Here is a 56,566-nt window from a genome sequence, read left to right on the forward strand (position 1 = left end):
CCCCGCGTGCATGGGTCACCAGGCGGGTCGCGCCGCCGCCCTGCCTGAGCACACCGTTATAGCTTCCATCGCCTCCGCTGTCCCAGCTGCCGTTGACGTTCGAATCGATGAAGATTTCGCCCGGGACGCGTACCGCATTTCCGGTCGACCAGCCATCGTCCGGCCCGAGCGTCGTACGCGCCGGCTTCCAGTTGGCGTCCGGCGCCCAGTTGGCCTGGGCGTTACGATGGGTGATGGCGCGGTCGTTGCGGAACGGCTCACCCAAGTCCTGGAAGGCATCGGAATCCTGGAAGTAGATATTGGTGCCGTTGGTATCGACGAAGCTCTCTTCGCCCAGCGCATAGGCCAGCACGGTCACGCGGCCGTCGGCCGGACGCGGATTGGCGGAGCAGAAGCGCACGGTGCACGCGCCCGGGATGCCTTTCTGCTGGATCACCGTGCCGTCCGTCAGTGTGGTGTTGACCAGTCCGGTCAGGCAGGAACCGTCGATGGTGCCGCCTTCGGTGGTGAAACTGACCGCCGTGCCGTCCGGAGCCGGATTATTGAAGTGGTCGGCCAGGCGCACCGTGACCAGCGATCCGGTCGGGGCCGGGCAGCCACTGACGTTCATGCCTTCGACGTTGAAGATTTCGGTCGCGATGGTGAAGCTGTTCTGGTCCGGCACGCCGGTGGAGACGACCAGCTGGTCGGACATGGTCGTGATCGCCGTTCCGGGAATCGTCGCGATGATGCGCACCGGCGTGTTCACCGTGCCTTCGGCCACGGTCGTGCTGGCAGTGCCGTCTGCGCCCGTGGTGGAAGAAGCAGGGTTGAGCGTCAGGCCGCCGACCGTCGTGGTGAGCGAGAAATCGATGCGCTGGCCCGAGATCGGGTTGCCGTTCCGGTCACGCAGCTTGAACACGACCGTGGATGATTCCTGGCGCCCGGCGCCACCCGTACCCTTGAGCGAGATGTTCTGCGGCAGCGCAGACACGAAGGCGAGCTGGCCCGGTATCGCGGCTTCGACGTTCACGGTGGCGGACTGGGTGGTGGTAGCGCCTGCCAACACGGTCGAGGCCGTGACGACATCGGGCGCCCCGCAGCCCTTGTCGACATACGAGGTGGTCGCCACCCCGGCAATGGTCGTGACGGGCGAACTGATCTCCGCCTTGCCTGCGGCGGCGCAGGGCGAGGTGAAGGTGACGGCTTGGGCCGGCGCAAATGGCGTCGTGCCGTCGAGCAGGGTGACCGACAGGCGTGCGGTGCCGCCGGCGGGCAGGGGCGAGGGGCTGACGGCCAGGGTGCTCATTTTCAGTGCCGGGAAGCTCACGGCATAGCTCGTGCTGCCGCTGGCGCTGGCGCCGTCGCGGGTGGCGGTGGCGGTCACCGTGAAGGCGCCGGCCTGCTTGCCGGCCGCGATGCTGATGGTCGCGGTCCCGGAGGCGTCGGTCAGCGCGGTCCCGGAGGCGGGGACGAGGACGGCGGTGGTATCGGTACTGGCGAAACGAACGGCCACGTTCGGGAGCGGATTGCCGCCGCCGTCCCGGACCACCGCCTTGACCACTGCCGGCGTCCGGGCCGACACCATGGTGGTCGGGGCGCCGCTGGCGTCGCTCAGCGTCACGAGCGGTGGCGCCAGGGCTGCCGCGGGCGTACCGGGCGCGGCTGCCGCCGTGCAGGACGGCAGGGCCGGGTCGCGGGAGCCATCGAGGGTCCGGCAGGTGGCATTCGGTCCGTCTCCGCCACCGCCACATGCTGCCAGCAGGCTGGCAAGCGTGCAGGCGGTCATCCCGGCGGCCGCGCGTTTCGTCGTTACTCTCATGGACGCTCCTGGTTCTATGGTGGTTGTTATTTGATCGAGGCTGGTGCAGCCGCCGTCAGCAGCGGTGCGCCTGGCGAGCTGTGGCCCGAAAGCACGGGCGCCAGGTCGGCATCCTTGCCGAGCACGAGGCGCAGGTCGGTGGGTGCGGCCAGCCGGTCCGCCTTCTTCAGGACGGCCTTTCCGCCCAGGGCAGCCTGCAGGTCGCGCGCCGCGGTATCGAAGCCGGGACGGAATTCGATCCGGGTCGCCGCCTGGCCGAATGGTTTGGCGTTCGTCAAGCGCCCAGCGGCCAGGCCTTGTGCGGCGAGGGCGTCGCGGAAGCGCCTGGCCAGTCCGTTGGCGCCATGTCCGTTGGCGATCTCGAGCCGGGCGGCGGGGCGCGCGGGTTGCGCCGCGAGCGCCGTCGCAGGCAGTGGGCTGTCGCTTGCTTTCAAAGCTGGCGGTGCAATCCGCAATTCGTACACATTGGGAGCGGTCCTGACCAGCTGCATGCCGCCAACCACGGTCTCTGGAGCCGCCGCAGCAGGAGCGGCAGCAGGGGTAGGCGCCGGGAGCGGCGCTGCGGCCTCGGGCGTTGCCTGGACAGGCGTGGCTGCCAGCGCGGAGGCTGGGGCCGCACCGCTTGGGCCCGCGTCTTCCGCCAGCCGCAGGTTGTTCAGCGCACGCTCATTGCCCGGCTGCAGGGCCAGCGCCGAACGGAAAGTAGCAGCCGCCGACGCGTATTCGCCCTGCAGGTAATATACGTAACCCAGGTTGTTAAGCGGCTGGACCAGCGTGGGATGGTCTACGCAGACGGCCAGCAGGATTGCCCTGGCCTGGGCCAGGCGCCCCTGCTGCGCGTGGATCACGGCGGCGGCCATGCGCGGCAGGGGCGCCCGCGGGTCGCGCGCCGTGGCGTAGGTATAGGCGGTCAGGGCCAGCCCCAGGTCGCCCGCGTCCTGGTGGTAGCGCCCCAGCCGGTAGTACGCGGAGGCGAGGTCATTGGCGCCGTGGCGTACCTGCTCGGCTGGCTGGAACATCAGCCGCAGCTGCGGCGGTACGCCGGCGCAGGACGAGAGCAACGCAGCGGCCAGCAGCGTGGCAAGCGCAGGGGCGACGGGACGGATCGGCATGGTCGTGTCCTTTCAGTTGGCACTGGCGCCGGTGAAGGTCGGCAGCAAGACGCGGTAGATCTGGATGAAAGCGGGGCCCATCAACACCACCAGCAGGCAGGGGAAGATGAAGAAGATCAGGGGGAACAGCAGCTTGAGCGCGATCTTGGCAGCCTGTTCCTCGGCTCGCTGGCGGCGCTTGGTGCGCAGTTGTTCCGATTGCACGCGCAGCGAGTCCGCGATGCTGGTGCCGAAGCGCTCGGCCTGAATCAGCATCGCCACGAGCGCATCGACGTCTTCGACCCCGGTCCGTGTGGCCAGCCCACGCAAGGCCTTGTCCTTGCCGCTGCCGGCGCGCAGTTCGAGCGTCACCAGGTTCAGCTCTTCGCTCAGGACCCGGCTTTTCAGGCCGATCTCGCCGGCCACGCGGGCCAGTGCCGCGTCCATGCCCAGGCCAGCTTCGACGCAGATCGTCATCAGGTCGAGCGCGTCGGGAAAACTCTCGAAGATTTCGCGCTGGCGCCGCCCGATCATCCTTTTGAGGACGAAGTTCGGCAGGTAGTAGCCGAGGGCGGCCGCCGTCAGTACATAGAACAGCATGCCGGTAGTGCCCGTGTTGGTACCCCTGATGCTCAGGCCAAAAAAGACCGCTAGCGGCAGCCCGAGCGAGAGCACGGTTTTGGCGGCGAAGAAGACCACGGGCGCCCACGCATGGCGATAGCCCGCGTTCATGAAGCGCACGCGCACCGCCGAGCTCCCGGCCTCGTCGTCGGGCAGCGACAGGCGTGCGACCGGCGTGGCGGCCACGACCATCTTTTCCAGCCAGGGCGGCGGGCCCGAGCCTGGCGCGTCCGTATTCACCCCGACCGCGTCCAGCCGCTCCTGCAGGGGCGTGGTGGCGAAGGTGCGCATGCCGAGCAGTGCGATGCCGAAGACGGCAACGAAGACCAGCCCGACAAAACCAAGTTCGAGGATTGTCATTGCACGCTCCTTGCGTCATGGCCGCTCATACGCGGATCCGGACGATCCGGCGCATCACGAATACGCCAATGACCATCATGGTCAATGCGAAGCCCAGCATTTTTCGTCCAAACGGGTCGGTGAACAGCAATGCGAGGAACTGCGGACTGGTCAGCTGGATGAGCGCGCCAGCGGCAAACGGCAGCAGCCCCAGCACCCATGCCGACATCTTGCCCTCGGCCGAGAGCACCCTGACCTGGCCCAGCAGTTTGATGCGGTCGCGGATGATCTTGCTGATGCTGCCGAGAAGTTCCGACAGGTTGCCGCCGGTATCGCGCTGGATCAGCACGGCGACGACGAAGTAGCGCAGGTCGGTACTGGGTACCCGGTTGGCCATGTTCATCAGGGCGTCCGGCATCGAGACGCCGAAGTTGACCTCGTCGAAGACGGTGGCGAATTCGCCGGCGATCGGGTTGCGCATCTCTTCGCTGACCATTTTCAGGGCGTTCGGGAAGGCATGGCCGGCGCGCAGCGCACGGCTCATCAGGTCCAGCGCGTCGGGCAACTGGTTCTCGATCTTGTTCAGGCGGGCATTGCGGGCGCGCAGCGCCAGTTGCAGTGGCAGGGTCGTCGCAGTGGCGGCGGCCGCGAGCTGGAGTGGAAAGGGCAGCGCGAACGAGTAGGCCAGCGTCCAGGCCAGCATGGCGAGGGCGAGCGAGACACCCGAGAACCCGGCCACCGTCCATTGCTTCCCCGACTGCATCAACAGGCGGTCGAGGGTGGCCATGTGCGGCACGGCCGCGAGCAGTTTTTGCAGGATCGGATGGCTGCTCAGAGCACGTTTCTTGGCGAGGGCGACGCTGCGCTCGGCGTCGCGCGTCGACAAGTTGCGCACGCGGCGCGACAGGCGCTGCGCTTCCGGCCCCCGGCTCGCGTTCCAGGCCAGGTAGGCGCCCTCGATCAGGAACACCACGGCCACGAAGATCAGGATCGCGAAGACGAAGAACATGTAGTCCATGGCGGCTCCTCAGGCAAACTGGCGGGAGGGATCGAACACGCTTTCCGGGATGTTGACCCCGTAGTTGCGCAGCCGGTCGAGAAAGCGCGGGCGGATGCCGGTGGCGCAGAAGTGGCCAAGCACGGCGCCGTTCTCACCCAGGCCCGTCTGGCGGAAGGTAAAGATCTCCTGCATGGTGATGACGTCTCCTTCCATGCCGGTGACTTCCTGCAGCGACACCAGCTTGCGCTTGCCGTCGGTCAGGCGCGACACCTGCAGCACCACGCCGACGGCGGAGCTGATCTGCTGGCGCATCGCCTTGCTCGGCAGCGAGGCGGCGGCCATGCTGATCATGTTTTCCAGGCGGGTCAGGGCGTCGCGCGGGGTGTTCGCGTGAATGGTCGCCATCGAGCCTTCGTGGCCGGTGTTCATCGCCTGCAGCATGTCGAGTGCTTCGCCACCGCGCACCTCGCCCAGGATGATGCGGTCGGGGCGCATCCGCAGCGCATTCCTCACCAGGGCGCGCTGGGTCACCTCACCTTGGCCCTCGATGTTGGCGGGGCGGGTCTCGAGGCGCACCACGTGCGGCTGCTGCAGTTGCAGCTCGGCCGCGTCCTCGATCGTGACGATCCGCTCCTCGGGGCTGATAAAGCCCGAGATGACGTTCAGCATCGTGGTCTTGCCGCTGCCGGTGCCGCCCGAGATCAGGATGTTGACTTCGGCCTTGCCCAGGCCCTGCAGGATCTCGCCCATTCCAGGCGTCATGCTCTTGTAGGCGATCAGGTCCGACAGGCGCAGCGGATCGGCGGAGAAGCGCCGGATCGACAGGATGGCGCCGTCGATTGCCAGCGGCGGGATGATCGCGTTCACGCGCGAGCCATCTGGCAGGCGCGCATCGACCATCGGGCAGGACTCGTCGATGCGGCGGCCTACGCGCGAGACGATCTTGTCGATGATCTTCATCAAGTGCGCCTCGTCGGCGAAGCGCACCTCGGTGAGCTCGAGCTTGCCGCGCCGCTCGACATACACCTGGCTGCAGGTGTTGACCAAAATATCCGACACGGACGGATCGGCCAGCAGCAGTTCGAGCGGGCCGAAGCCGAGCATCTCGTTCTGGATGTCGCGCACCAGGTTGGCCCGTTCGACTTCGTTGATCGGGACGGTTTCCTCTTCGAGCATCAGCTCGACGATCAATTTCAATTCGTCTCGGATCTGCTCAGGCGCCAGTAGCTGCAGGCTTTCCAGGTCGACCCGGTCGAGCAGGCCCTGGTGGATCCGCCCTTTGAGCTGCATGTAGCCAGCGCTGTGCGAGCTGCGCTGGGTGGCAAGGGGGATGCCGCGGCCGGCGTTGCCGGCCAGGCGGTCGCGCAGCGTCAGGATTTCTGCATCCATACCTGTTTCTCCTCGAATGCCGCTTGCATGGTGGCGGGCGCCGGATGCTGCTCCGCCGGCTGCACCGGTGCCGCTTGGGCCGCGCCCGGCTGTGCTACGTGCTTTGGCTTGCTCAACAGGCGCGCCAGCCAGCCCGCAGGTGCTGGAGCGGCGTCACCGGCAATCCCGCGCGCGAGCGACACCAGCGATTTCGCGATCGGGCTTTTCGCTGACAGCTTGAGCACCGGAATGCCCTGGTTGACCGAGGCGGCGGCCGCCTCGTAGTGGTTCGGCACCTGGCGCCAGACCTGGGTAGCGCAGGCTGTTTCGAGGTCCTGCAGCTTGATCTGGCCCTTTTTTTCGTGGCGATTGACGATCACCTGGATCTTGGCCGCCGGGTAGCCAAGCGAACGGAACACGTTCAGCAGGCGCTTGCCGTCGCGTACATAGGGCAGGGTGGTCTGCAGCACCGGGAAGATGGTGTCGGCCAGGTCGAGCGCCCGTACCCCGACCGGGTCGAGGCTTCGGCCGACGTCGAGGACGACGAAGTCGTAGTGGCGACGCGCCAGGTTCAGCAAGGTGTCGATGTGCTCCGGCTTGACGTCGCCGGCGTGCACCGGATCATCGGCCGCGGCCAGCACCGAAAAGGTCGGGGTCACCGCCATCATGCTCGAGGCCAGCAGCGAGGCGTCCATGCGGTGCATCTGCAGGGCCACGTCGGCCAGGGTGGCAAGCGGCTTCTGGTCGGACACGAACAGCGAGGCGTCGCCGAATTGCAGGTTGAGGTCGATCAGGGCGACGCGCTGGCCGCATTCGGTCGCCAGCGCATACGCGAGGTTCGTGGCCAGGAAGGTGGCGCCGCTGCCGCCCTTGCAGGAGACGAAGGCGAGCACCTTGCCGTTCGCATGCTGGTGCGCCGACAGTTTTTCGCGCACCCGCGCCACCGCCGGATACAGGGCGGTAGGGGTGACCGGCGCCGGCAGCACTTCGCGCACGCCGGCGCGCATGGCGTCGACCATGAATTCCACGGTGTGCAGGGTCGACAGCACCATGGTCGTCATGCACGGATGGGCCGCCCCCAGCCCTTCCAGGCGCGACAATTCGCCGCCTTGCGGCTGGTCGAGCAGCAGCAGGTCGGGCATGGCCGTGCCGGCGCCGCTGCTGAAGCGTTCGAGCGAACCGGCGACGAGATTGAGTTCGTCGCCCGGACTGCGCTCGCGCAGAAGCCGGGCGATCTCCAGCAGGTGTTTTTCACTACGCGATACGACGGCGATCTTCACGATGACTCCTTTTGCATGACCAGGCGGGATGTTGAGAGCGAAATATTCATTCGCACACCGGGTTGCTGACCTCGGCGCCGGCCGCTCCGAACGCGCTGCGCATGCTCTCTCTGGGCAGCGTGGTACGAAACGGCGGATGGGCGATTCTGAACGGCATGCCTGGAATGTGGGTGGCGACGCGGGCCGGCAGGATCGACACCTCGACCCCTCGGCAGGTGGTTGTCGTGCAGCCCGTGGGCTGGTAGGCGATCACGATATTGGAGGCGGCGACGGCCGGGAACAGGGCGGCCATGCGGCTGCGGATGGTGCTGTCGTCGAGGTCGCAGACCACGGCCAGCCGCGCCCCCAGCCGCGTGGCCTCGGTCGCCGCGTTCCAGTAGAAGGCGATGCGTGCGAATTCGATAACCCCGAACAGCAGGGGAAACAGGATGAACACGGCGACCAGCGCGAACTCTACCGCGGCGACGCCGCGCTGGCATTCGGCGTGGGGGCAGGGGCGCAGGTTCATGGTACCTGCTCCATCGTCGCCTGGATCGGCGAGAACACGACGTTGGGAACGTATCCGGACGCCACGCTGCGGAAGGTGAATCCCGAGACCTCGACGCGGACCAGGTTGAGCACGCCCCGTCCCGTGGCCTGCAAGTCGAAGGTATCGGGATCGGTCGTGCGGTCGCGCACCCGGACATAGTTGAGCGACATGCCAGCGACGAGCGGGGGCCGGCCGCTGCAGTCGGTGGCGCCGCATACCACCATCGACCTGGCTTCCAGCGTCCGGGCAGCGTCGCCCGGCGCGAACTGCGACAGGTAGCGTGCGCCGTCGCGCACCGCCTTGGCAAGCGCGTTGTACTGGTAAACGGCGCGTCCGAATTCGGTCACGCCGAACAGCAGCAGGACCAGCAGCGGCAGCAGCAGCGCCATTTCGATGGCCGCGGTTCCGGATTCCTTGTTCACCTTGCGCATGGCCGCTCTCCTATTGCACCAGTGTCGGCACCAGCGGGCCATTGGCGCCGCCGGGGACGCCCGAGCTGCGGCAGGGGCTGCCCGGGGTGTTGGCCAGGCCGCGCCACTCCAGGTACAGGTTCCCCGTGCTGCCGTTGGACATGGGGTTGAGCATCAGCACGCAACCCATGGAGAGGATCCTCACGCTGGCAGGCGACCTGTTGCATTCCAGGATGGGCACCGGGATCAGGCGCCGCTCGGCGCCGTATTGCAGGTGCTCGGCAGAGGTCAAGGGCTGCCTGCCCGGGATATTGCCGGCCGCCCCGGACGGCGCGTATTCGTTCGGCTTGAACGGGGCGTGCGCCGCCTGCTTGGAGCGGTAGTCGGCGTAGGCCGACTGTCCGATGCCGATCACGGTGCCGGGGGCCTTGCTGGGATAGGCATAGCCGGTCTTGTCCGGGGCGACGTCCGCGGGAACGTAGCCATTGCTGCCGTTCGGATAAATGCCGAAGCGGGTATTCCAGGCGCTCTTCGCACCCTGCTTGACGCCTTCTTCGCGGATGTCGTTGCCGACCGCGATGCCGCATACCGAGCTGTTGCCCAGCAGCTGGTCGCGCACCTCGCTGGCGCCGCCCGCGCTAGGGGTGAAATCGACCCAGCGGAAATTCCCGGCCAGGCCCGAGTCGTCGCCGTTGTTGCTGCCATTGAAGGAGCTGACGATCCATTCGCCGATGGTGCCGTAGCCGTAATTGGGCGGCGTTGCGTTTTTCGAGCACACGCCGATCGGCGCCGCATTGCAGGATGTCTGGCTGGGCGCCAGCGTGGCAACCGCCGACGCCGCAACCCTATTCGGTTGCGACCTGCCGCGCACCTGCATGAACCAGTTCGCGATCGGCGCCGAACGGGCGATGCACAGGGCGAATTTCGCATTCGGATTGGCGCCCGCTGCGCGCGACAGGTAGGCGCTGTTGGGCCCGATGGCGGTATGGAAGCGCACGTCGGCAGGCGCAATCGTCACGGCGCCCTTCTGGAAATTGCTGACATTGCGGTTGCCGACGAAGATGCCGGCAGCCTCTGCATCGGCCAGGAAAGACGCTGGACAGCCGGCTCCACCGGCCGGATCGCAGGTCAGCCGGCCGGCGGCGGCCAGTGCGCAGGAATCGACCGCATTCTGTAATTCGGTCTTGTTGACGAACAGGTGCCCGAGGTCGAGCACGACGCCGCCGAAGCCGAGCAGTATCGCCAGCACGAGGGCGACAATGATCGCCACGCCGCCGTCCTGGCGGCCAGGAAGGCGGCGTGACGCGGGAAAGGGATAGAGGCGATCCATGGTCGTCACCGCTCAGCGCGCCCCTCCGACGCCGATCGTGAATACGTTCGGTTGCGGCTGCGGAGCGCGGAAGGATTTCTGATAGGCGTCGTAGGCGCTCTTCGCTTCCTGACCGCCGATGCCGTTTACCGTGGCCTGCTTCGAGCCGGCCAGCGGATCGAGGACCTGCTGGGCCATCGTCAGGGCGACGCGGTGGCCGTAGGGAAGCGCGGCAGGGCGGTTGGCGCAGCCCGGCAGGGTCAGCAGGGCCAGCAGGACCAGCAGGAGCGGCCCGGCGTGGCGTAGATGGCGCGTGGTCATGATCGCTCCTATTTCAGGTCGAAACCGGTAGGGCCGGGGGCGGCCGTGGTACGGGCCGGTTCGGCCTTGCTCTTGCCTTCGAGCTTGCCGCCCAGGAAAAGCTGGCTGCGGCTCGGCTCGATATAGCCGTCGGTCGGCAGCCTGTAATCGGCCGGCAAGGGCTTGACCAGGTGAGGCGTGATGATGAAGACCAGTTCCGAACGGTCGGTCTGGAAGTCGGTGCTGCGAAACAGCGCGCCCAGCACCGGTATTTCGCCCAGTACCGGGAAGGCCTTCACGTTGGTGGTGACGTTGTTCTTGATCAGCCCGCCGATGGCGAAGCTCTGGCCGTCGTACAGCTGCACCGTCGTGGTGGCGCGCCGCGTGGTGAACGAGGGCAGGATCGCCGTTCCGTTTATCCCGGTCGCGGTAATCCCGATGCCTTCCTTGTTCAGGTCCGACACTTCCGGCGCCACTTTCAGGTTGATGCGACCGCCCGCGAGTACCGTCGGCGTGAACTTGACGGCGACCCCGAATTCCTTCTCCTCGAGGGTGATGGTGGGAATGCCGTTGTTATTGACCTGGCTGACCGGAATGAAGATTTTGCCGCCGGCGAGGAAACTCGCCTCCTGGCCGCTGATGGCCATCACCGTCGGCTCGGCCAGCACTTTGATCAGGCCGTCGCGCTTCTGCGCATCGATGGTCAGGAAGTTGCCGTTCTTGCTGCTGAAGGCGTCGAGCAGGCTCGGGTTGCTGCTTAGCAGGTTGGACAGGAAGCTGTAGGTCCAGCTGCCGTTGGTGCGGCTGGCGCCCATGCTGACGCCGAGCTGGTCGGCCAGGGTCTTCGAGATCTCGGCAACCCGCACTTCGAGCATCACCTGCTGGGGCGCGGCGACCGAGGTCATGTTGATGACCTTCATCGTGGCCTGCTGGCCGCCCGCGTCTGTCGGCACGGCTGCGCCACCTTGACCGCGCTGCACATAGGCATTCGCCAGCGCCATCATCTGGTCCACCTTGGTCACGTCTGACACCATCCCCGACAGCACGAGGGTGTCGGCCGCGGTGGTGATCCTGACGTCCTTCTCATCGGCCAGCAGCTGCTCGAAGCGTGCTGTCAGGCCGCTGGTGTCGAGGTCGACCGCGATGTCGATGATGGTGGCGTCGTTGGCCTTGTTCCAGAGGATCAGGTTGGTGCTGCCGACCGACTTGCCCAACAGGTAGAGTTCGCTCGGATTGAGCAGGATGACGTCCGCGACTTTCGCGTCGCCGACCGACATGCGCGTCGCCGGAAAGGGCAGGCGCATCAGGGTCGACTTGCCCTCGGACAGGGTCACCTTCGGCGCCAGCGTCGACACGCCGCTGCTGCGTGGCGGCGCCGCCTGGGCCGGCGCACGGGGCGGCGCCTTCGCCGCGGCCGCCGCGGCAAAGCCCGTTTCCGGCGCCATCATGCCCCCGCAGCAGGCCAGCGCCGCCAGCGCCCCCAGTGCCGTGCGCCTGGCGCTGTTTGTCGTCATCGTGTCGGTAGCTCGCATGATCGCTCTCTTTAAAATTGTTGGGTGCTGCGCTCGAGGCCCTTGATGACGTCGACCTTGTAGCGCGGCTCGCGCACCAGCACTGCCCTGCGCACCGCCGGTGCCCGCAGGACGGCCGGACGAACCAGGCCGAGCAGCGCATTCTTGGTCGCGCCGCGGGTGCCGACCGGATCCGGGTCGATCTGGTTGCGTAGCACCAGCGAGAGGGTGCCGACGCTGCGTGCGAGGTCGAGTTTCTCGGTCTGCTCGGGCGACAGTTCGAGCGTGACGGCGTTGACCACCTTCGGCTTGGTGTCGTCGCGGTTCGGGTCCTGGGCAATCGCCAGGACCAGGATGCGTTCGAGGACGATCTTCGAGATCGAGGCGTCGCCATTCGGGCCTGCCTTGGCGTTCTCGCCCTGGGTGTTGACCAGGATGTCGACGAAATTGCCGGGCAGGGCGAAGCCGGCGACGCCGACCACGTCGTTCACGCGCACCGTCATCGCCCGCTTGCCGTTGGCGACCACGGCGGACAAACCGCCCTGGGTGCCGGGCGCCGCCAGCTTCGCTTCCATGATCGGTTCGCCCCGTTGCAAGGTCGAGCGTGTGACGCGCCCGCCGAGCAGCTTCGGGTCCGAAAAGGCGCCTGGCGGCAGCGCGCCAGCCGGCCAGTCGACCATCCTGATCATCTCCGGCGCAATGCGCGCCCCGAGGCTGATGTCGACCATCGCCACCGCGACCTTGGCCGTGTTCGATGCGCGCCCGTTGATCCAGCTGACCGCGGCGAACACGGCCCCCAGGGCGAGCACCAGGGCAATGCCCAGCATGACGATTCCACGGGTATTTTTCATCTCATTCACCTTTGGTGCCAGTGGCCGGCGCCTGTTGGAGGCCGGTGAAAAAATTATTCCATGCCCAGTCGAGAGCGTCCGGAGTGAGCGCCGGCGGCACGCCCTCGTAGGCGGCGCGGTCGCGTATCTGGCTCAGCAGGTCATGCGGATAGCAGGCCAGCAGGGGTTGGTCTTCGCGCGCGTGCCGTTCCTTCAGCAGCCAGGCGAAGGCGGCCTCGTCCCAATCGATGCCAAGGTCCGTGCAGCCTTCGGTGAAGATGCGGCGGTAGTCGTCTTCGCCCAGCGGGCCGACGTGGATCTTGTAGCCGATGCGGCGCAGGAAGGCGCCGTCGCCGAGTTCGGCGGGCGGCAGGTTCGACGAGAACACGACGATCACGTCGAAGGGCACCTCGAACTTGTAGCCAGTATGCAGGGACAGGAAATCGATCCGGCGGTCCATCGGCACGATCCAGCGGTTGAGCAGGTCGGCCGGCGAGCAGCGCTGGCGGCCCAGGTCGTCGATAATGAAGATACCGTTGTTGGCCTTCAGGTGCGGCGGCGCCTGGTAATAGCGGGTGGCATGGTCGAACTTCAGGTCGAGCATGTCGAGCGAGAGTTCGCCGCCGGTCAGTACCGCCGGACGCCGGCAGCTGACCCAGCGCGTGTCGCCTGCGGCGCGCCGGAACGGCAGGCCGGGGAGCGGCGCGGCCTCGGGCGCCAGGTGCACGACCGGATCGTAGACCTGCATGACCTCGCCCCCAACGTAGACGGCATGGGGCACGGCGATCGCGCCCGTCAGCAGGTGCGACAGGCGCTCGGCCAGGAAGGTCTTGCCGCTGCCGGCGGGGCCGTGGATGAACATCGCGCGGCCCGAGTTCATGGCCGTGCCGAGCTGGTCGAGGATGGCCGGGGGCACCACGACCTTGTCGAATCCGGCCTGCACGGCGGCGCGCCCGATGCGCATCGTGGCCACGCTGCGCGCCATAACCGCGTCGCTGTAGCTCTCCAGCGTGACCGGGGCCGGGCCCGTGTAGCCGCAGCGCGCCAGGAAATCGGCGCCGCGCGCCCGGCCCAGGTCGGTCAGCTTGTAGCAGACGTCGGCGTCGGTTCCAGTGGCGCCGGCGCGGCTGATCTCGCACAGCCTTTCGGCGCGCAGGTAGACGATCAGCGGCTCGATCACGCCGACGCCGAGCTTCATGCGCGACGCCAGCTCGGTGATGCGCAGCAGGCCGCCGAGGAACAGGATCTTGGCGGCCAGTTCGGCGAGGAACAGGAAGGGCAGGCCGGTCTGCGCCACGGTCAGTGGCGCGGCCGGCAGGATGGCGTGCGGCTCGCGGCGCGGTACGATGGCGTCGGCGCCGGTGCTGCTGTCGAGGGACGTGGCGAGAATGGCCATGGTCTGGTACCGGTCAGTGCAGGAAAACGAGCTGGGCCAGGGTACCGGCGGTGATGGCCACCGCATATGGCATGTTCCCGACCGACGCTCCCGGAGGCAGCGCGGCGGACCTGGTGTGCGTAAGACGGTTGATGTGCTGCTGGATGAGCATGCCGCGCAGGTTGCCGAGCAGCTCGGGCAGCATGCGCTTGCCCGCGGCCATGGCGAGGGCAAACAACCCTCCCGCGACCATGCTGGCCAGAACGGCGCCGAGGACGCCGTTCATGCCGAGGAAGGCGCCGGTCATGCCCATCAGCTTGACATCGCCGGCGCCCATGACGCGCATGACGTACATGGGCAGCAGCGCGGCAATGCCGACGGCCAGGCCCGATAAGGCGAAGGTGGCGCCCGCGCCTTGCGGCGCGAGCGCGTGGAAAGCGGTGGCGCCTGCCACGCCGGAGGCGACCAGCCAGTTCGGGATGCGGCGTTCGCGCACGTCGACCATGGTGGCGACCAGCAGCAGCAGTACCAGCACCGCAAGCTGCAGCGGCAGGGCGAAGGCGCCCGGAAAACGAAGCTGGCCGGCGCTGATCTCGATGAAGGTTGGCATGGCGAATCCGGTGGGAAGTTCGAATCCCACCCCGTTGGCGGGGTGGGGGAAACTAGCGTGGCTTCAGGGCGCCGACGCCGTTGCCGCTGCGGTTGCCAATTTGGTAGCGATCACTCCGAAAATCGTCTTCAGACTTTCGCCAGCGGCCGTAACCGCTGCGATGATCACGACCGAAATCAGCGCCGCGATCAGGCCGTATTCGATAGCCGTGACACCGTCTTCTTCTTGAATAAAGTTCTTGATCATTTCCATGATGTTTCTCCAGGTTGTCCGTCGATAAGTAATGGATGTGGTTGTCAGCGCCTTGCCGGACCGCCGCCCCGTCCTACAGCAACGCGAGGATCGCGAGGATGCAGACGACGGCTACGAGCGACCAGGCCAGTGCATGTTCATACTCCAGACTGCCGGTCATTGCCCCCATGAATTCGCCGATCGCTGGCGGTAGATAGTCGAGAAAGTACATGTCTGCCCTTCCGCTCCTGCCGCACATCGCTCGGGATTTCATCAGGCTTCGACACCAGCGCTGATGTCTCACTGTAGGTCTTCGCTGACACGGACGCATCGCACATGCGCCCTTTCCGGGGGGAGGCTTTTGAACCGATTTTCCAGCCGGGGCCCATGACAAATGTCACAGTCTCAAAAGGACAAATCAGGCAGCTCCACGGGAAGCAACGAGGATGTCGATGATTGAAGGCGCGCGCCTGCATGCCAGGCAAGCGCTGGGAGCAGCCGTGCAGGGAATGGTGAAACCGGAAGGAGGCCGTGCGCATCCTTGATGCGAGGCCTTGGGAGAAGAGCGGGAATCAGTTCGATTTGCTACGGGGGCCGTGCCTGACTGCATACACATACAGTTCGAGCCGGTTGCTCACGCCAAGCTTCTTGTAGATCGTGACCAGGTGATTGCGCAAGGTGTGCTCGGAGATGAACAGGCTCCCGGCCAGCGCCTTGTTGGTCAAGCCGTTGCCGTCCACGATGGCGTCGACGATCTTGCGCTCCCTCAGGGTGAGCGAGTCGAGCTTCACGACATGGGGGTCGGGCGGCGGCGGCGTGCGCGGGCGGGTCAGGTCGCTGAAGATGCGCGCCATCATGTCGTTGGCCAGCCACATCTCGCCCTGGTGTACTTTTTCGATCGCGCGCAGGACGATCTCCGCGGGTGCATCCTTGCGCAGTACGCCGCGTGCACCGGCCACGATAGCGCGGTCGAGCACGGCCTGGTCGCGCATGCCCGTGAATACCAGCGCCCGCGATACCCCGCTGACCAGCAGCGCAGGGAGGAAGTCGAGCGAGCATTCGCCGCCGAGATCGATGTCCAGCAGGATCACGTCGGGCGAATGTCTGGCGGCCTGCTCCAGCGCCTCCTCCCGGTTGCTGGCGCATCCCACGACCCACATGCCATTACGCTCGCTGTCGATCAGGCGTTCCAGGCCCCACAGCATGGTTTTGTGGTCATCGACCAGCAGGACGGAAATAGGCGGGCGGGGCGCGGATGTTGTCATGGTGGATTAGAGGGGAATGTCGACATGGACCGTTGTCTTGCCCTGGGAACTGCCTACATAGGCGAAGCCGCCCAATGTCGCGGCCCGCTCTGAAATCGAACGTGGGGTGAACGGGCTTGCCGGGCCGCCCGGACATTCGTTCTCGATCCGGATATGCAGCCAGCCGCCGTTGGTATGCAGTATGACGGCGCCGCGCCTGGCGGCCGTGTGGCGCCGGATGTTGCTCATTCCCTCGCGGACGAGCTGGACCACTTCGGCGCCAAGGCGGTCGTTGATATGCAGCGTTTCATGGCCGCTCAGGGCGATGTCGAGCTTGTAGTACACCTTGAAATGGGCTGCATGGGCCTCGAGGGCCAGCCCGTATCCGGGCTCGTCTGACGAAGGCGCCGCCGAGGTCACGGTGGCAAAACGGCGCAGGTCGTGCACGAAACTGTCCGCCATGTCGGCGACCTGGCGTAACTCGGCAGCAATCGGGTTTTCCTTGCCGGCCTGGCGGATCAGCGCCTGCAGCGCATGCGAGAGCCCGATATACGGCTGCACCGTCGTATCGTGCAGGTCGCAGGAAAATTTCTTGCGCTCACGCCGGCCGGCGTCCGATGCCATGCGGTCGAGCAGCGCGATGTTCTCGATGACGGGAAAGGCCTGGGCTGCCACCTGGGCAAGAAACGCAGCGTCTTCCTGATTCAGGCCTGCCTTGGCCGAGATGACGAAGATCCTTCCTTCGCCATCGCGCAAGGGAATGGGCGTACAAACAAAGCTGCGCGCTCCCAGCAGGTCGGCAAGCTGGCGCCCCACGTACACGGGAACGGATTGCCATTTGCCGCTGTCTTCGTCCCGCGTACGCAGTGACTCGCCCCATGCGGTGAATTGGTAAGGTGGAGCGTTGTACACCGCGCTTTCACGGGGAGACACACAGGACAGGGCGACGGCCAGTTGCTCGTCTAACAAATACTGGTCGACCATCGACGGTGTTCCGCTATTGCCTGTCGAGCGCAGGCGCCAGACACCGGTTGCGCTATCCCGCATCAGCGCCATGCACGTGCTTGCATCGAAGAAGCTGCGCGTGTGTTCGAGGACCGACGCGATCGTGTGATCGACGCCGAAACGGGGATTGGACAGGCGGCTGACGTCGCGCAGCAGGGCGATGCGGCGCCGATTGGTGAGAAGGGCTTCGCCCCAGTGGGCCACCATGTACCCCAAGCCAATCAGGAAGGCTGATCGCAACAGCACATTGGCCAGTATCTTTTCGTCCAGGCTGACAATGCCGGATAGCAGGAAAAAGGCGGTGCATGCGAGTGTGACGCGCGCTCCCTCGTCGTAGCCCCAACGGAATGCCGCGGTTGCGATGACAAAGAAATACAGGAAGAAGAAGCCTGCCAGCGGGCCGGTGATGGCCACTACCAGGCTAAACCAGATGACGTCCAGCCAATGCCCCAACCGGGGATGCTGGATCGCCCTGCCGGTTTGGCTCAGGACGTGCAGGACGATACTGTGCGCGGTATACCCATAGAAAACCAGCATGGTGAGTGGGTGCGGTTGGCCCAGGCCATCCGGATCGATCATCACGGTGAACAGGCTCGCCAAGGCGAGTATGACCCGCATCTTGCCGATCAGTGTCTGTTCATCGACGTCCAGACAAATGGACACGTGGTCGCGGCATACATTGCCCAAGTTGCCTCCCACAAGAATTGAGAACGACAGGGTCAACGTTCGGCTTCGCACCGATGGGACTACTCCCTTATCGCAGCAGCGCCTTGCATGAGGATACTCAGGCAGCCTGCCATGCGCTCAAGGATCCAAAGGAAGTCGTCACGAAATGTTGATAATAAATATATACCATCTTTACGGCTATCTATACTGGATTATGATAAATATCGCAACGAAGATGTTGCTTTCATACGCCAGTGCTCGCTTGGCGTGATAAAGGGTGCATTTATCTAAATAGAATGGGTGTGATTTTTCCCGGCCAAATGCGCTGCCTGCATTCCCGGCTGCAATGAATTAGGAAGCAGCAGGGAAGACCAGGTCTGGGATATCCAGGTGGTAGCAAGGACGGGCCGCCCGTGACGCGATTCTCACTAACTGACCGGCATGACGGCAAACCTGGCCTCATGCTGGATCAGCCGCGCCGCGCCGCCTCGATCGCGGCCACGTCGATCTTCTTCATCTGCATCATGGCCTCGAAGGCGCGCTTGGCCGCTGCCTGGTCCGGGTCGGTATAGGCCTCGATCAGGACACGCGGGGTGATCTGCCACGACAGTCCCCATTTATCCTTGCACCACCCGCACTGGCTCTCCTGGCCGCCGTTGCCGACGATCGCATTCCACAGGCGATCGGTTTCCTCCTGGTCGTCGGTCGCCACCTGGAACGAGAAGGACTCGTTGTGGGTCATGCCCGCACCGCCGTTCAGGCCGAGACAGGGAATCCCCATCACCGTGAACTCCACCGTCAGGACGTCGCCCTGCTTGCCGGCCGGGTAGTCGCCCGGCGCGCGGTGGACGGCCTTGACCGCGCTGTCCGGGAAAGTCTCGGCATAGAACTGCGCGGCCTCCAGGGCGGCGCCGTCGTACCAGAGACAAATCGTGTTCTTGCTGACCATGCTGGTTCTCCGATGGGCTGATGAATAGCGAGCTTAACCCAGGAAGCAACGATGGACGTCAATCGAAAAGCATAGCTGCGCGATCGTCGCGGTGGCAACGCACCTGAACCATCGCGGGTACGCTTTACGACCGCTCGCGCTCGACCCGGTTCACCCCCGCCACCCGCCGCAAATTGCGGATCAGCTGCGCCAGGTGCACCCGGTCCTTCACCTGGATGGTGAAGCGCAGCTGCGTCATCAGGTGTTCGTCGTCCTCGTCCATGCCGACATAGGTGATGTTGGCGTCCGACTCGCCGATCTCGGCGGCCACGCGCGCCAGGATGCCTTTTTCATTGTTGATGAGCAGGCGGATGCGGCAGTCGAAGCGGCGATTGAGTTCTTCGCCCCATTGCACGGCGATCCAGCGGTCCGGTTCCTTGGCGCGCACGCGCTTGGCCGGCAGGCAGTCGCAGGTGTGCACCACCAGGCCCTGGTCGCGCCGCAGCTGGCCCAGGATCTGGTCGCCCGGGATCGGCAGGCAGCATGGCGCCAGCTGCACCGAGACGCCTTCGCTGCCGTAGATCGTGACCGGGTCGATGTCGCTGGCGGGCTGCGTCTGGGACGACGGCGCGTGGTCCGGGTCGCTTTCGATCAGGCCGAAGATGTGACGCGCCACCAGGGCCGGCATGCGCTTGCCGATGCCGATGTCGGCATACAGCTCGTCCATCGACTTGGCCGAGGACTCGGCCAGCAGCTTCTCGACCGCGCCGGGCGACAGGTCCGGGTTGATGTTGCGGGCGGCGAGGGCGCCGGCCAGCAGTTCCTGGCCCAGCTCCACCGACTCGTTCACGTTCACCGTGCGCAGGTAGTGGCGGATCGCCGAACGGGCCTTGCCGGTGCGGACGAAACTCAGCCAGGTCGGGCTCGGGCGCGAATCGGGATTGGTGACGATTTCGACGATGTCGCCGTTGTGCAGCTCGTTGCGGAGCAGGGCCGCTTCGTTGTTGATCTTGACCGAGACCGTATGGTCGCCGATGCCGGTGTGGATCGAGTAGGCGAAATCGAGCGCCGTGGCGCCGCGCGGCAGGGCGATGATTTTTGATTTCGGCGTGAACACGTAGACCGAATCCGGGAACAGGTCGACCTTCACGTGCTCGAGGAATTCGGCCGAGTCGCCGGTCTGCTGCTGGATGTCGAGCAGCGACTGCAGCCAGGCGTGGGTGCGCTGCTGCAGGTCCGACATGTTCGAGTCGCCGGTCTTGTACAGCCAGTGCGCCGCGACGCCGCTTTCTGCCGTGCGGTGCATCTCCTGGGTGCGGATCTGGAATTCGACCGGGGTGCCGTAGGGGCCGATCAGGGTGGTGTGCAGCGACTGGTAGCCGTTGATCTTGCGGATCGCGATGTAGTCCTTGAACTTCCCCGGCATCGGCTTGTACAGCGCGTGCAGGGTGCCAAGCGTGACATAACAGTTCGGGACCGTGTCGACCACCACGCGGAAACCGTACACGTCGAGCACCTGCGAGAACGACAGGTGCTTGTTGCGCATCTTCTTGTAGATGCCGTACAGGGTCTTTTCGCGGCCGTAGACTTCGGCCGTGATGCCGGCCGTCGCCAGCTGCGCCTTGACCGACTCGAGGATCTTCTTCACCACTTCGCGGCGGTTGCCGCGCGCGGCCTTGATCGCCTTGGCCAGGGTCTGGTAGCGCAGCGGGTACAGGTGCGAGAACGAGAGGTCCTGCAGCTCGCGGTAGATGTTGTTCAGGCCGAGGCGGTGGGCGATGGGCACATACACTTCCATCGTCTCGCGCGCGATGCGGCGCTTCTTGGCCGCGACCATCACGCCGAGCGTGCGCATGTTGTGCAGGCGGTCGGCCAGCTTGATCAGGATGACGCGCACGTCGGACGCCATCGCCAGCAGCATCTTGCGGAAGTTCTCCGCCTGCGCCTCGACCTGGCTCTGGAACTCGATCTTCTCGAGCTTGGACAGGCCGTCGACCAGGTTCGCGACCTGGGCGCCAAAGCGCTCGACCAGGTCGTCCTTCTTGACGTCCTGGTCTTCGATCACGTCGTGCAGCAGCGCGGCCATGATGGCCTGGGCGTCGAGCTTCCACTCGGCGCAGATCTCCGCGACGGCGATCGGATGGGAGATGTAGGGCTCGCCCGACTTGCGCACCTGGCCGAGATGCATCTCGTCCGAGAAGCGGTAGGCTTCCTTGACTTTCTTGAGCTCGGCGGGAGTGAGGTAGTCGGACAGCTTGTTGATCAGCTGCGTCACCGAGGCAACGCCCGGGGCGGGCGCCGGTGCTTCGGCGTCTTGCGGTTTACCCAGTCGTCGGGGCCGGGTAGGGGTCGTGCCTGGATGGGTCGAATCCGGGGAAGTCAGTTTCATGCGTTATATCGATCAGCCAGTGTAGGCACAGAATAACAGATTCAACGATTCCCGAATTCAAGCCACGCGGGGGTATTACATCGGCACTTTTTTCAGCATCTCGATGCCCACCTTGCCGGCGGCGATTTCGCGCAGCGCGACGACGGTCGGCTTGTCCTTGGCTTCGACTTTCGGGGTGTGGCCCTGCAGCAGCTGGCGTGCGCGGTAGGTTGCGGCCAGGGTCAGCTGGAAACGGTTCGGGATGTTTTTGAGGCAATCTTCGATGGTGATACGGGCCATGGTGACTCCTAAATAGACAGAACTGCGGCGAGCTATAGAGCGGCGCCGCTTATGATGGTTGTTGCGCGTGGATTCCGAGCTGGGCAAACAAGTCTGCATTGCGGGCCGCCTGTTGGGCGAAGCGGCAACGTGTCGCGATGACTATCGCTTGCAGCTGCGAGAGGGCGACATTGAACTCTTCGTTGATGATAGCATATTCGAAGTCCGGAGCGTGAGCGATCTCCCCCCCGGCGGCCAGCAGGCGGCGGGTGATGATGTGGGGTTCGTCGGTGCCGCGCTTGTGCAGGCGCTCTTCCAGCGCCTCGATCGACGGCGGCAAGATGAAGATGCCGGCCGCGTCCGGGAACTGCTTGCGCACCTGGCGCGCGCCCTGCCAGTCGATCTCCAGCAAAATATCCGTCCCCAGCTTCATTTCCTGCTCCACCGTCAGGCGGCTGGTGCCGTAGTAATTGCCGTGCACTTCCGCCCACTCCAGGAATTCCCCCCGGTCGGCGCGCGCCACGAAATCTTCGGTTGTCGTGAAATGGTATTCGCGGCCGTCCTGTTCGCCCGGGCGCGGCTGGCGCGTCGTGGTCGAGATCGACAGCTTGATGCCCGGTTCCAGCTTCAGCAGGGCGTTGACCAGGGTCGATTTTCCGGCGCCGGACGGGGCGGCGACGACGAACAGGCTGCCGGAGAGGGCGGGAGTGATCATATCTAATTCCTTGTTTGGTACGTGGTGTTCATCATAACGTTGAACGCGCGGACGGGTCTCCCCGTCCGCGCGTTCAAACGGTGCTCGCATTGTTGCGCGGCACCAACAAATTATTCCAGGTTCTGCACCTGCTCGCGCATCTGTTCGATCAGCAGCTTGAGCTCCATCGACGCATCGGCCAGTTCCTTCACCGAGGCCTTGGCGCCCAGCGTATTGGCTTCGCGGTTCAGCTCCTGCATCATGAAGTCCAGGCGCTTGCCGACCTGGCCGCCCTTTTTCAGGATGTGGCGGGTTTCGTTCAGGTGGGCCGACAGGCGCGACAACTCTTCGGACACGTCGATGCGGATGCCGTACAGTGTCACTTCCTGGCGGATGCGCTCGAGCACTTCCTGGCGCGTGAGCGTGGACGGGTTGCCGTGGCCGGCCAGGCCCAGCGCGTCCTGCATGCGCTCGATGGCCTTTTGCTGGAACTGCGAGATCACCTGCGGGATCAGCGGGGTGATGCGCTTGACGATCACTTCCATCGACTCGATGCGCGACTGCAGCATCGCTTCGAGCGCGGCGCCTTCGCGGCGGCGGCTGTCCACGAAGGCGGCGACGGTGGTGGCGGTGAGGGCGGCGACGTCGAGCTGGAGCGACTCCTGGCCCACGGTCGATTCTTCGATCACGCCGGGCCAGCGCAGCAGTTCGGCGATGGTCATCGGCGCGGCAGCAGGGAAATGCTGCCCGATTTCGCCTTGCAGGCGGGCCAGGTCGGCCAGCAGTTCCTGGTTCAGCGCCTGCGAGCCGCCGGTGGTCTTGCGGCCGAACGAGAGGCGCACTTCGACCTTGCCGCGGGTGATCGCGGCCATGATCGCGGCGCGCAGGTCCGGTTCGAGTGCGCGCAGGTCGTCGTTGATGCGGAATTGCAGATCCAGGAAGCGTGAATTGACGCTCTTGATCTCGATGGTGAGGGTGCCGGCAGCGCCTTCGCTGGTCGCCACCGCATAACCTGTCATGCTAGAAATGCTCAAAGAAGTCCCCGGTATTTTTTTCTATAGGGCAGCTGCCCTTTACAAAGCCAACATTTATCCCACACAATCGTCCCGTTAAGCAAGGAACCCTTCCTGGATGGCCGCACAGAACAACGCACCCCTGCCTGATGGCCTGGAAATTGCCGGATATCGCATTGTAAAGAAAATTGCGTCCGGTGGGTTCAGTATTGTTTATTTGGCATATGACGCCGAAGGCAATGCCGTCGCGATCAAGGAATACCTGCCCAGCCAGCTCGCCTTGCGCGCGCCGGGCGAGCTCGCGCCGAGCGTTTCCAAGCCCAATTTGCCGGTCTTTCGCATCGGCCTGAAATGCTTTTTCGAAGAGGGGCGGGCGCTGGCGCGCATCGTCCATCCGAACGTGGTGCGGGTGGTGAACTTCTTCCGCGCCAATGAGACGGTGTACATGGTGATGGCCTATGAATCCGGCCACACGCTGCAGGACCATATCGCGCGCCTGCATGCCAAGGGCAGCCGCATGGGCGAGGACTCGATCCGCCAGCTCTTCAACGGCGTCTGCGCCGGCGTGCGCGAAGTGCACGCCAACAAGCTGCTGCACCTCGACCTGAAACCGGCCAATATCTACCTGCGCAGCGACGGTTCGCCCCTGCTGCTCGACTTCGGCGCGGCGCGCCAGACCATCAACATCGACGTGCCGATGCTGGCGCCGATGTACACCCCGGGCTTCGCCGCGCCGGAGCTGTACAGCAAGGCCGCCACCCTGGGGCCCTGGACCGACATCTACAGCATCGGCGCGGCCATGTATGCCTGCATGACGCGCACGATGCCGCAGCCGGTCGAGGCGCGCAATCAGGACGACAAGACCGCCGTGCAGCTGGCGAAGCTCGCAGGCAGCTATTCGCCCGAGCTGGTGGACATGGTAGGGTCGTGCATGGCGCTCGACCCGCTGGCGCGCCTGCAGAGCGTGTTCGCCATGCAGAAGGTGCTGCAGGCGCCGCCCTCGATGGCGGTGCAAGCGGACGAGGACGAGGCGGCAGCGCCCGCGGCGGGCTGGCGCGGACTGGTCGGGCGGCTTGGCGGCATCGGCCGCAAAGCGCGCACTCAGGATTAAAGGAGGCAGCATGCAGTTTTCCGTCTACCAGCAGACCCACATCGGCGGGCGCAAGGTCAACCAGGACCGCATGGGCTACAGCTTCACGCGCGACGCGCTGCTGCTGGTGCTGGCCGACGGCATGGGCGGACACCTAGCAGGCGAGATCGCCGCCACCATCGCGCTGCAGACCCTGTCGATGATGTTCCGCATGCAGGCCAAGCCCTATATCAAGAAGGCCGAGCGCTTTCTGGAAGAAGCGCTGCAGCAGGCGCACTGGGACATCCTGGCGTACGCCGAAGCCAACAAGCTTCCCGAGACGCCGCGCACCACCATCGTGGCCTGCCTGGTGCAGCACAACTGCGCCGTGTGGGCGCACTGCGGCGATTCGCGCCTGTACTGGGTGCGCCGCAACCAGGTGCTGGCGCGCACGCGCGACCACTCGCACCTCGAATACCTGATCGACAAGGGCCGCGCGCTTGAATCCGACCGCAACACCCACCCCGACCGCAACAAGCTGTACAACTGCCTGGGCGCCGGCCAGGAACCGAAGATCGAGCTGTCAACCCAGGCCAGCCTGGAACCGGGCGACACGCTGCTGCTTTGTTCGGACGGCCTGTGGTCGGTGCTGCCGGAAACCGAAATCGTGCACCGGCTCTCCACCTCGACCATCGTGCAGGCGGTGCCCGACATGGTGGCGATGTCGGCCGCCATCGGCGGGGCGCGCGGCGACAACACGACGGCGCTGGCGATCACCTGGCAGGGTGCGGAGGCAGCAGGAGGCGCCTCGCCCGACATGATCTCGACCCAGATGCTGGCCGACGACGCCGTCAGCTCGACCATCACGGCGGGCCAGCCTGCCAATTCGGGCGCCGACGCGTTTGACGAAGACGAGATCGAAAAGGCGATTGCCGAGATCCGCGAGGCGATCGAAAAATCTTCCCAGTTACTCAAATAACAAAGGCTATCCCATGAGCTTCGAACAACGCCCGAGCGGTCGCACCGTCGACCAGCTGCGCAGCATCCGCATCACCCGCCAGTACACCAAACATGCCGAAGGCTCGGTGCTGATCGAATGCGGCGACACCAAGGTGATCTGCACCGCCAGCATCGAAGAAAAAGTGCCGGGCTTCCTGAAGGGGAAGGGCCAGGGCTGGATGACCGCCGAATACGGCATGCTGCCGCGCTCGACCCACACCCGCATGGACCGCGAGGCCGCACGCGGCAAGCAAAGCGGCCGCACGCAAGAGATCCAGCGCCTGATCGGCCGCTCGCTGCGCGCCGCGTTCGACCTGGAAGCGTTTGGCGAGCGCACCCTGCACCTGGACTGCGACGTGATCCAGGCGGACGGCGGCACCCGCACCGCCTCGATCACCGGCGCCATGGTCGCGGCCTACGACGCCTTCAATGCGCTGGTGGGGCAGGGTGTGTTGCCGGCGGTGCCGGTGAAGCATTTCGTGGCGGCGATCTCGGTCGGCGTCTACAAGGGCATGCCGGTGCTGGACCTGGACTATATCGAGGATTCGGACTGCGATACCGACATGAACGTGGTGATGAACGAGCAGGGGCATTTCATCGAGGTGCAGGGGACGGCGGAAGGCGCGGCGTTCGATCGCAACGGGATGAACCGGCTGCTGGATCTGGGACAGCTGGGGATTACGGAGTTGATCAGGTTGCAGAAGCAGTCGTTGGGGCTTGTCGGCTGATCTGCTGGTGCGGCTTCGGTAGGGAACTGGGCACCGCAGCCACCAAAGCATCCTTTAGTCCAACGCGCTAAAATACCCACCCTCCGCAGCAAACAACCCCCACACACCCCATGACCCAACGCCTGATCCTCGCCTCCAACAACGCCGGCAAACTCACCGAATTCGCGCAGCTGCTTCGCCCCATCGGTTTCGAACTGCACCCGCAAGGCGAATTCGACGTGCCGGAAGCGGAAGAGCCCTTCGGCACCTTCGTGGAAAACGCGCTGGCCAAGGCGCGCCACGCCGCGCGCCTGACCGGCCTGCCGGCACTCAGCGACGACTCGGGCGTCTGTGTCAACGCCCTGGGCGGCGCCCCCGGCGTGTATTCGGCACGCTTCGCCGGCGAACCGAAATCCGACGCCCGCAATAGCGAGAAGCTGGTAGCCGACCTGGCGCAGCACGCCGACAAATCCGCCTATTACTACTGCGTGCTGGTCTACGTGCGCCACGCCGACGACCCGCAGCCCATCATCGCCGACGGCCGTTGGAACGGCGAGATCATCGATACGCCACGCGGCGCCAATGGCTTCGGCTACGATCCGCACTTCCTGATCCCGCTGCTTGGCAAGACCACCGCCGAACTGGAACCCGCCGTGAAGAACGCCCACTCGCACCGCGGCCAGGCCCTGCGTGCACTGGTAGAGAAGCTGCGATGATCCCGATTAAAGTCGCGGGCCCCGCGCCCAGCGAACCACGCAATCCGGCGACGACGGCCCTGCAATACCTGAAACCGGGCGCGCTGAACCTGACGGCCTTGCCGCCGCTGTCGCTCTACATCCACTTCCCGTGGTGCGTGCGCAAATGCCCGTATTGCGATTTCAATTCGCACGAGGCCAAGGGCGAGCTGCCGGAAAAGGACTATCTCGATGCCGTGCGCCTCGACCTGGAGCAGTCGCTGCCGATGATCTGGGGCCGCAAGATCCACACCGTCTTCATCGGCGGCGGCACCCCGAGCCTGATGTCGGCCGCGGGGCTCGACCGCCTGCTGTCCGACGTGCGCACCCTGCTGCCACTCGAGATCGGGGCCGAGATCACGATGGAAGCCAACCCGGGCACCTTCGAGGCCGAGCGCTTCATGTCCTATCGCGACAGCGGCGTGAACCGCCTGTCGATCGGCATTCAGAGCTTCAACGGCGCCCACCTGAAGGCCCTCGGCCGCATCCACGACGAGAGCGAAGCCCTGCGCGCGGTGGAGATCGCGCGCTCCACGTTCGACAACTTCAACCTCGACCTGATGTTCGCGCTGCCGGGGCAAACGCTCGAGCAGGCGCGGATTGATTTGCAAACCGCGATGTCGTTCGCGCCGCCCCACCTGTCGATGTACCACCTGACGATGGAGCCGAACACGGTCTTCGCGAAATACCCGCCGGCGTTGCCGGATGACGACCTGAGCGCCGACATGCAGGACATGATCCTGGAAGCGACTCTTGGGGCCGGCTACCAGCACTACGAGGTCTCGGCCTATGCGCAGCCGGGCAAGCAGGCCAGGCACAACCTGAACTACTGGGGCTTCGGCGATTACCTGGGCATCGGCGCGGGCGCGCATTCGAAGATCTCGTTCCCGCACCGCGTGCTGCGCCAGGCGCGCTACAAGCAGCCGAACTCCTTCATGGAAGCGGCAAAACGCGGCAACCCGGTGCAGGAAGAGCACGAGATCGCGCGCGCCGACATGGGCTTCGAGTTCATGCTCAACACCCTGCGCCTGGTCGACGGCTTCGATCCGAATCTGTTCGGCGAGCGCACCGGCATGAACATCAGCGCCATCGGCAAGCAGCTGAACGAGGCCGAAGCCAAGGGCCTGCTCTACCGCGACCACAAGCTGATCCGCCCGACCGAGCTGGGCCAGCGCTTCCTGAACGATTTGCAGGAGATGTTCCTGGCCGGCTGACGCAATGCACCGACGGCGCCCGCCATTGCGCGGGTTCAGATCGTCTTCGCCCCCGCCAGCGCGTCGATGGTCCGCGCCAGCCCCTTGATCACGCGCGCCATGCCGGCGTAATCGAGCTTGTCCGGCGTGTCGTGGACGGTATGGTAGTAGGGATACCGCAGGAAGGCGGTGTCGGTGATCATCAGCGCCGGATAGCCGTGGCCGTTGTACGAGGCATGGTCGGACAAGGTCGCACCCATCACGTGCGCGGGCGCCGCCAGGCCCTCGGCGGGAAAATCGGATTGCGCCTGAAAGGCCCCCAGTGCCTGGCGCACCAGCGCCGACGATTCCAGCGTGCCCACGAACGCGATGAAATTGCCGGTGCCGGAGTAGGGTGTTTCGCGGTCCGGGTTATCGCCCTGGCTGCCTGCCGCTTCCGGATCCCAGCCGGTCGTTTTCAAGGCCAGGGCGCCTTCGGCCTTCTGTCCGGCCTGTTCGGGTGCCAGTACGGGCTGCGTGCAGCCCAGGTCTTCGCCGCTGAAACAGACGGCTTGTTCATTTACGAAGAAGACGAACTTCAGCTCGGTGCCGCGGCCCGGCCGCATGGTGTTGAGCAGGCGCGCCAGCTCCAGGACGGCCGCGGCGCCGCTGGCCGAGCCGACGTGCGCGCCGACGATGAAGATGCGTTCGGGCTTCGCGCCCGGCGCCGCGTTCGACACCGATACTTCGATCTGGCGCAGCGGCTGGCCGCCGGCGACCCGGGCCTGGCGCTGCACGCGGTAGCCGTAAGCCTGCAGGCTGGTTTCGATGTGCCGTGCTGCTGTGTCGTGCTCGTCGTTGGCGATGGCCTGCACATGGGTGCGCAGGCGCGCTTCCAGGACTGGCGCCGGCGTGGCGGAATCGGTTTCCATGGTCAGCGTGGCCAGCGCAATCGCAAGCAGGATCGCAATGACGATCTTCCAGTGTGAGCGGGAGAATTTGCGCATGGCACTCTGGCAGCAGCCTTCAAGCCTTGAAGCGTCCAGTGTAGCCAAGTCGGCAAAGCCGCGCCCCGCCAATTCCGCGCTTCAATTCAGCGCCAGGATGCCCGGCTCAGCGCGCGCTGTTCGGCAGGTCCTGGAAGTCATCGCTATGGTCGAGTGCGCGCAGCGGTTCGGCCAGGTTTGCGGGAGGTACGGTCAGCTTGCGCTGGCGAAGATCGAACCATCCCGCGGTCGAGGTGACGCGCGCGCACAGTACCCCGTCGCGGAAGAATTCGTTCCGCAGCATCATGCGGCTGGCGTCGCTCGATATGCCGGCCAGGGCCAGCGTCACGGTGATCTCGTCGAGCAGGCGGCATTCGCGGAAGTAGTCGATCTGGTCGCGCATCACCACCGGCCCGAGCTGCAGCCGGGCGAACTCCGACATCGGGAAGCCGTGCGCGGCGAAATACATCATGCGCACGTCGGCGGACTTGTCGAGATAGGCCGTGTTGCGCATGTGGGCGTTGAAGTCCATGTCGCCCCATCCGGCGATCAGGGTTTGCTGGTACATGGCGGGTCTCCTTGTTCGTTCGTGCGTGTACTTTACTGCGCGGAGCTAATGGCTGCAGATCGAACCAAATTTTGCAGCGCAGCGACAACGCAAGCAAAAAAAAACCGGACTGCGAACAGTCCGGTCTTTCGTTGATCGCGAAACGCTCAGCGCGCCGCCACCGGCGTCCCCGGCTCGCTCCACCCGCCGCCAAGCACGCGGTACAAGGTCACCTGGTTCTGCAAACGCTGCAGGTTCGCCTGCACCGCCGCCTGCTGCGCCTGGAACAGCGACCGCTGGGCGTCGAGCAAATCGAGGTAGCTGGCTGCGCCGTTCTTGTAGCGCAGGTCGGCCAGGTTGAAGCGGTCGGCTTCGGCTTCGGCCACCGCGCGCTGGGCGCGCAGCTGCTCGCTGAAGGTCGACTGCCCGGCCAGCGCGTCGGCCACTTCGCGGAAGGCGGTCTGGATCGCAAGCTCGTACTGCGCCACCGCGATGTCGCGGCCGGCGCGGGCAGAGCCCAGCACCGCGACGTTGCGGCCGTAGTCGAAGATCGGCAGGATCGCCTGCGGCGCGAAGGTCCAGCCGAAAGTGCCGCTCTTGAACAGGCCGGAGAGCTCGGTGCTGGCGCTGCCGACGCTGCCGGTGAGCGTGATGCGCGGGAAGAAGTTCGCGCGCGCCGCGCCGATGTTGGCGTTGGCCCCGATCAGCTGCTGCTCGGCCGCGCGGATGTCCGGGCGGTTGATCAACAGGTCGGAGGGCAGCCCGGCCGGCAGGTCCGGCAATTCGGTGGCGGCCAGGGTGGTTCCGGCCGGGTTCGGATCGATCGAGCCGCCCACCAGCAGCGTGAGCAGGTTGATGTCCTGGGCGCGCTGGCGCTGAGTTGCCGCCAGCGTTGTCAGCGCGGTTTCCACCAGCGAACGGGCCTGCTGCAGTTCGACGCGCGAGGTCACGCCGTTATCGAAGCGCAGCTGGGTCAGGCGCATCGATTCCTGGCGCGTGCCCAGCGCCTGCTGGGTAATCGCCAACAGCTCTTCGTCGGCCAGCAGCTGCAGGTAGGCGTTGGCGACCGACGCGACCAGGCTGATTTGCGTGGTCTTGCGCGCTTCCTCGGTGGCCAGGTATTGCGACAGCGCGGCGTCCGACAGGTTGCGCACGCGGCCGAACAGATCGAGCTCGAAGGACGAGACCGACAGGCCGGCCTGGTAGACGCTCTCGATCGGCTGGTCTTCGCCGGTGGTCTGGCGCTGGCCGCTGATGCCGGCGCCCACGGTCGGCAGGCGGTCGGCGCGGGTGATGCGGAACTGCGCGCGCGCCTGCTCGATGTTGGCCACTGCAATGCGCAGGTCGCGGTTGTTACTAAGGGCCTGCTCGATCAGGCCGCGCAGGCGGGCATCCTGGAAGAAGCGTTGCCAGGCCAGGGTGCTGGGCGCCTCGTTCGCCACCAGGGCGGCAGGCGCCTTGGCCGGCTTGGGCATCTCGGGGAAGGCCTGGGCCACCGGGGCCGCGGGGCGCTCGTATTTCGGCGCCAGCGACATGCAGCCTGCCAGCGTCAGTGCCAGCGCCATGGGCGCCAGCCGTACCAGTCGATTAGTTTTTTTCATCATGGCGATCAGATTTTTTCGTGGACTGCCGCTGCGGCTGCGGCTTCTTCTTCATGTGCGTATTTCTTGCGCTGGCGCTCGCTGCCCTTGAACAGCTTGCGCACCACCACGAAGAACATCGGCACGAACAGCACGCCCAGCGTGGTAGCCGTTATCATACCGCCCATCACGCCGGTACCGATGGCGCGTTGCGATGCCGAGCCGGCGCCGCCCGCGATCACCAGCGGCAGCACGCCCAGGATGAAGGCCAGCGAGGTCATGATAATCGGGCGAAAACGCAGGTGCGCCGCTTCGATTGCCGCTTCCATCGGGCTGCGTCCCTGCGCCTGCAGGTCTTTCGCGAACTCGATGATCAGGACCGCGTTCTTCGCCGCCAGGCCGATGATGGTCACCAGGCCGATCTTGAAGTACACGTCGTTCGGGTAGCCGCGCATCATGGCCGCCAGGATCGCGCCCAGGATACCGAGCGGCACCACCAGCAGCACCGCCACCGGGATCGACCAGCTCTCGTACAGGGCGGCCAGCGCCAGGAAGATCGCCAGCATCGAGAAGGCCATCAGGATGCCCATGGTCGAACCGGACTGCGCTTCTTCGCGCGACTGGCCGGTCCATTCGAAAGCGAAACCCTGCGGCAGCTTGGCCGCCAGTGCTTCCATCTCGGCCATCGCGTCGCCGGTCGAGTAGCCCGGCTTGGCGTCGCCGGCGATGCTCATCGCCGGATAGCCGTTGTAGCGGATGGTCTGCATCGGGCCGGTCACCCAGCGGGTGGTGGCGAACGAGGACAGCGGCACCGGCTGGCCCTGGGCGTTCAGTGCATTCAGTTGCAGCAGGTCGTCCGGCTGCATGCGGGCGCTGGCTTCGGCCTGCACCACGACACGCTGCAGGCGGCCGGCGTTCGGGAAGTCGTTGACATACGACGAACCGAGTGCGGTCGAAATGGCGCTGTTGATCGACTCGAAGCTCACGCCCAGTGCCTGCGCCTTGTCGCGGTCGATGTCGAGCATCACCTGCGGCGCGTCTTCCAGGCCTTCCGGACGCACGCCGGCCAGGATCTTGCTCTGCGAGGCCATGCCGAGCAGCTGGTTACGCGCCGCCAGCAGGGCATTGTGGCCGGCGCCGCCGCGGTCCTGCAGGCGGAAGGTAAAGCCGGTGCCGCGGCCCAGTTCGGGGATCGGCGGCGGCGACAGGGCGAAGATGAAGGCATCGCGCACGCCCGACAGGCCGCCCATGATGCGTCCGGCCAGCGCCTGTGCGCTCGAATTCGGGCCCTTGCGTTCGCTCCAGTCCTTCAGCGGGATGAAGGCCAGCGCCATGTTCTGGCCGGCGCCCGAGAACGAGAAGCCCAGCACGCTGACCATGTTGGCCACTTCCGGCTGCTTCATGATGAAGGTCTCGGCGGTGCGCATCACCTCGTTGGTACGCTCGAGCGTGGCGCCCGGCGGCAGCTGGATGTTGGCGATGACATAGCCCTGGTCTTCGTTCGGCAGGAAGGAACTCGGCATGCGGGCGAACAGCAGGCCCACCACGCCGACGATCAGGACGAAGGCCACCAGCGCGCGGCCGGAGCCGCGGATGATCTTGCCGACCCAGCCCTCGTAGCCCTTGGCGGTGCGGCTGAAGCGGCGGTTGAACCAGCCGAAGAAGCCTTTCTTCTCGTGGTGGTGGCCCGCTTCGACCGGCTTGAGAAGGTGCGCGCACAGGGCAGGGGTCAGCGACAGCGCCAGGAAGGCCGAGAAGGCGATCGAGGACACCATGACCACCGCGAACTGGCGGTAGATGTTGCCGACCGCGCCGCCGAAGAAAGCCAGCGGCACGAACACCGACATCAGCACCACGGTCACGCCGATGATGGCGCCCGAGATCTGGCCCATGGCCTTGCGGGTCGCAAGCAGTGGGCTCAGGCCTTCTTCGCTCATGATGCGTTCGACGTTCTCGACCACCACGATGGCATCGTCGACCACGATACCGATGACCAGGACCATACCGAACATGGTCAGCACGTTGATCGAATAGCCCAGCGCGAGCAGGGTTCCCAGGGAGCCGAGCAGCGCCACCGGCACCACGATGGTCGGGATGATCGTGTAGCGGAAGTTTTGCAGGAAGAGGTACATCACCAGGAACACCAGCACGATCGCTTCGATCAGGGTGTGCACGACCTGCTCGATCGAGATGTCGATGAATTTCGAGCTGTCGAAAGGCACGGTGGCCTTCATCCCGGGCGGGAAGAACTTCGACAGTTCATCCATGCGCTGGCGCACCAGGCGCGCGGTCTCCAATGCGTTGCCGCTTGGCGCCAGCTGCACGCCGATACCGGTGGACGGCTTGCCGTTCAGGCGCGCCGAAGTGGAGTAGCTCTGGCCGCCGATCTCGATGCGGGCCACGTCCTTCAGGCGCACGGTGGAGCCGTCCGGGTTCGCGCGCAGCACGATGTTGCCGAATTGTTCGGCGGTGGAGAGCTGGCCGGTGACGACCACGGTGGCGCTGATTTCCTGGCCTTGCGCCAGCGGCAGTTCACCGATGGTGCCCGATGCCACCTGGGCGTTCTGGCTGCGGATGGCGGCGTTGACGTCGGCGGGCGACAGGCGGAAACCCACCAGCTTGGCCGGGTCGATCCAGATGCGCATCGCGCGCTCGGTGCCGAACAGCTGCGCGGTGCCGACGCCCTTGATGCGCTGGATCTCCGGCAGCACCGTGCGCGAGGCGTAGTCGCCCAGCGCGATCGGGTCCCATTTCGGGTCGCTCGAGGACAGGATGGTAAACAGCAGGAAGTTGGCGCGCACCTTGTCGACGCGCACGCCCTGCTGGTTCACCGCCTGCGGCAGGCGCGGGGTGGCACGCGCCAGGCGGTTCTGGACGTCCACCTGGGCCAGGTCCGGGTTGGTGCCGGTTTCAAAGGTCAGGGTGATCGAGCCGGCGCCGCTGGCGGAGCTGCTCGATTCCATGTAGATCAGGCCCGGCGAGCCGTTCATCTCGCGTTCGATGACGGAGATGACCGAGTCTTCCAGGGTCTGGGCCGAGGCGCCCGGATAGGCGGCATTGATCACGATCGATGGCGGGGCCACGTTCGGATACTGTGCGATCGGCAGCTGGGTGATAGAGACCGCGCCGATCACCATGATAAACAGCGCGATCACCCAGGCAAAAATGGGGCGGTCGATGAAAAAACGTGCCATGTGAAATCCTGTTCTTGACTAGCGTTGGCGCGTTAGCGAGCGGCTGCGGCAGGTGCTGCAGGCGCCGAACCACCGGCGGCAGGGGCAGCGGTGCCCGGCGACCATGGCACCGGCTTGACCGGGGTACCCGGCGGCAGCATCTGCAGTTTCTGGAAGCCGTCGACCATCACGCGCTCGCCTTCTTTCAGGCCGTCGGTGACGACCCAGGCGCTGCCCTGCTGCGAACCGATCTTGACGGTGCGCGGGGTCGGCTTGTTGTCGGCGCCGACCACCATCAGGGTATCGCCCTGGGCGCCGCCGCGGGTGACGGCCTGCTGCGGCACCACGATCCCGTTGGGCAGCTGGGCCTGCGACAGGCGCACGCGCACGTACTGGCCCGGGAGCAGGGCGTTGTCCGGATTGGGGACCGTCGCGCGCAGGGTGACCTGGCCGGTGCTCGGGTCGACGGTGACGTCCGAGAACAGCAGGCGGCCGCGGGTCGGCAGTTCGGTGCCGTCGTCGAGCATCACGGTGACCGGGGCGTCTTTCGCGCCGCCGCCGGCTTGCTTGCGCAGGCGCTGCAGTTCGGTGGCCGACTGGGTGATGTTCAGGTACATCGGGTTATTCTGCTGGATCAGCGCCATCTGGGTGGCTTCCGCCGCGGAGACCAGTGCGCCTTCGGTCACCAGCGCGCGGCCGATGCGGCCCGAGATCGGCGCATTCACGTTGGCATAGCCCGAATTGATCTGGGCAATGCGCACCTGGGCGCGCGAGGCGGCCACGGCGGCTTCTGCCTGCTTCTGCGCGGCGACGGCATTGGTGTATTCCAGCTTGCTGATGGCGTTGGCCTCGACCAGCGGCTTGTAGCGCTGGGCCAGCGACGCGGCCTGGCTGAGGGTCGCCTGGGCGCGGCCGAGGTCGGCCTGCGCGGCAGCCACTTGGGCCTGGTAAGGTGCCGGGTCGATCTGGAACAGGGACTGGCCCTGCCTGACTTCGCTGCCTTCGGTGAACAGGCGCTTGAGCACCACGCCGTTGACGCGGGCGCGGACCTGGGCGGTACGGACCGGCTCGGCGCGCGCCGGCAATTCCGTCTGCAGGGCGACCGGCTCGAATTTGGTGGTGATGACGCCGACTTCAGGCGCGGGCATCCCGCCGCCAGGGCCGCCAGCGGCCGGGGCAGCGTCTTTCTTGCCGCAGGCCGACAGCAGGGCGAGGGCCATCAGGGTGGCGGCAGCGATCCGGGTCGGGGCATGGATGTGGTATGAGCGCATTACGTGTGCTTTCCTTCTGATTGTTGATTCGACTACCGTATGCGGGCATTTCCACACCATACGAATCGTCACTGGCTATTGCTGGCAGTTTTATATACTATCACGGTTGTATGTTTAATGTTTGAGGCGCCCTTCAAATCGAGGGCAAGGAAAAAAATGGCACGTAAAACCAAGGCGGAGGCTGCGGCTACCCGCGACAGCATCCTGGACGCTGCTGAAAAATTGTTCGCTGAACAAGGCGTTTCAAGGACAACTTTACAGCATATTGCCAGCGAGGCGGGCGTGACGCGCGGCGCGATTTATTGGCATTTCCTCGACAAGGGCGCGCTGCTGCAGGCCATGATGGAGCGCGTGAAAATGCCGCTCGAAGAAGCCATGCTGCTGCTCGATGCGAACGAGGGCGGCGATCCGGTGCAGGACTTGCGCGAGTATGTAATGACGGTGTTGCGGGTGACCGCCAGCGATCCGAAAGCCCGCCGCGTGTTCGAGATCGTCACGCTGAAGATGGAATTCGTGGCCGAGGCCGTCGTCATGCGCGAAGGGCGGCGCGAAAAGCAGCTGATCTGGATGCAGCGCGTCGAAACGCGCCTGAAGCAGGCCAAGGCCCTGGGCAGCGTCCGGCAAGACCTCGATCCGGTGACGGTCGCCAACGGCATGTGGATCATCATGGATGGCCTGATCCGCAACTGGCTGTTCGATACCGATGCCTACGACCTGGTCGCGCTGGGCGGGGCGGTGATGGACACCTACCTGGCGGGGCTGCGCGAGTGCTGAGGGTTTCGTAGGGCGGGCGGGAGACCCGCCCACCCTACGCAAGCCCAAATACAAAGCGCGCCCCTCGAGGCGCGCTTTGTATTTGCCGCATGCGACTTGTTTAACGCATCGTTTCGATCATCTGCTTGAGCTTGATCGAGTCAGCGACGAAGGCGCGGATGCCTTCGGCCAGCTTCTCGGTGCCCATCGCATCTTCATTGAGCATGAAGCGGAAGGTCTTCTCGTCCACGGTGATCTTCTCCAGGCCTGCCTGCGGCTCGGCGACCAGCTTGCGCTCGAGCGGGGCATCGCTGTCGGCCAGCTTTTGCAGCAGGTCCGGCGAGATGGTGAGCAGGTCGCAGCCGGCCAGTTCCGTGATCTGCGAGGTGTTGCGGAAGCTCGCGCCCATGACCTCGGTCTTGTAGCCGAAGGTGCGGTAGTACTGGTAAATGCGCTTGACCGACTGCACGCCCGGATCGTCCGCGCCTTGATAGTCGGTGCCGGTCGATTTCTTGTACCAGTCGTAGATGCGGCCGACGAACGGCGAGATCAGCTGCACGCCGGCGTCGGCGCAGGCGATCGCCTGGCACAGCGAGAACAGCAGGGTCAGGTTGCAGTGGATGCCTTCTTTTTCCAGGATCTCGGCGGCCTTGATGCCTTCCCAGGTCGAGGCGATCTTGATCAGCACGCGCTCGCGCGAGACGCGGGCCTTTTCGTACAGGGCGATCAGCTCGCGGCCCTTGGCGACCGTGGCTTCGGTGTCGAAGGACAGGGCGGCATCGATCTCGGTCGAGACGCGGCCCGGCACGAACTTCAGGATCTCGACGCCGAAACCGATCAGGAGGTTGTCGACGATTTCATCGACGGTGGCGTGCGGCGCGTCGGCAATGGCCTTTTCCAGCAGCGGGCGGTATTCCGGCTTTTGCACGGCCTTGAGGATCAGCGACGGATTGGTGGTCGCATCCTGCGGCGTGTAGGCCTTGATCGACTGGAAGTCGCCGGTGTCGGCGACGACGGTGGTGTATTGCTTGAGTTGTTCGAGTTGGTTCATCGTGGGGTCTCGGTGTGAATGAGTGAAACTTGAATGTGGTGGGGCGGCTTCGGCAGGCGCCTTAAACGAAATCGGTGCCATCGATGAACGCCGCAATCATGCGCTCCAGCCCTGCGCGGTCTTCATCCGAAAACCGGTCCAGCACCGGGCTGTCGATATCGAACACGCCGAGCACGTCGCCATCCTTGATCAGCGGGATCACGATCTCCGAATTCGAGGCCGAATCGCAGGCGATATGGCCGGGAAAGGCGTGCACGTCGGCGACCACGATGGTCTTGCGCTCGACCGCGGTGGTTCCGCAGACGCCGCGGCCGAAGGGGATGCGGGCGCAGGCCGGCTTGCCCTGGAAGGGGCCGACCAGCAGGTCCTGGCCGTCGCCCTTGCGCGCCGGTACGGTGAAATAGAAGCCGGCCCAGTTCAGGTCGGCGAGGGTGTCGTAAACGAGTGCCGAGAACTGCGCGGCGTTGGCCATCAGGCTGCGTTCGCCTTCGAGGACGCTCTCGACCTGGCGCTCCAGCAGGGCGTAATCGGGACGGGTAGTGCGTTCGGGATTGGTGTGCATGGCGGTGCCCGGGATGCTTTGGAAACCCAGTATTTTACACCTGTGGTGCGTTTAAGCGCCGAGGCGGCCCGTCGAACCTGGACCCAGGCCTGGGCCGGGGTCCAGGGTGAGCTTGACCGAATCAACCGATAAACGAATCGAACTGCATGTCGAATTCCTGCAGCGCCTTCTGCGCGTTCTGCATCTTCTTGCGGAATTCCGGCCCGCGCTGCAGGGCCAGGCCCACGGCCAGCACGTCGATCACCACCAGGTAGGCCAGGCGGGCCGAAATCGGCGTGTAGGGGTCGATCGCGAACACCAGGTCGATCGGGATGAACAGGGTCGCGATCTCCGCCAGCGGGGTCCCGGACGGCGCCAGCACGATCACGTCGGCGCCGCCGCGGCGGGCCAGCTTGGCCGAACGGGTCAGGGCCGGGTTGTTGCCGCGCTGCGAAATCGCCACCACCGCATCACCCTCGCGCAACAGCGCCGCCGCGATCGAATGGATGGCCGGGTCGGTATAGGCCACGGTCGGCACGCCCGAACGGAAGAACTTGTGCTGGGCGTCGCAGGCGACAAAGCCCGACGAGCCCTGGCCGTAGAACTCGATCTTGTTGGCGCGCGAGAGGATGTCGAGCGCCTTTTGCACCAGCTCCGGTTTCAGGTTGTTGCGCAGGTCGAGCAGGGTATTGATCGAGCGGCTGCAGATCTTGTTCACCAGGTCCGCCGCCAGGTCGTCCGGCGCCGGCTGCTCGTTCGCACCGGGCAGCGCCAGGGCCAGGCCCTGGGCGAGTTTCAGCTTGAACTCGTGCCAGCCGTCGTAGCCGAGGGTGCGGCAGAAACGCACCACGGTCGGCTCGGACACTTGCGCGTTCTTGGCCAGCGCGGTGATGTTCTGGCTCACCGTGTTCGACGGCGCGGCAAGCACTGCGAGCGCCACCTTGCGCTCGGATTTCGAGAGCGAGTCGAGCTGGGTGCGGATGGAATCGAGCAGCATGGCGGTCGAGCCTCAGTCTTCCGGCAGCACTTCTTCGCGCCACTGCAGGCCGTCGCGGCCGATCAGCGCGCTCGAGGCGGCAGGGCCCCAGGTGCCCGAGCTGTATGGCACCGGAGTGGAATCGTCCTGCTCCCAGTGTTCCAGGATCGGCTCGACCCATTCCCATGCCGCTTCCAGCTCGTCGCCGCGCATGAACAGGGTCAGCTGGCCGCGCAGCACGTCGACCAGCAGGCGTTCGTAGGCTTCCATGCGCGGGCTCTTGAACTGCTCGCGGAAGTCCAGCTCCAGCTCGGCCTGTTTCAGGCGCATGGAGTCCCCTGGGGTCTTGGCCATCAGGTTCATCGACAGGCCTTCGTCCGGCTGCAGGCGGATCACCAGGCTGTTGGGCTGGAAGCTCGAGGTCGGCTGGTTGAAGATCGAATGCGGGATCGGCTTGAAGCGCACCACGATCTCGGCCAGGCGGTCGGCCATGCGCTTGCCGGTACGCAGGTAGAAAGGCACGCCGGCCCAGCGCCAGGTGTCGATCTCGGCCTTCACGGACACGAAGGTCTCCGTTTTCGATTGTTTCGGCGCGCCCGGCTCGTCGCGGTAGCCCGGCACCGCCTGGCCATCGACATAGCCGCCGCGGTACTGGCCGCGCACGATGTTCTGCGCCAGCGTGGTCGGGGTGAAGCGTTTCAGCGAGCGCAGCACTTGCAGCTTGGCGTCGCGCACGGCGTCCGGCGAAATCGAGGTCGGCGGTTCCATCGCGACGATACACAGCAGCTGCAGCAGGTGGTTCTGCAGCATGTCGCGCAGGGCGCCCGAGGTGTCGTAATAACCCAGGCGGTTGCCCACGCCGATCTTCTCGGCGATGGTGATCTGCACGTCCGAAATCCATTCGCGGCGCCACAGCGGCTCGAACAGGATGTTCCCGAAGCGCAGGGCCAGCAGGTTCTGCACGGTCTCCTTGCCGAGGTAGTGGTCGATCCGGTAGATCTGCGATTCGGCGAAGACCTTGCCGACATCGAGGTTGATCTGCTTGGCCGAGGCCAGATCGCGCCCGAGCGGCTTTTCCAGCACCACGCGCGAATTCGGCGATACCAGGCCGGTTGCGGCCAGGTTGTCGCAGATGGTGGCGAACAGGTGGGGCGGGGTGGCCAGGTAGTAGACGCGGGTGAGCGAATCGTCGTGGCGCAATGCATCCACGAGCGGGCCATAGGTCGCCACGTCGGTGGCGTTGAGCGCCACGTAGACGATGCGCTTGAGGAAGCGCGCCCAGCTTTCCTCGTTGGGCGTGTCCTTGATGTGCTGCCTGGAGTTCGTCTCGACCATCTTCAGGAATTCTTCCTGGGTCGCTTCGTCGCGGCCGACACAGATGATGCGGGCGCTGTCGGGCAAGTCGTTGCAGACATCGCGCGAGTACATCGCAGGGAGCAGCTTGCGCATCGCAAGGTCGCCGCTGCCGCCGAAGAAAACGAGGTCGAAATCGGAAAGTGCCATAGGAATCTGGGGGAGAGTGAAGACTTGAATGTAAATTTACTACACGAATATCGTGTTAGCAAGAAAATATACTACGAAAACTGCTGTGTCGGACGGTGAACTGCCGCGCCTCGTAGGGTGGGCGGCTCCACCGTTTTGTCGGATCCGCCCGTGCAGCTGCGCCGCCCGCGCGGTGATAGTTCGCAGCAAGATCATCCGGCGCGAAAGCGGAGCCGTTAGCGATCACCGCGCGGGCGGCGCACACGTTTCAGGCGATTCCCAATGCAGGGTGGAGCCGCCCACCCTACGGGTAAAACGATCGTTAATGCTGGTATTCCGGTTCTTCCCGCCCCGCCACATCCACGCGAATCGACAGCACCTTCCCGCTGAGCGGGTAGGTCGCCAGCTCTTGCGCCGACCGGCCATGGCTCGCGCTGGTGATATACAGCGTGCGCAAATCCGAGCCGCCGAAGGCCACCGAGGTCGGGCAGCGCACCGGCAGCACGATCTCGCGCAGCACCGTCCCATCCGGCGCAATGCGCAGCACGCGGCCGCCTTCGAACATCGCCACCCAGTAGGCGCCTTCGCTGTCGACCGTCGCGCCGTCCGGACGGCCGCCGTAATCCGCGGCCGATTTATCCGTCGGGAAGGTCTTGATCGTGCGCCTATTCGACTGCACGCCGGTCGCCGGGTCGAAATCGTAGCAATCGACCCGGTGGGTCGTCGTATCGGCATGGAACATCGTGCGGCCGTCCAGGCTCCAGGCCAGGCCGTTCGAATTGGTCATGCCGCCCGCCCAGGCGCGGCGCAGCTGGCCGCGCTCGAGCACGTACATCTCGGCAGCCGGCTTGTCGCGCGGCTCGTACATGGTGCCGATCCAGAAGCGGCCCGCCGGGTCCACGCGGCCGTCGTTAAAGCGCACGATGGAGGTGTCGTAAGGCGCATCCGCGATCGGCGTCTCGGTGCCGCTGGTCGTGTTCAGGCAGATGAGGCCCTTGCGCGTGGCGACCATCAGGTTGTTGTCGCCATCGATGGCGAACGCCGAGGGCTCCGAGCCCATCTTCCACGAGCTGAACTTGCCGCTTGCCGGATGCACGCGGTTGACGGTCAAGCCGTTGATGTCGACCCAGTACAGGGCCGATTCGACCTCGTGCCAGGTTGCGGATTCGCCGACCAGCATCGGCGCGTCGTGCACCACTTCGAATTTATCGGTTGCCATGTAATCGTTCAGTTGGGGTTCAGACGGCGGCCTTCGCGCGGGCGATCAGGCCGTTGGTGGAACTGTCGTGCAGTTCGGGCTGTGGGTCGCCTGCCAGCTCGGCTTCGATCTTCTTGGCCAGCACCTTGCCCAGTTCAACGCCCCACTGGTCGAAGCTGTTGACATCCCAGAGCACGCCCTGCACGAAGGTCTTGTGCTCGTACAGCGCGATCAGGGCGCCCAGCGTGGCGGGCGTGAGCCGCTCCATCAGGATCGTATTGCTGGGGCGGTTGCCCGGGAAGGTCTTGTGCGGCGCCAGGCGCTCGATTTCGCTCAGGGGCAAGCCTTGCTGCTGCAGGTCGATCCGCACTTCGTCGAGGGTCTTGCCCTTCATGAAGGCTTCCGACTGTGCGAAGCAGTTCGCCAGCAGGGCCGTATGGTGGTTCTGCATCTCGTGCGCCGGACGCAGCGCGGCGATGAAATCGATCGGGGTCAGGTCGGTACCCTGGTGCAGCAGCTGGAAATAGGCGTGCTGGCCATTGGTGCCGGGTTCGCCCCAGATCGCCGGGCAGGTCGGGGTGTCGACCGGCTCGCCGTCGCGCGTGACGCGCTTGCCGTTGCTCTCCATGTCGAGCTGCTGCAAATAGGCGGGGAAGCGGTTCAGGTCCTGATGGTAGGGCGCGATCGTCACCGATGTGGCACCCAGGAACTGGCGGTTCCAGAAACCGACCAGCGCCAGGATCATCGGCAGGTTTTCCTCGACCGGCGCAGTGCGGAAGTGCTCGTCCAGCTCGTGCGCCCCAAGCAGGAAATCGGTGAAATAACCGAAGCCCACGGCCAGGGCCACCGGAAGGCCGATCGCCGACCACACCGAATAGCGCCCGCCGACCCAGTCCCAGAACGGGAACATGTTGGCCGGGTCGATGCCGAAGGTTTTGATGGCTTCCGTATTGGTCGAGACGGCGACGAAGTGCCGGGCCAGCGCCTCTTCGGGCGCGTTCTGCAGGAACCAGGCGCGCGCGGTCTGCGCGTTCATCATGGTCTCGGCGGTGGTGAAGGTCTTGGACGCGACGATGAAGAGCGTGGTTTCCGGATCGACCTGCATGAGCGCCGCATCCATGTCGTGGCCATCCACGTTCGACACGAAATGCATGCGCAGACGCGGATGGGCGTAGTGGCGCAGCGCCAGCACGACCATCTTCGGGCCCAGGTCCGAGCCGCCGATGCCGATGTTGACGACGTCCGTGATCGGCTTGCCGGTATGGCCCAGCCAGTCGCCGCTGCGCACCGCGTCGGTGAACAGCTTGACGCGCTCGAGCACCGCATGGACGTCGGCGTTCACGTCCTGGCCTTCGACCACGAGTTTCGCGCCGCGCGGTGCGCGCAGGGCGGTGTGCAGCACGGCGCGGTTTTCGGTGTTGTTGATCCGTTCGCCGGCAAACATCGCGTCGCGGCGCGCCTCCACGCCACGCTCGCGCAACAGCGCCGCCAGCAGTTCAAGCGTGCGCCCGTCGAGGCGATTTTTTGAATAGTCTAGGAACAGGCCGGCCGCTTCGCACGACAAGCGCTCGAAGCGCTGGGGATCGGCGGCGAACAGGCTGCGCATCTCCCAGTCTTCGGCCTCGATGGCGTGGGTTTCAAGGGCCTGGAAGCTGGAAGTAGAGGTCAGGGAAGGCTGGCGCATGGGGTCGGTGTCGATGGCACAATGTTGTCAATAGCAGATTAGCGAATAATACAATATGCGTGCGTAAATTCACTACACAAAAAGTGGTTGTGTTCGCATTGTGGTGTCGCGTCGCCAAGTACGCAGCGCAAATTCAGCCCAAATTCGTAGGGTGGGCGGGTCCCCCGCCCGCGCGGTGATAGATAGAAGATGAAGGGCCTAACGGGAAGCAGCACTGTGTTTTGAACGCGCGGTCGGGAGACCCGACCACCCTACCAAGCGTCTTCAATAAATATGTAGTAAAATTTCAGATACCAAATTTAAGAAGGAACGATCATGGCGCTGCACCCCGTAGTCGAGCAGGTAACCAAGCGGATCATCCAGCGTAGCCGCCCATCGCGCGCGGCTTACCTGGCGCATCTCGAAGCGGCCCGGATCCAGGGCGTGCAGCGCGGCGCGCTGTCGTGCACCAACCTGGCGCACGGCTTTGCCGCCTTCCCGGCCAACGACAAGCTCAAGCTGCGCGAATACAAGCAGCCGTCGGTCGCCATCGTGTCCTCGTACAACGACATGCTGTCGGCCCACCAGCCCTTCGAGTATTACCCGAAACTGATCAAGGACGCCGTGCGCGAGGTTGGCGCCGTGGCCCAGTTCGCGGGCGGCGTACCGGCCATGTGCGACGGCGTCACGCAAGGCCAGCCGGGCATGGAGCTGTCGCTGTTCTCGCGCGACACCATCGCCATGTCGACCGCCGTGGCGCTGTCGCACAATATGTTCGACGCTTCGCTGTATCTCGGCATCTGCGACAAGATCGTGCCGGGCCTGCTCATCGGCGCGCTGCACTTCGGCCACATCCCGGGCATCTTCGTGCCGGGCGGCCCGATGACCTCGGGCCTGTCGAACAAGGAAAAGGCGCGCGTGCGCCAGCTCTACGCGCAGGGCAAGGCCACCCGCGAAGAGCTGATGGAGTGCGAAGCCCAGTCCTACCACGACGCCGGCACCTGCACCTTCTACGGCACCGCCAACAGCAACCAGATGCTGATGGAGATGATGGGCCTGCACCTGCCGGGCGCCGCCTTCATCACGCCGGGCACGCCGCTGCGCGATGCACTGACCCGCGCCGCCGCGCGGCAGGCGGTCGCGATCTCCCAGCAGGGCAGCAACTACATGCCGATCGGCCGCATCGTGGACGAGAAAAGCATCGTCAACGCCATCGTCGCGCTGCACGCGACCGGCGGCTCGACCAACCACACGCTGCACCTGGTGGCGATCGCCCGCGCGGCCGGCATCGTGATCGACTGGAACGATTTCGACGAATTGTCGAAAGTGGTGCCTTCGCTGACCCGCATCTACCCGAACGGCGAAGCCGACGTGAACCACTTCCAGGCCGCCGGCGGCCCGGGCTTCGTGATCCGCGAACTGTTAGATGCCGGCCTGGCCCACGAGGACGTCAACACCATCCTCGGCCATGGCCTGCGCAATCACTGCAAGGAGCCCTTCCTGGGCGAGGACGGCAAGGTCGTGTGGCGCGACCTGCCGCAGCAAAGCGGCGACGACAGCGTGCTGCGCGCGGCATCGAACCCGTTCAGCGACAACGGCGGGATGGTGCTGGTGCAGGGTAACCTGGGCCGCGCCATCATGAAGATCTCGTCGGTCAAGAAGGAATACCACGTGGTCGAAGCGCCGGCGCTGACCTTCGACTCGCAGGAAGCCTTCATGCAGGCCTATAAAGACGGCCAGCTCAATCGCGACTTCGTGGCGGTCATCCGCTTCCAGGGCCCGCGCGCCAACGGCATGCCGGAACTGCACGCGCTGACCCCGGCGCTGTCGAACCTGCAGGACGCCGGCTTCAAGGTGGCGATGGTCACCGACGGCCGCATGTCGGGCGCGTCAGGCAAGGTGCCGGCGGCGATCCACGTCTCGCCCGAGATCCTTGCAGGCGGCCCGCTCGGCCTGGTGCGCGACGGTGACATGATCCGCGTCGACGCCACCACCGGCTCGTTCGCGGCACTGGTGCCGGACGAGGTCTGGGCTGCGCGCAGCATGGCGACCGCCGACCTGTCCAAGAGCCACATCGGCATGGGACGCGAGCTGTTCGCGATGTTCCGCAACGCCAGCACGCCGGCGGAGCAGGGCGCGGCGACCTTCCCGATGCCTTCGCCCATCCCGACCACCGTACCGCTGCACGAAGGCATCAACGCCGATGAAGTCGTGCCCGGTTCAGACGAAGACTTTCTCTTTAGGACGCAGAAATGACTTTACTTGAAATCATGCGCTCGGCGAGCGTCATCCCTGTCATCGCCATCGACGATCCGGAGCACGCCGTTCCGCTGGCCAAGGCCCTGGTGGCAGGCGGCATCCGCGTGCTCGAAGTGACGCTGCGCACCAGGCACGGCCTGGACGCGATCCGCGCCATGAGCCAGGTCGAAGGCGCCATCGTCGGCGTCGGCACCCTGACCCAGGCCGACGAATTCGCGGCCTCGCGCGACGCCGGCGCGGTGTTCGGCGTCTCGCCGGGCCTGACCCCGATGCTGATCGAGGCCGCGAAAAAAAGCGGCCTGCCGCTGCTGCCGGGCGTGATGACCCCCTCCGAAGTGATGGCGGCGCGCGAACAAGGGTTCAAGCAACTGAAGCTGTTCCCGGCCGTGCCGGCGGGCGGCGTCGGCATGCTCAATGCGATCGGCGGCCCGCTGCCGGACGTGACCTTCTGCCCGACCGGCGGCATCTCGATCGAGACCGCGCCGAAGTTCCTGGCCTGTAAGAACGTGGCCTGCGTCGGCGGCTCCTGGCTGACCCCGAAGGATCTGATGCTTGCTGGCGACTGGGCCGGGATCACCGAGCTGGCCAGGGCTGCGGCCGCACTGCGCGCTGCGTAAGGCTGTATGAAACGCCCGCGATCCCGTCCCCTCACCGAGGCCGAGATCGCGATGGCGTCGCTGCTGTTCGGCGACGCCATCGACTACCGGCGCGTGCGTATCCACGGCCGCCGCTACATGTTGCTGCAGCCGAAGAACTGCTGCATGACGCCCAACGGCAGCATGTACTTCCACCGCTCCTGCTTCCTGCCCGACTACACCCGCGCCGACCCCGGCGCCATTCACTGGTTCATGCACGAGATGGTGCACGTCTGGCAGCACCAGCTGGGCTATCCGGTGCGCCTGCGCGGGGCGGTCCGCATCGGGCTGTCCTACGACTACACCCTGCGCGAAGGCGCCAGCCTGGCGGACTACAACATGGAAGCGCAGGGGGATTTGCTGGCCGATTACTTCGTCCTCCGTTACCTGGCCAAGCCGCAGGCCATGCGCCAGCAGCGCTATCGCGACAGTTTGGGTTTGTATGAAACCGTGCTGGCGTCCTTCCTTGCTGACCCTCGCGGCCCATACAACCTGCATCGCGGGCCTTCACGCTGGCTGGCAAGGGGCGCATGAACGCGCACAGGGCAGTTTCAGGTACTTCATGGCCGAGTATCTTGCTTACTCATAGCGCAGGCAGTCAACTGGGAGCAATTTCGAAGCCCGCCGCGCCGGATAAAACCCAAAAAACACCCCCACCGCCGTCGCGAACCCGCAGGCCACCAGCACCCCCTGGAAAGTCAGGTAAACATCGAACTTCCCGGTCGACGTAATCGCCGCCGCCCCGCCCATCGCGATCGCCACGCCTACCAGGCCGCCGGCCACGCAGATCACCACCGACTCCGCCAGGAACTGCAGCAGCACGGCGCTCGGCCGCGCCCCGATCGCCATCCGGATGCCGATCTCGCGGGTACGCTCGGTGACCGACACCAGCATGATGTTCATGATCCCGATGCCGCCCACCAGCAGCGAGATGGCGCCGATCAGGCCGAGCAGCAGGGCGACGCCAGTGGTGATCTTGTTGGCGGTCTCCGCGAACGAGGCGATATTCTGTACGCGGAAATCGTCCGGATCGTCGAGGCGGATGCGGTGGCGGTCGCGCAGCGTTTCCTTGATGTCCTCGATCGCGTCGGTCAGCGCAATGTCGGGACGGCCTTGCGTCGCGATGTAGTGCACGTTTTGCGGGAAGGGCGTGCGGATCAGGTTTGCGCTGGCCGCGGTGATCGGCACCAGCACAAGTTCGGCCAGATCCGAGCCGTCGATCTGCTTGCCTTCGCCGGCAAGCACGCCAATCACCTGGAAGGCGACGTTCTCGATGCGGATGGTGCGCCCGAGCGGATCGGCTTTGTAGAAGAACTGGTCCGCCACTTTCTGGCCGATCACCACCATGCGCGCGGACGCGCGGATGTCGGCTTCGCTGAAGCTGTTGCCCTGGTCGAGCTTCCAGTTGCGGATCTTGAACATGGACGGGGTCACGCCCAGCACCATGCTGTTCGCGGTCTCGTTGCCGGCGCTGAGCTTGAAGCTGCCCTGCAGGGCAGGGGCTGCGGCGACCAGGCTGGGCAGCTTGTCCAGCGCGGCGGCGTCGGACAGCGATAGCGAAGGCACGGCGCCGGCACGGGCCCGCTGCGCGGCGGTGCGGTCGCCGCCCGGCATCACATAGAGCATGTTGGTGCCGAGCGCCTGCAGTTCCTTGCCGATGAAGCGCTGCATGCTGTCGCCGATCGCCAGCAGCAGCACCACCGAGGCGATGCCGATGATAATGCCCAGCATGGTGAGCGCCGTGCGCAGGCGGTTGGCCGCCATCGAGCGGAAGGATTCGATCAATACCTGGATGAAGTTCATGCCATCACCTCCGCGTGGGCGGCGTTCAGGGCGCGCAAGCCCTCGGGGGCCGGGCCGTCATACAGCACGCGCCCGTCCTTCAGGCGCACCAGGCGGCGGCTGTAGGCGGCGACGTCCGGTTCGTGGGTGACCAGCACGATGGTGATGCCGCGTTCCTTGTTCAGTTGCCGGAAGCTCGACATGATGTCGTCGCTGGTTTGCGTATCGAGGTTGCCGGTCGGTTCATCGGCCAGCAGCATCGGCGGGTCGGTGGCGAGGGCGCGCGCGATCGCCACGCGCTGCTGCTGCCCGCCCGAGAGCTGGCTCGGGGTGCGCCTGGCCAGGCCGCCCAGGCCGACGCGCTCGAGTTCGAGCTCGGCACGCGCACGCGCCTTGCTGCGGCTCACGCCCGCATAGATCAACGGCAGCGCCACGTTCTCGGCCACGTTCATCCGCTTGATCAGGTTAAAGCTCTGGAACACGAAGCCGATGCTGCGGTTGCGGATGTCGGCCAGTTGCGCGCGCGACAGCGAGCGGGTATCGACGCCGTCCAGAAAATAGCTGCCGCCGGTGGCCTGGTCCAGGCAGCCGAGGATGTTCATCAGGGTCGACTTGCCGGAACCCGACTGGCCCATGACGGAGACGAAGTCGCCGCGCATGACCTGCATGTCGATCCCGTACAGCACCTGGGTGTCGACGCTGCCGCTGGTATAGGTCTTGGTGACGCCGCGAATGTCAATCAAGGGCGCGGTCAAAGATCGTCCTCCTGCTGCTGCACCAGCGAGCGCGTGACGATGCGGTCGCCCGTCTTCAGGCCGCCACCCACTACCTCGGTATAGCGGAAGTTCGACAGGCCGGCGCGGATGTCGACGGGCTGCGGCTGGTTCTTCGCGTCGAGCCGGTAGACCTTGAACATGCGCGCGGTCTCGTTTGGGCTGCGGAAGGCCAAGTCGTCGTCCGGCACGGATGCCGGCGCCAGGGCCACCGTCTTGACTGCGCCCTTGTTGTTTTCCTTTTCCAGCTTGCGCTGCTTTTCCAGTTCTTCCTCGGGCAGGGTGAAGCGCAGGGCGGTGGTCGGAATGCGCATCACGTTGGCGCGGTTGGCCACGACCAGGCGCACCTGGGCGGTCATGCCGGGTTTGAGCATCTCGTCCTTGTTGTCGACGTCCAGCACCACGTTATAGGTGACGACGTTCTGCACCACGTTGGCGGCCAGGCGGAACTGGCGCATGGTCGCGTGGAATTCGCGGTCCGGGTAGGCGTCGACCACGAAGCGGGCCGGCAAGCCGTCCTTCAGGGCGCCGACGTCGGCTTCCGAGACGCTGGTATCGATCTGCATCTTGGTCAGGTCGCGCGCGATCTGGAACAGGTTCGGCGTGGTGAACGAGGCCGCCACGGTCTGGCCCAGGTCGATGGTGCGCTTGATGATGACACCCTCGATCGGCGAGCGGATCACGCTGTTGTTCAGGTCCGCCTGGGCGCGCTCGAGCTGGGCTTGCGCGAGCTGGATGTTCGCCTTGGCGACGTCGAGCTCACGGCGGGTCTGGTCGAGCGCGACGCTGGAGACGAAGCTGCGGCTCACCAGCTGCTCGTTGCGCTGGAAGTTGGCCTGCGCCAGCCGCTGCGAAGCCTGGGCCGAGGCCAGGCTGGCCTGGGCCTGGCGCACCTGGGCGTTGAAGATGGTGGGGTCGAGCTTGAGCAGCACCTGGCCTTTGGTCACGCGATCGTTGAAGTCGACGTTCAGTTCGACCACGGTGCCCGACACCTGGGAGCCGACGTTGACCAGCGCGACCGGGTTGATGGTGCCGGTGGCAGTCACGGTCTGGTTGATGCTGCCCATGTCCACCGCCGTGAACCGGTATTTCGGCGGCGGCACGACGGCCTCGCCCTTCGGACCCAGCCAGGCATAGGCCGCGCCGGCCACTACGATCAGTCCGGCTGCAAGCGCCACGCGTTTTTTGGTAAACATTTTCATCGAAGGGTCCGTTAAGCCAGCAGGGAAATATCCAGTTTGATGCAGTGATGCAATCATTGCAATGCATGGTGCATCGACCGGCAAGCTGGTGGGATGAAACGACGTTTTCGCGGTATGGACGGTGCGATCCGCTAAAATGGCGTCTTTCTTCTCTCACCTCAAAAGCATCATGACCCAGGACGAACTCAAGCAGGAAGTAGCCCGCGCCGCCATCCAATACGTGGTGGAAGGCGAGATCATCGGCGTCGGCACCGGCTCGACCGCCAACTTCTTCATCGACGAGCTGGCGAAAATCAAGGACCGCATCAAGGGCACCGTGGCCTCGAGCGAAGCGACCGCGGCGCGCCTGCGCGGCCATGGCATTCCGGTGTTCGACCTGAACGACGTGACCTCGATGGCCGTCTACATCGACGGCGCCGACGAGATCACCGCCAGCGGCGCGATGATCAAGGGCGGTGGCGCGGCCCTGACGCGCGAGAAGATCGTGGCTTCGGTAGCGAAGAAATTCGTCTGCATCGCCGATGGCTCGAAGCTGGTCGAGACCCTGGGCAAATTCCCGCTGCCGGTCGAAGTCATCCCGATGGCGCGTGCTTCCGTGATGCGCAAGCTGGCGGAACTCGGCGGCGAGCCGCGCCTGCGCCTCAAGCCGGGCAGCCCTGATGCCTTCATTACCGACAATGGCGGTGAGCTGATCGACGTGGTCGGCCTGTCGATTCAAGACCCGGTGGCGCTGGAAGAGAGAATCAACCAGATCGTCGGCGTGATCGCGGTCGGCCTATTCGCCAAGGCGGGCGCGGACGTCTGCCTGCTCGGCACTGCCGAAGGCGTGAAGACCCTGACTTTCTAAGTCTTACCCGGAGATCGCACGATGAAGCATGCGCTGGCGCTGGTAGCGGTATCGACAGCCGTGTTGTTGAGCGGCTGTTCCCTGTTCAGGACCAAGATGCAGCCGGCGCCGGTGGCGGTGGCGGCTGCAAGGCCGGCCGCGCCGGCGCTGCTTGATGCGAATGGTGCGCCGATCGAGCGGGTGCCGTTCCGTACCGGCGTGTCGTCGGCGACCGTCGAGAAGATGGCGAAGGCGCAGGGCTGCAACGGCGGGCAGGGCGCGGGGCTGATGACGGAGGCGGGGCCGGTGGAGGTTTACCGGATGCGCTGCGAGAATGGAAAAGTGTTTACGGCGCGTTGCGAGTTGAGGCAGTGCGTGAAGATGTAATTGCGTGTGAATGCCGTAGGGTGGGCGGCTTCGCCGCCCGCGCGTTCAAATCACGGCTGAATTATCGTCGCGGCTGATCATCAACTGGTTGAACGCGCGGGCGAGAGACTCGCCCACCCTACGAAAAACGACAATCAGGCCGTCGGCGGCACGTAACCCACCGCCGCATCGGCGCCGTCGCCGAAGAAGTGCTTCTCCATCTGCGCCGCCAGGTATTTGCGCGCGCGGTCGTCGGCCAGGTTCAGGCGGTTCTCGTTGATCAGCATGGTCTGGTGCTTGAGCCAGGCCTGCCAGGCTTCTTTCGACACCGACAGGTAGAGCTTCTTGCCCATTTCGCCTGGGACCGGCGGGAAGTCCAGGCCTTCGGCTTCCTTGTTCAGTTTGATGCATTGGACGGTGCGGGCCATCGTGTACTCCTGTTTTGCGTTTGGTGTGAAACCAGCATTATAAGGTCTTGATCAAGACCTGTGACCGGCGCTGCCAGTTGTACATGTGCTGGCGGTCCTTCGGCAGGTCGTCCACCGAGGCCGGCACGAAGCCGCGCTTCTTGAACCAGTGCGACGTGCGGGTGGTCAGCACGAACAGCTTGGTCAGGCCGGCGGCCCGGGCGCGGTTTTCCATGTGTTTCAGGATGCGTTCGCCGTCGCCCTGGGTCTGGGCTTCCTGGCTCACGGTCAGGCAGGCCATCTCGCCCATCTTCGATTCCGGGAACGGATACAGCGCGGCGCAACCGAAGATCACGCCGTCGTGGTCGATCACCGAGAACTGGTCGATTTCGCGCTCGATCAGCTCGCGGCCCCGATACACCAGGGTGCCGTCGGCCTCTAACGGCTCGATGAGCTTGATAATTCCGCCGACGTCCTCAATTGTGGCCTGGCGCAGGCTTTCCAGGTTCTCGTGGCTGATCATGGTGCCGACGCCGTCGTGGGTGAACAGCTCGAGCAGGGCCGAACCATCCATCTCGAACGGCACCACATGCACGCGGTCCACGCCGCTGTTGCAGGCTTTTACCGCATGCTGCAGGTAGAAAGCGGCGTCCGGCGGCAGGAAACCCGCCTGCAGCACGGCTTCGGCCTGGTGCGAGGACAGCTCGCGGATCTCGGTGCCGGCGGCATCGATCATCATCGGGGTTTCGGTGATAAAGATCAGCTTGTCGGCATGCAGGGCGATCGCGGTCGATGCGGCCACGTCTTCCATGGTCAGGTTGAAAATCTCGCCGGTGGGCGAGAAGCCCAGCGGCGAGAGCAACACCAGGCTGTCCTCGGTCGTGAGAATAGGGTGGATCTTTTCGGCCGCGATCTTGCGGGTCACGCCGGTGAGTTCGAAGTCGACGCCGTCGATCACGCCAAGCGGGCGCGCCACGACGAAGTTGCCCGATACGATGCTGATCTGGGCGTGCGACATCGGGGTGTTCGGCAAGCCCTGGCTGAAGGCGGCTTCGATGTCGAGGCGCAGCTCGCCGGCGGCTTCCTTCGCGCATTCGAGCGCGGCGGTGTCGGTGATGCGCACGCCGTTGTGGAAGCGGCCCTCGACATTGCGCAGGCCAAGCTGTTCGGCCACCTGCGGACGCGAACCGTGCACCAGCACGACGCGGATGCCGAGCGCCACCAGCAGGGACAGGTCTTGCGCCAGCACCGGCAGGGCGCCGGAGGCGACCAGCTCACCCGGGAATGCAACAACGAAGGTCTTGCCGCCAAAGGCGTGAATGTACGGCGCGACAGAGCGCAGCCACTGGACGAATTGGGTAGGATTTTCCATTTGCCGCATTATAATTCGCTGCGCGACGTGCGCACCAAATACCTTGTAAAAACTAATGTCTGAACAGAGTAACAAGCCTTCGCCCCCACCGGCGCGCGCCGCTTCCCAGAATCCTTCCGCTACCGAGCCGCGCAAGCCGCGCCCGGCGGGCGAAGCGCGTGCGCAGCGTCCGCGTGGCGAAGCCGGGCCGCGTCCGGAAAAAGGCGAGCGCCCCGCACCATTTCGCACGCCGCTGCCGCCGATCGTCTACCCGGAAGACCTGCCGGTATCAAGCCGCCGCGCCGAAATCGCCAAGGCGATTTCAGAGAACCAGGTGGTCATCGTCTCGGGCGAAACCGGCTCGGGCAAGACCACCCAGCTCCCGAAGATCTGCCTGGAGCTGGGCCGCGGCCAGAAGGGCCTGATCGGCCACACCCAGCCACGCCGTATCGCGGCATCGAGCACCGCCAAGCGCATCGCGCAGGAACTGAGCTCACCACTGGGCGAGCACGTGGGCTTCAAGGTGCGCTTCACCGACACGCTGCAGCGCGGCGCCTCGGTCAAGCTGATGACCGACGGTATCCTGCTGGCCGAAACCCAGACCGACCCGCTGCTGCGCAACTACGACACGATCATCATCGACGAGGCGCACGAACGCAGCCTGAACATCGATTTCCTGCTCGGCTACCTCAAGCAATTGCTGCCGCGCCGGCCGGACCTGAAGATCATCATCACTTCGGCGACCATCGATGCCGACCGCTTCTCGCGCCATTTCGGCACGCCGGGCAAACCGGCGCCCGTGATCGAGGTGTCGGGCCGCCTGTACAAGGTGGAAGTGCGCTACCGCCCGGTGGACCGCGATCCCGTGACGGCCACCAATGCCAGGCCGGGCGAGCCGCCACCAAAAGCCCAGGCGGCGCGCGACAAGCGCGACCTGATGGAAGCCGTGGTCGACGCGGTCGATGAGCTGTGCCGCATCGGCTCGGGCGACGTGCTGGTGTTCCTGCCGGGCGAACGCGAGATCCGCGATTGCGCCGAAGCGCTGCGCAAGCACCATCCGCCGCATGTCGAGATCCTGCCCCTGTTCGCGCGCCTCTCGGTTGAAGAGCAGGACCGCGTGTTCAAGACCTCCAATGCGCGCCGCGTCGTGCTGGCCACCAACGTGGCCGAGACCTCGCTGACGGTTCCGGGCATCCGCTACGTGGTCGACACGGGCCTGGCGCGCGTGAAGCGCTACAGCTTCCGCAACAAGGTCGAGCAGCTGCAGGTCGAGCCGGTGGCGCAATCCTCGGCCAACCAGCGCGCCGGCCGTTGCGGCCGCGTTGCCGACGGCGTCTGCATCCGCCTGTACGAAGAAGACGATTTCAACAAGCGGCCGAAATTCGCCGACCCCGAGATCCTGCGCTCGTCGCTGGCATCGGTCATCCTGCGCATGAAGTCGCTGCACCTGGCGGACGTCGAGACTTTCCCCTTCATCGAGCCGCCGCAGGGCCGCGCAATCGCGGACGGCTACCAGCTCTTGCAGGAAGTCGGCGCCGTCGACGAACTGAACGACCTGACCCCGCTGGGCATGAAGCTGGCCAAGCTGCCGCTCGACCCGCGCGTGGGCCGCATGATCCTGGCCGCGGTCGACAACGACTGCCTCACCGAGATGCTGATCGTGGCATCGGCGCTGTCCACGCAAGATCCGCGCGACCGCCCGATCGAATACCAGCAGCAGGCCGACGAGAAGCACAAGAAGTTCGCCGATGAAAAATCGGAGTTCCTCAGCTACCTGAAGATCTGGGCCTGGTTCGAGGATGCGATCGAGCACAAGAAGACCAACCGCCAGCTGCAGGAGAACTGCCGCGCCAACTTCCTGTCGCAGCTGCGCCTGCGCGAGTGGCGCGACGTGCATTCGCAGTTGCTGACGGTGGCGCGGGAGCAGGGCTGGCGACTGAACTCGGCGCCGGCGACGTATGACCAGCTGCACCTGGCGCTGCTCACCGGCCTGCTCGGCAACATCGGTTTCAAGGCCGAGGACGAGCCGGTGTTCCTGGGCGCGCGCGGGATCAAGTTCCATATCTGGCCGGGTTCCTACTTGGCCAAGAAGCCGGGACGCTGGGTGATGGCGGCCGAACTGGTCGAGACCACGCGCCTGTACGCGCGCACCATCGCGCAGATCCAGCCCGAATGGGTGGAGAAGGTGGGCGCCCACCTGCTGAAAAAATCCTGGGGCGAGCCGCGTTGGGAAAAGCGCCAGGCGCAAGTGACGGCGCTCGAGCGCGCGACGATGTACGGCATCGTCATCTACAACAACCGCCGCATCAACTACAGCCAGTACAACCCGAGCGAAGCCCGCGAGATCTTCATCCGCGACGCCCTGGTCGCGGGCGACTACGAGACCCGCGCACCCTTCTTCGCCCACAACCACAAGCTGGTACGGGAGATCGAAAACCTCGAGCACAAGTCGCGCCGCCTGGACGTGCTGGTGGACGAGCAGCTGATCGCGGCCTTCTACGACAAGGAGATCCCGCAGACGGTCGTGAATGGCGCCGGCTTCGAGAAGTGGTACAAGGACGCCTCGCGCGAGAACCCCAGGCTGCTCTATTTGATCCGCGAAGAACTGATGCGGCACGAGGCGGCCGGCGTCACCACCGACCTGTTCCCCAAGACGATGAACGTCACCGGCATCGAGATGGGGCTGAGCTACCATTTCGAGCCGGGCAGCCTGCGCGATGGCGTGACCCTCGCCGTGCCGCTGTTCGCGCTGAACCAGATCCCGCAAGAGCGGGCGGGCTGGCTGGTGCCGGGCATGCTCAAGGAGAAGGTGCACCTGATGCTCAAATCGCTGCCGCAGAAGCTGCGCCGCCACTGCGTGCCGCTGCCGGACTACGCGGCGAAGTTTGTCGAGCGCATCGACCGCGCCGGCAGCTTTGGCCGGGGCGACCTGGTGGACGTGCTGATTGCGGACGTGCGCGAACAGACCGGCGTGAACGTGCTGACCGGCGACTTCAAGCTTGAGACGCTGCCGGTGCACCTGTCGATGAATTTCAAAGTGATCGACGAGCACGGGCGCCAGCTCGACATGGGCCGCAACCTGGCGACGCTGCAGGCGGAGCTGGGTGGCCAGGCGCGCCAGAGCTTCCAGAAGCTGGCCGAAGCCACGCCCTCGGCCGCGCCGGCGCGCTTGCAGCCTGCCGTACCAGTGGCGGCAAAAGGGAAGGGCGGCGCCGGGCCGGTGACGAAGCCATCGGCTGCCGCGGCTGCACCGGCACCTGCCGCGCCCGCGGGCGCGAGCCAGCACACCGGCTTGACCACCTGGAGCTTCGGCGAGCTGCCGGAACTGCTGGAGATCACCCAGGGCAAGCTGACGCTGATCGGCTTCCCGGCGCTGGTGGACAAGCTCACGCACTGCGACCTGGAAGTCTTCGACGACCCGAACGTGGCGGCGCGCACCCACCGCGTCGGCCTGCGCCGCCTGTTCATGCTGCAGTTGAAGGAGCAGCTCAAGTTCGCCGAGAAGAACATCCCCGGGCTGCAGAACATGGGCATGCAGTTCATGAGCGTGGGCTCGCAGGAAGACCTGCGCGACCAGATCATCGCCAAGGCGGTCGACATCGCCTGCCTGCAGGATCCGCTGCCCATCAATGCGGCCGCGTTCAACAAGCGCCGGGACGAGGGCAAGGCCCGCATCGGGCTCCTGATCAACGAAACGGCGCGGCTGGTGGGGTCGGTGCTGGCGGAATTCCACGGCATGCCCAAGCGCATCCAGAGCTTGCCCGCGGCGGTGGCGGCCGACATCCAGGCCCAGTTGCAGGGGCTGATCCACAAGCGCTTCATCGCGGACAACGAGTACAGCCAGCTGGCCCACTTCCCGCGCTACCTGAAGGCGATCAACGTGCGGCTGGAAAAGCTGCGCGGCAATCCGTCGCGCGACGCGCAGCTGATGGCCGAATGGCAGAGCGCCGCCAGCCAGTTCCAGCGCACGCTCAAGAACCTCTCCAGCAAGAACAACGACCCGCGCATGCTGGAATTCCGCTGGATGCTGGAGGAACTCAGGGTGTCGCTGTTTGCGCAGGAGCTCAGGACGCCGATGCCGGTGTCGGCCAAGCGGCTGCAGAAGGTGTGGGAATCGATGATCAGATGATCATCGTAGGGCGGGGCAGCCCAGGCCATTGGCCTAGGCTGCCCCGCCCACCCTACAAGATCAGCCGATATTGCTGCCCCGAATCCGGCTCAAATCCTTGTCATCTCCATCATGCCCCGGCCGCGGATCGGC

The 56,566-nt window shown here is 65.3% G+C and carries 52 protein-coding genes (2 of these 52 only partly in view); 12 read left to right on the plus strand and 40 right to left on the minus strand.

Annotated features, from left to right (window positions below; genetic code table 11):
- The 23 genes from AC56LR_RS12010 to AC56LR_RS12120 all read right to left on the minus strand — a co-directional run.
- Nucleotides 1-1,801, minus strand: partial view of an Ig-like domain-containing protein gene (locus AC56LR_RS12010; RefSeq protein WP_497130581.1) — the 5' portion only. It extends 476 nt beyond the left edge of the window; 1,801 of the gene's 2,277 nt are visible here — the first part of the coding sequence; its start codon is at nucleotides 1,799-1,801; its stop codon lies off the left edge, out of view.
- A gap of 26 nt (nucleotides 1,802-1,827) precedes the next feature.
- Nucleotides 1,828-2,913: a LytR C-terminal domain-containing protein gene (locus AC56LR_RS12015; protein WP_497130583.1), complete on the minus strand. Its 1,086-nt coding sequence runs from the start codon at nucleotides 2,911-2,913 to the stop codon at nucleotides 1,828-1,830.
- 12 nt (nucleotides 2,914-2,925) lie between these two features.
- Entirely contained in the window at nucleotides 2,926-3,873 is a 948-nt protein-coding gene (locus tag AC56LR_RS12020; protein WP_497130584.1) for a type II secretion system F family protein, read from the minus strand.
- A gap of 25 nt (nucleotides 3,874-3,898) precedes the next feature.
- On the minus strand, nucleotides 3,899-4,870 hold the full coding sequence (locus AC56LR_RS12025) for a type II secretion system F family protein (RefSeq protein ID WP_497130586.1): 972 nt from the start codon (nucleotides 4,868-4,870) through the stop codon (nucleotides 3,899-3,901).
- A gap of 9 nt (nucleotides 4,871-4,879) precedes the next feature.
- Nucleotides 4,880-6,241 (minus strand): TadA family conjugal transfer-associated ATPase, encoded by a 1,362-nt coding sequence (locus tag AC56LR_RS12030; protein ID WP_497130587.1) that lies wholly within the window; start codon nucleotides 6,239-6,241, stop codon nucleotides 4,880-4,882.
- On the minus strand, nucleotides 6,223-7,500 hold the full coding sequence (locus tag AC56LR_RS12035) for a CpaE/TadZ family protein (protein WP_497130588.1): 1,278 nt from the start codon (nucleotides 7,498-7,500) through the stop codon (nucleotides 6,223-6,225). Before AC56LR_RS12035 ends, AC56LR_RS12030 begins: the two co-directional genes overlap by 19 nt.
- A gap of 46 nt (nucleotides 7,501-7,546) precedes the next feature.
- The gene (locus AC56LR_RS12040) at nucleotides 7,547-8,008 is read right to left on the minus strand and encodes a TadE/TadG family type IV pilus assembly protein (protein ID WP_497130589.1); all 462 of its coding nucleotides are present in this window, start codon (nucleotides 8,006-8,008) and stop codon (nucleotides 7,547-7,549) included.
- A complete protein-coding gene (locus tag AC56LR_RS12045) occupies nucleotides 8,005-8,460 on the minus strand; it encodes a TadE/TadG family type IV pilus assembly protein (protein ID WP_497130590.1) in 456 nt (151 codons plus the stop codon). Before AC56LR_RS12045 ends, AC56LR_RS12040 begins: the two co-directional genes overlap by 4 nt.
- 10 nt (nucleotides 8,461-8,470) lie before the next feature.
- Nucleotides 8,471-9,769 carry a pilus assembly protein TadG-related protein gene (locus tag AC56LR_RS12050; protein ID WP_497130591.1) on the minus strand — a complete coding sequence of 433 codons (1,299 nt, stop codon included), beginning with the start codon at nucleotides 9,767-9,769 and terminating at the stop codon, nucleotides 8,471-8,473.
- Between the two features lie 12 nt (nucleotides 9,770-9,781).
- A complete protein-coding gene (locus tag AC56LR_RS12055; protein ID WP_497130592.1) occupies nucleotides 9,782-10,069 on the minus strand; it encodes a pilus assembly protein in 288 nt (95 codons plus the stop codon).
- An 8-nt stretch (nucleotides 10,070-10,077) separates the two neighbouring features.
- Nucleotides 10,078-11,580 carry a type II and III secretion system protein family protein gene (locus tag AC56LR_RS12060; RefSeq protein WP_497130594.1) on the minus strand — a complete coding sequence of 501 codons (1,503 nt, stop codon included), beginning with the start codon at nucleotides 11,578-11,580 and terminating at the stop codon, nucleotides 10,078-10,080.
- 11 nt (nucleotides 11,581-11,591) lie between these two features.
- Entirely contained in the window at nucleotides 11,592-12,410 is an 819-nt protein-coding gene (cpaB, locus tag AC56LR_RS12065) for a Flp pilus assembly protein CpaB (protein WP_497130595.1), read from the minus strand.
- Nucleotide 12,411: 1 nt separating this feature from the next.
- On the minus strand, nucleotides 12,412-13,785 hold the full coding sequence (locus tag AC56LR_RS12070; RefSeq protein WP_497130597.1) for a DUF8689 domain-containing protein: 1,374 nt from the start codon (nucleotides 13,783-13,785) through the stop codon (nucleotides 12,412-12,414).
- 13 nt (nucleotides 13,786-13,798) lie between these two features.
- A complete protein-coding gene (locus tag AC56LR_RS12075; protein ID WP_497130598.1) occupies nucleotides 13,799-14,374 on the minus strand; it encodes an A24 family peptidase in 576 nt (191 codons plus the stop codon).
- A 63-nt stretch (nucleotides 14,375-14,437) separates the two neighbouring features.
- Nucleotides 14,438-14,620, minus strand: coding sequence for a Flp family type IVb pilin (locus tag AC56LR_RS12080; protein ID WP_497130721.1), 183 nt, complete (start codon nucleotides 14,618-14,620; stop codon nucleotides 14,438-14,440).
- Nucleotides 14,621-14,699: 79 nt separating this feature from the next.
- Nucleotides 14,700-14,837: a hypothetical protein gene (locus AC56LR_RS12085; protein WP_497130600.1), complete on the minus strand. Its 138-nt coding sequence runs from the start codon at nucleotides 14,835-14,837 to the stop codon at nucleotides 14,700-14,702.
- A 340-nt stretch (nucleotides 14,838-15,177) separates the two neighbouring features.
- Nucleotides 15,178-15,870, minus strand: coding sequence for a response regulator (locus tag AC56LR_RS12090; protein WP_497130602.1), 693 nt, complete (start codon nucleotides 15,868-15,870; stop codon nucleotides 15,178-15,180).
- Nucleotides 15,871-15,876: 6 nt separating this feature from the next.
- On the minus strand, nucleotides 15,877-17,577 hold the full coding sequence (locus AC56LR_RS12095) for a GAF domain-containing sensor histidine kinase (RefSeq protein WP_497130603.1): 1,701 nt from the start codon (nucleotides 17,575-17,577) through the stop codon (nucleotides 15,877-15,879).
- Between the two features lie 412 nt (nucleotides 17,578-17,989).
- Nucleotides 17,990-18,469, minus strand: coding sequence for a VOC family protein (locus AC56LR_RS12100; protein WP_497130605.1), 480 nt, complete (start codon nucleotides 18,467-18,469; stop codon nucleotides 17,990-17,992).
- 124 nt (nucleotides 18,470-18,593) lie between these two features.
- A complete protein-coding gene (locus AC56LR_RS12105; protein ID WP_497130606.1) occupies nucleotides 18,594-20,837 on the minus strand; it encodes a RelA/SpoT family protein in 2,244 nt (747 codons plus the stop codon).
- A 75-nt stretch (nucleotides 20,838-20,912) separates the two neighbouring features.
- Entirely contained in the window at nucleotides 20,913-21,116 is a 204-nt protein-coding gene (rpoZ, locus tag AC56LR_RS12110) for a DNA-directed RNA polymerase subunit omega (RefSeq protein WP_019922806.1), read from the minus strand.
- Nucleotides 21,117-21,165: 49 nt separating this feature from the next.
- A complete protein-coding gene (gmk, locus tag AC56LR_RS12115) occupies nucleotides 21,166-21,810 on the minus strand; it encodes a guanylate kinase (RefSeq protein ID WP_497130609.1) in 645 nt (214 codons plus the stop codon).
- A gap of 110 nt (nucleotides 21,811-21,920) precedes the next feature.
- Nucleotides 21,921-22,808 (minus strand): YicC/YloC family endoribonuclease, encoded by an 888-nt coding sequence (locus AC56LR_RS12120; RefSeq protein WP_497130610.1) that lies wholly within the window; start codon nucleotides 22,806-22,808, stop codon nucleotides 21,921-21,923.
- Nucleotides 22,809-22,920: 112 nt separating this feature from the next.
- On the opposite strand from AC56LR_RS12120, the gene AC56LR_RS12125 reads away from it, so the two are divergent.
- The 5 genes from AC56LR_RS12125 (at nucleotide 22,921) to hemW (ending at nucleotide 27,525) form a co-directional block, all read left to right on the plus strand.
- Nucleotides 22,921-23,913, plus strand: a complete 993-nt coding sequence (locus AC56LR_RS12125; RefSeq protein ID WP_497130612.1) for a serine/threonine protein kinase — start codon at nucleotides 22,921-22,923, stop codon at nucleotides 23,911-23,913.
- 10 nt (nucleotides 23,914-23,923) lie between these two features.
- Complete coding sequence (locus AC56LR_RS12130) at nucleotides 23,924-24,850, plus strand: PP2C family protein-serine/threonine phosphatase (RefSeq protein WP_497130614.1); 927 nt, start codon at nucleotides 23,924-23,926, stop codon at nucleotides 24,848-24,850.
- A 13-nt stretch (nucleotides 24,851-24,863) separates the two neighbouring features.
- Nucleotides 24,864-25,598, plus strand: coding sequence for a ribonuclease PH (rph, locus tag AC56LR_RS12135; protein WP_497130616.1), 735 nt, complete (start codon nucleotides 24,864-24,866; stop codon nucleotides 25,596-25,598).
- A 110-nt stretch (nucleotides 25,599-25,708) separates the two neighbouring features.
- Nucleotides 25,709-26,293, plus strand: coding sequence for an RdgB/HAM1 family non-canonical purine NTP pyrophosphatase (rdgB, locus tag AC56LR_RS12140; protein ID WP_497130618.1), 585 nt, complete (start codon nucleotides 25,709-25,711; stop codon nucleotides 26,291-26,293).
- Nucleotides 26,290-27,525: a radical SAM family heme chaperone HemW gene (gene hemW / locus AC56LR_RS12145; RefSeq protein ID WP_497130619.1), complete on the plus strand. Its 1,236-nt coding sequence runs from the start codon at nucleotides 26,290-26,292 to the stop codon at nucleotides 27,523-27,525. Before rdgB ends, hemW begins: the two co-directional genes overlap by 4 nt.
- 35 nt (nucleotides 27,526-27,560) lie before the next feature.
- Here the strand turns inward: hemW and AC56LR_RS12150 are convergent, their stop codons facing one another.
- From AC56LR_RS12150 to AC56LR_RS12170, 5 genes are all read right to left on the minus strand, one after another.
- Complete coding sequence (locus AC56LR_RS12150) at nucleotides 27,561-28,490, minus strand: M28 family peptidase (RefSeq protein ID WP_497130620.1); 930 nt, start codon at nucleotides 28,488-28,490, stop codon at nucleotides 27,561-27,563.
- 106 nt (nucleotides 28,491-28,596) lie between these two features.
- On the minus strand, nucleotides 28,597-29,037 hold the full coding sequence (locus tag AC56LR_RS12155) for a thioesterase family protein (RefSeq protein WP_497130621.1): 441 nt from the start codon (nucleotides 29,035-29,037) through the stop codon (nucleotides 28,597-28,599).
- A gap of 146 nt (nucleotides 29,038-29,183) precedes the next feature.
- Nucleotides 29,184-30,617 carry an efflux transporter outer membrane subunit gene (locus AC56LR_RS12160; protein ID WP_497130723.1) on the minus strand — a complete coding sequence of 478 codons (1,434 nt, stop codon included), beginning with the start codon at nucleotides 30,615-30,617 and terminating at the stop codon, nucleotides 29,184-29,186.
- A gap of 8 nt (nucleotides 30,618-30,625) precedes the next feature.
- Complete coding sequence (locus AC56LR_RS12165; protein WP_497130623.1) at nucleotides 30,626-33,790, minus strand: efflux RND transporter permease subunit; 3,165 nt, start codon at nucleotides 33,788-33,790, stop codon at nucleotides 30,626-30,628.
- Between the two features lie 32 nt (nucleotides 33,791-33,822).
- On the minus strand, nucleotides 33,823-35,040 hold the full coding sequence (locus AC56LR_RS12170) for an efflux RND transporter periplasmic adaptor subunit (protein ID WP_497130625.1): 1,218 nt from the start codon (nucleotides 35,038-35,040) through the stop codon (nucleotides 33,823-33,825).
- A 156-nt stretch (nucleotides 35,041-35,196) separates the two neighbouring features.
- Here AC56LR_RS12170 and AC56LR_RS12175 point away from each other — a divergent pair, with 156 nt between their 5' ends.
- Complete coding sequence (locus AC56LR_RS12175; RefSeq protein ID WP_497130627.1) at nucleotides 35,197-35,814, plus strand: TetR family transcriptional regulator; 618 nt, start codon at nucleotides 35,197-35,199, stop codon at nucleotides 35,812-35,814.
- 100 nt (nucleotides 35,815-35,914) lie between these two features.
- Here AC56LR_RS12175 and tal read toward each other — a convergent pair whose 3' ends face one another.
- The 6 genes from tal to pgi form a co-directional block, all read right to left on the minus strand.
- On the minus strand, nucleotides 35,915-36,844 hold the full coding sequence (gene tal, locus AC56LR_RS12180; RefSeq protein ID WP_497130628.1) for a transaldolase: 930 nt from the start codon (nucleotides 36,842-36,844) through the stop codon (nucleotides 35,915-35,917).
- A 61-nt stretch (nucleotides 36,845-36,905) separates the two neighbouring features.
- On the minus strand, nucleotides 36,906-37,406 hold the full coding sequence (locus AC56LR_RS12185; RefSeq protein WP_497130630.1) for a GAF domain-containing protein: 501 nt from the start codon (nucleotides 37,404-37,406) through the stop codon (nucleotides 36,906-36,908).
- A gap of 121 nt (nucleotides 37,407-37,527) precedes the next feature.
- Nucleotides 37,528-38,382, minus strand: coding sequence for an SIS domain-containing protein (locus tag AC56LR_RS12190; RefSeq protein ID WP_497130631.1), 855 nt, complete (start codon nucleotides 38,380-38,382; stop codon nucleotides 37,528-37,530).
- Between the two features lie 12 nt (nucleotides 38,383-38,394).
- On the minus strand, nucleotides 38,395-39,864 hold the full coding sequence (gene zwf / locus AC56LR_RS12195) for a glucose-6-phosphate dehydrogenase (protein WP_497130633.1): 1,470 nt from the start codon (nucleotides 39,862-39,864) through the stop codon (nucleotides 38,395-38,397).
- 301 nt (nucleotides 39,865-40,165) lie between these two features.
- Nucleotides 40,166-41,062, minus strand: a complete 897-nt coding sequence (locus AC56LR_RS12200; RefSeq protein ID WP_497130634.1) for an SMP-30/gluconolactonase/LRE family protein — start codon at nucleotides 41,060-41,062, stop codon at nucleotides 40,166-40,168.
- A 19-nt stretch (nucleotides 41,063-41,081) separates the two neighbouring features.
- On the minus strand, nucleotides 41,082-42,725 hold the full coding sequence (pgi, locus tag AC56LR_RS12205; RefSeq protein WP_497130635.1) for a glucose-6-phosphate isomerase: 1,644 nt from the start codon (nucleotides 42,723-42,725) through the stop codon (nucleotides 41,082-41,084).
- A 315-nt stretch (nucleotides 42,726-43,040) separates the two neighbouring features.
- On the opposite strand from pgi, the gene edd reads away from it, so the two are divergent.
- From edd to AC56LR_RS12220, 3 genes are read left to right on the plus strand one after another with little or no spacing between them, the layout of a single operon-like run.
- Nucleotides 43,041-44,960 (plus strand): phosphogluconate dehydratase, encoded by a 1,920-nt coding sequence (edd, locus tag AC56LR_RS12210; RefSeq protein WP_497130637.1) that lies wholly within the window; start codon nucleotides 43,041-43,043, stop codon nucleotides 44,958-44,960.
- Nucleotides 44,957-45,580, plus strand: a complete 624-nt coding sequence (gene eda / locus AC56LR_RS12215; protein ID WP_497130638.1) for a bifunctional 4-hydroxy-2-oxoglutarate aldolase/2-dehydro-3-deoxy-phosphogluconate aldolase — start codon at nucleotides 44,957-44,959, stop codon at nucleotides 45,578-45,580. Before edd ends, eda begins: the two co-directional genes overlap by 4 nt.
- A gap of 6 nt (nucleotides 45,581-45,586) precedes the next feature.
- Nucleotides 45,587-46,132 carry a Rhs element Vgr protein gene (locus AC56LR_RS12220; RefSeq protein ID WP_497130639.1) on the plus strand — a complete coding sequence of 182 codons (546 nt, stop codon included), beginning with the start codon at nucleotides 45,587-45,589 and terminating at the stop codon, nucleotides 46,130-46,132.
- Nucleotides 46,133-46,177: 45 nt separating this feature from the next.
- Here AC56LR_RS12220 and AC56LR_RS12225 read toward each other — a convergent pair whose 3' ends face one another.
- The 3 genes from AC56LR_RS12225 to AC56LR_RS12235 are packed head-to-tail and all read right to left on the minus strand — an operon-like array spanning nucleotide 46,178 to nucleotide 49,355.
- A complete protein-coding gene (locus AC56LR_RS12225; protein ID WP_497130641.1) occupies nucleotides 46,178-47,401 on the minus strand; it encodes an ABC transporter permease in 1,224 nt (407 codons plus the stop codon).
- Nucleotides 47,398-48,135 (minus strand): ABC transporter ATP-binding protein, encoded by a 738-nt coding sequence (locus AC56LR_RS12230; RefSeq protein WP_497130642.1) that lies wholly within the window; start codon nucleotides 48,133-48,135, stop codon nucleotides 47,398-47,400. Before AC56LR_RS12230 ends, AC56LR_RS12225 begins: the two co-directional genes overlap by 4 nt.
- Entirely contained in the window at nucleotides 48,132-49,355 is a 1,224-nt protein-coding gene (locus AC56LR_RS12235) for an efflux RND transporter periplasmic adaptor subunit (RefSeq protein ID WP_497130644.1), read from the minus strand. Before AC56LR_RS12235 ends, AC56LR_RS12230 begins: the two co-directional genes overlap by 4 nt.
- Nucleotides 49,356-49,524: 169 nt before the next feature.
- Here AC56LR_RS12235 and rpiA point away from each other — a divergent pair, with 169 nt between their 5' ends.
- Nucleotides 49,525-50,202: a ribose-5-phosphate isomerase RpiA gene (rpiA, locus tag AC56LR_RS12240; RefSeq protein ID WP_497130645.1), complete on the plus strand. Its 678-nt coding sequence runs from the start codon at nucleotides 49,525-49,527 to the stop codon at nucleotides 50,200-50,202.
- A 21-nt stretch (nucleotides 50,203-50,223) separates the two neighbouring features.
- Nucleotides 50,224-50,568 (plus strand): hypothetical protein, encoded by a 345-nt coding sequence (locus AC56LR_RS12245; RefSeq protein WP_497130647.1) that lies wholly within the window; start codon nucleotides 50,224-50,226, stop codon nucleotides 50,566-50,568.
- Between the two features lie 134 nt (nucleotides 50,569-50,702).
- Here the strand turns inward: AC56LR_RS12245 and AC56LR_RS12250 are convergent, their stop codons facing one another.
- Entirely contained in the window at nucleotides 50,703-50,975 is a 273-nt protein-coding gene (locus tag AC56LR_RS12250; protein ID WP_497130648.1) for an oxidative damage protection protein, read from the minus strand.
- Between the two features lie 37 nt (nucleotides 50,976-51,012).
- On the minus strand, nucleotides 51,013-52,326 hold the full coding sequence (gene argA, locus AC56LR_RS12255) for an amino-acid N-acetyltransferase (RefSeq protein ID WP_497130650.1): 1,314 nt from the start codon (nucleotides 52,324-52,326) through the stop codon (nucleotides 51,013-51,015).
- Between the two features lie 55 nt (nucleotides 52,327-52,381).
- On the opposite strand from argA, the gene hrpA reads away from it, so the two are divergent.
- On the plus strand, nucleotides 52,382-56,434 hold the full coding sequence (hrpA, locus tag AC56LR_RS12260; protein ID WP_497130652.1) for an ATP-dependent RNA helicase HrpA: 4,053 nt from the start codon (nucleotides 52,382-52,384) through the stop codon (nucleotides 56,432-56,434).
- Between the two features lie 60 nt (nucleotides 56,435-56,494).
- Here hrpA and AC56LR_RS12265 read toward each other — a convergent pair whose 3' ends face one another.
- Nucleotides 56,495-56,566, minus strand: the final stretch of a protein-coding gene (locus AC56LR_RS12265) for a PRC-barrel domain-containing protein (RefSeq protein WP_497130653.1). It continues 621 nt past the right edge of the window; the window shows 72 of its 693 coding nt (coding positions 622-693); its start codon lies beyond the right edge, outside the window; it ends in the stop codon at nucleotides 56,495-56,497.

The sequence above is a fragment of the Telluria sp. ZT3P39 genome (assembly GCF_059685935.1).

Coding starts and splice junctions, on each gene's coding strand:
- AC56LR_RS12015 (WP_497130583.1), bottom strand. CDS start 2,913: ATGCCGATCCGTCCCGTCGCCCCTGCGCTTGCCACGCTGCTGGCCGCT.
- AC56LR_RS12020 (WP_497130584.1), bottom strand. CDS start 3,873: ATGACAATCCTCGAACTTGGTTTTGTCGGGCTGGTCTTCGTTGCCGTC.
- AC56LR_RS12025 (WP_497130586.1), bottom strand. CDS start 4,870: ATGGACTACATGTTCTTCGTCTTCGCGATCCTGATCTTCGTGGCCGTG.
- AC56LR_RS12030 (WP_497130587.1), bottom strand. CDS start 6,241: ATGGATGCAGAAATCCTGACGCTGCGCGACCGCCTGGCCGGCAACGCC.
- AC56LR_RS12040 (WP_497130589.1), bottom strand. CDS start 8,008: ATGAACCTGCGCCCCTGCCCCCACGCCGAATGCCAGCGCGGCGTCGCC.
- AC56LR_RS12045 (WP_497130590.1), bottom strand. CDS start 8,460: ATGCGCAAGGTGAACAAGGAATCCGGAACCGCGGCCATCGAAATGGCG.
- AC56LR_RS12050 (WP_497130591.1), bottom strand. CDS start 9,769: ATGGATCGCCTCTATCCCTTTCCCGCGTCACGCCGCCTTCCTGGCCGC.
- AC56LR_RS12055 (WP_497130592.1), bottom strand. CDS start 10,069: ATGACCACGCGCCATCTACGCCACGCCGGGCCGCTCCTGCTGGTCCTG.
- AC56LR_RS12060 (WP_497130594.1), bottom strand. CDS start 11,580: ATGCGAGCTACCGACACGATGACGACAAACAGCGCCAGGCGCACGGCA.
- cpaB (WP_497130595.1), bottom strand. CDS start 12,410: ATGAAAAATACCCGTGGAATCGTCATGCTGGGCATTGCCCTGGTGCTC.
- AC56LR_RS12070 (WP_497130597.1), bottom strand. CDS start 13,785: ATGGCCATTCTCGCCACGTCCCTCGACAGCAGCACCGGCGCCGACGCC.
- AC56LR_RS12075 (WP_497130598.1), bottom strand. CDS start 14,374: ATGCCAACCTTCATCGAGATCAGCGCCGGCCAGCTTCGTTTTCCGGGC.
- AC56LR_RS12080 (WP_497130721.1), bottom strand. CDS start 14,620: ATGATCAAGAACTTTATTCAAGAAGAAGACGGTGTCACGGCTATCGAA.
- AC56LR_RS12085 (WP_497130600.1), bottom strand. CDS start 14,837: ATGTACTTTCTCGACTATCTACCGCCAGCGATCGGCGAATTCATGGGG.
- AC56LR_RS12090 (WP_497130602.1), bottom strand. CDS start 15,870: ATGACAACATCCGCGCCCCGCCCGCCTATTTCCGTCCTGCTGGTCGAT.
- AC56LR_RS12100 (WP_497130605.1), bottom strand. CDS start 18,469: ATGGTCAGCAAGAACACGATTTGTCTCTGGTACGACGGCGCCGCCCTG.
- AC56LR_RS12105 (WP_497130606.1), bottom strand. CDS start 20,837: ATGAAACTGACTTCCCCGGATTCGACCCATCCAGGCACGACCCCTACC.
- rpoZ (WP_019922806.1), bottom strand. CDS start 21,116: ATGGCCCGTATCACCATCGAAGATTGCCTCAAAAACATCCCGAACCGT.
- gmk (WP_497130609.1), bottom strand. CDS start 21,810: ATGATCACTCCCGCCCTCTCCGGCAGCCTGTTCGTCGTCGCCGCCCCG.
- AC56LR_RS12120 (WP_497130610.1), bottom strand. CDS start 22,808: ATGACAGGTTATGCGGTGGCGACCAGCGAAGGCGCTGCCGGCACCCTC.
- AC56LR_RS12125 (WP_497130612.1), top strand. CDS start 22,921: ATGGCCGCACAGAACAACGCACCCCTGCCTGATGGCCTGGAAATTGCC.
- AC56LR_RS12130 (WP_497130614.1), top strand. CDS start 23,924: ATGCAGTTTTCCGTCTACCAGCAGACCCACATCGGCGGGCGCAAGGTC.
- rph (WP_497130616.1), top strand. CDS start 24,864: ATGAGCTTCGAACAACGCCCGAGCGGTCGCACCGTCGACCAGCTGCGC.
- rdgB (WP_497130618.1), top strand. CDS start 25,709: ATGACCCAACGCCTGATCCTCGCCTCCAACAACGCCGGCAAACTCACC.
- hemW (WP_497130619.1), top strand. CDS start 26,290: ATGATCCCGATTAAAGTCGCGGGCCCCGCGCCCAGCGAACCACGCAAT.
- AC56LR_RS12150 (WP_497130620.1), bottom strand. CDS start 28,490: ATGCGCAAATTCTCCCGCTCACACTGGAAGATCGTCATTGCGATCCTG.
- AC56LR_RS12155 (WP_497130621.1), bottom strand. CDS start 29,037: ATGTACCAGCAAACCCTGATCGCCGGATGGGGCGACATGGACTTCAAC.
- AC56LR_RS12160 (WP_497130723.1), bottom strand. CDS start 30,617: ATGAAAAAAACTAATCGACTGGTACGGCTGGCGCCCATGGCGCTGGCA.
- AC56LR_RS12165 (WP_497130623.1), bottom strand. CDS start 33,790: ATGGCACGTTTTTTCATCGACCGCCCCATTTTTGCCTGGGTGATCGCG.
- AC56LR_RS12170 (WP_497130625.1), bottom strand. CDS start 35,040: ATGCGCTCATACCACATCCATGCCCCGACCCGGATCGCTGCCGCCACC.
- AC56LR_RS12175 (WP_497130627.1), top strand. CDS start 35,197: ATGGCACGTAAAACCAAGGCGGAGGCTGCGGCTACCCGCGACAGCATC.
- tal (WP_497130628.1), bottom strand. CDS start 36,844: ATGAACCAACTCGAACAACTCAAGCAATACACCACCGTCGTCGCCGAC.
- AC56LR_RS12185 (WP_497130630.1), bottom strand. CDS start 37,406: ATGCACACCAATCCCGAACGCACTACCCGTCCCGATTACGCCCTGCTG.
- AC56LR_RS12190 (WP_497130631.1), bottom strand. CDS start 38,382: ATGCTGCTCGATTCCATCCGCACCCAGCTCGACTCGCTCTCGAAATCC.
- zwf (WP_497130633.1), bottom strand. CDS start 39,864: ATGGCACTTTCCGATTTCGACCTCGTTTTCTTCGGCGGCAGCGGCGAC.
- AC56LR_RS12200 (WP_497130634.1), bottom strand. CDS start 41,062: ATGGCAACCGATAAATTCGAAGTGGTGCACGACGCGCCGATGCTGGTC.
- pgi (WP_497130635.1), bottom strand. CDS start 42,725: ATGCGCCAGCCTTCCCTGACCTCTACTTCCAGCTTCCAGGCCCTTGAA.
- edd (WP_497130637.1), top strand. CDS start 43,041: ATGGCGCTGCACCCCGTAGTCGAGCAGGTAACCAAGCGGATCATCCAG.
- eda (WP_497130638.1), top strand. CDS start 44,957: ATGACTTTACTTGAAATCATGCGCTCGGCGAGCGTCATCCCTGTCATC.
- AC56LR_RS12220 (WP_497130639.1), top strand. CDS start 45,587: ATGAAACGCCCGCGATCCCGTCCCCTCACCGAGGCCGAGATCGCGATG.
- AC56LR_RS12225 (WP_497130641.1), bottom strand. CDS start 47,401: ATGAACTTCATCCAGGTATTGATCGAATCCTTCCGCTCGATGGCGGCC.
- AC56LR_RS12235 (WP_497130644.1), bottom strand. CDS start 49,355: ATGAAAATGTTTACCAAAAAACGCGTGGCGCTTGCAGCCGGACTGATC.
- rpiA (WP_497130645.1), top strand. CDS start 49,525: ATGACCCAGGACGAACTCAAGCAGGAAGTAGCCCGCGCCGCCATCCAA.
- AC56LR_RS12245 (WP_497130647.1), top strand. CDS start 50,224: ATGAAGCATGCGCTGGCGCTGGTAGCGGTATCGACAGCCGTGTTGTTG.
- AC56LR_RS12250 (WP_497130648.1), bottom strand. CDS start 50,975: ATGGCCCGCACCGTCCAATGCATCAAACTGAACAAGGAAGCCGAAGGC.
- argA (WP_497130650.1), bottom strand. CDS start 52,326: ATGGAAAATCCTACCCAATTCGTCCAGTGGCTGCGCTCTGTCGCGCCG.
- hrpA (WP_497130652.1), top strand. CDS start 52,382: ATGTCTGAACAGAGTAACAAGCCTTCGCCCCCACCGGCGCGCGCCGCT.